This is a genomic window from Meiothermus sp., from assembly GCF_025056915.1.
GTDB lineage: Bacteria > Deinococcota > Deinococci > Deinococcales > Thermaceae > Meiothermus.
Genome location: NZ_JANWVH010000009.1, coordinates 1 through 54,539, shown reverse-complemented (window position 1 = coordinate 54,539; position 54,539 = coordinate 1). Strand labels below are relative to the sequence as shown.

The 54,539-nt window shown below is 63.0% G+C and carries 47 protein-coding genes and 2 tRNA genes; 25 read left to right on the top strand and 24 right to left on the bottom strand.

Annotation, left to right across the window (positions count from 1 at the left end; all coding sequences use genetic code 11):
- From acnA to NZN28_RS02970, 5 genes are all read right to left on the bottom strand, one after another.
- Positions 1-1,547: aconitate hydratase AcnA (gene acnA / locus NZN28_RS02990; protein ID WP_295395286.1), on the bottom strand; the 1,547-nt coding region annotated here is incomplete at its 3' end.
- A gap of 374 nt (positions 1,548-1,921) precedes the next feature.
- Positions 1,922-2,131: a heavy-metal-associated domain-containing protein gene (locus NZN28_RS02985; protein ID WP_295395285.1), complete on the bottom strand. Its 210-nt coding sequence runs from the start codon at positions 2,129-2,131 to the stop codon at positions 1,922-1,924.
- 33 nt (positions 2,132-2,164) lie between these two features.
- Complete coding sequence (locus tag NZN28_RS02980) at positions 2,165-3,583, bottom strand: VWA domain-containing protein (RefSeq protein WP_295395284.1); 1,419 nt, start codon at positions 3,581-3,583, stop codon at positions 2,165-2,167.
- 134 nt (positions 3,584-3,717) lie between these two features.
- Positions 3,718-5,151 (bottom strand): hypothetical protein, encoded by a 1,434-nt coding sequence (locus tag NZN28_RS02975; protein ID WP_295395283.1) that lies wholly within the window; start codon positions 5,149-5,151, stop codon positions 3,718-3,720.
- A 52-nt stretch (positions 5,152-5,203) separates the two neighbouring features.
- Positions 5,204-5,950 (bottom strand): hypothetical protein, encoded by a 747-nt coding sequence (locus tag NZN28_RS02970; RefSeq protein WP_295395282.1) that lies wholly within the window; start codon positions 5,948-5,950, stop codon positions 5,204-5,206.
- Between the two features lie 238 nt (positions 5,951-6,188).
- On the opposite strand from NZN28_RS02970, the gene NZN28_RS02965 reads away from it, so the two are divergent.
- A complete protein-coding gene (locus NZN28_RS02965; RefSeq protein ID WP_295395281.1) occupies positions 6,189-6,869 on the top strand; it encodes a TetR/AcrR family transcriptional regulator in 681 nt (226 codons plus the stop codon).
- A gap of 40 nt (positions 6,870-6,909) precedes the next feature.
- Here NZN28_RS02965 and fusA read toward each other — a convergent pair whose 3' ends face one another.
- Positions 6,910-8,880, bottom strand: a complete 1,971-nt coding sequence (gene fusA / locus NZN28_RS02960; RefSeq protein ID WP_295395280.1) for an elongation factor G — start codon at positions 8,878-8,880, stop codon at positions 6,910-6,912.
- A gap of 597 nt (positions 8,881-9,477) precedes the next feature.
- Here fusA and NZN28_RS02955 point away from each other — a divergent pair.
- A complete protein-coding gene (locus NZN28_RS02955; protein WP_295395279.1) occupies positions 9,478-10,116 on the top strand; it encodes a hypothetical protein in 639 nt (212 codons plus the stop codon).
- Positions 10,117-10,182: 66 nt separating this feature from the next.
- Here the strand turns inward: NZN28_RS02955 and NZN28_RS02950 are convergent, their stop codons facing one another.
- The gene (locus tag NZN28_RS02950) at positions 10,183-10,821 is read right to left on the bottom strand and encodes a TetR/AcrR family transcriptional regulator (RefSeq protein ID WP_295395278.1); all 639 of its coding nucleotides are present in this window, start codon (positions 10,819-10,821) and stop codon (positions 10,183-10,185) included.
- A gap of 215 nt (positions 10,822-11,036) precedes the next feature.
- Between NZN28_RS02950 and NZN28_RS02945 the strand changes: the two genes are divergently transcribed.
- Both NZN28_RS02945 and NZN28_RS02940 read left to right on the top strand, forming a co-directional pair.
- Positions 11,037-11,113, top strand: a tRNA-His gene (locus NZN28_RS02945).
- A 59-nt stretch (positions 11,114-11,172) separates the two neighbouring features.
- Positions 11,173-11,257: transfer RNA gene (locus NZN28_RS02940), tRNA-Leu, on the top strand.
- Positions 11,258-11,576: 319 nt separating this feature from the next.
- On the opposite strand, the gene NZN28_RS02935 is transcribed toward NZN28_RS02940, so the two are convergent.
- Positions 11,577-12,785, bottom strand: a complete 1,209-nt coding sequence (locus NZN28_RS02935) for an FAD-dependent oxidoreductase (RefSeq protein WP_295395277.1) — start codon at positions 12,783-12,785, stop codon at positions 11,577-11,579.
- 719 nt (positions 12,786-13,504) lie between these two features.
- On the opposite strand from NZN28_RS02935, the gene tig reads away from it, so the two are divergent.
- From tig to NZN28_RS02850, 17 genes are all read left to right on the top strand, one after another.
- Complete coding sequence (tig, locus tag NZN28_RS02930; RefSeq protein WP_295395276.1) at positions 13,505-14,719, top strand: trigger factor; 1,215 nt, start codon at positions 13,505-13,507, stop codon at positions 14,717-14,719.
- 173 nt (positions 14,720-14,892) lie between these two features.
- Positions 14,893-15,480 (top strand): ATP-dependent Clp protease proteolytic subunit, encoded by a 588-nt coding sequence (locus tag NZN28_RS02925; RefSeq protein ID WP_295395275.1) that lies wholly within the window; start codon positions 14,893-14,895, stop codon positions 15,478-15,480.
- Positions 15,467-16,663: an ATP-dependent Clp protease ATP-binding subunit ClpX gene (clpX, locus tag NZN28_RS02920; RefSeq protein WP_295395274.1), complete on the top strand. Its 1,197-nt coding sequence runs from the start codon at positions 15,467-15,469 to the stop codon at positions 16,661-16,663. The genes NZN28_RS02925 and clpX overlap by 14 nt, the downstream gene beginning before the upstream one ends.
- A 545-nt stretch (positions 16,664-17,208) precedes the next feature.
- Positions 17,209-17,568, top strand: coding sequence for an NADH-quinone oxidoreductase subunit A (locus NZN28_RS02915; protein WP_295395273.1), 360 nt, complete (start codon positions 17,209-17,211; stop codon positions 17,566-17,568).
- Between the two features lie 73 nt (positions 17,569-17,641).
- Positions 17,642-18,181 carry an NADH-quinone oxidoreductase subunit B family protein gene (locus NZN28_RS02910; protein ID WP_295395272.1) on the top strand — a complete coding sequence of 180 codons (540 nt, stop codon included), beginning with the start codon at positions 17,642-17,644 and terminating at the stop codon, positions 18,179-18,181.
- A 15-nt stretch (positions 18,182-18,196) separates the two neighbouring features.
- Entirely contained in the window at positions 18,197-18,820 is a 624-nt protein-coding gene (locus NZN28_RS02905) for an NADH-quinone oxidoreductase subunit C (protein WP_295395271.1), read from the top strand.
- Positions 18,821-18,903: 83 nt separating this feature from the next.
- On the top strand, positions 18,904-20,067 hold the full coding sequence (nuoD, locus tag NZN28_RS02900) for an NADH dehydrogenase (quinone) subunit D (protein ID WP_295395289.1): 1,164 nt from the start codon (positions 18,904-18,906) through the stop codon (positions 20,065-20,067).
- A 72-nt stretch (positions 20,068-20,139) separates the two neighbouring features.
- Positions 20,140-20,703 (top strand): NADH-quinone oxidoreductase subunit NuoE, encoded by a 564-nt coding sequence (nuoE, locus tag NZN28_RS02895; RefSeq protein ID WP_295395270.1) that lies wholly within the window; start codon positions 20,140-20,142, stop codon positions 20,701-20,703.
- A complete protein-coding gene (nuoF, locus tag NZN28_RS02890) occupies positions 20,700-22,019 on the top strand; it encodes an NADH-quinone oxidoreductase subunit NuoF (protein ID WP_295395269.1) in 1,320 nt (439 codons plus the stop codon). The genes nuoE and nuoF overlap by 4 nt, the downstream gene beginning before the upstream one ends.
- Before the next feature lie 8 nt (positions 22,020-22,027).
- Entirely contained in the window at positions 22,028-24,394 is a 2,367-nt protein-coding gene (locus tag NZN28_RS02885) for a molybdopterin-dependent oxidoreductase (protein WP_295395268.1), read from the top strand.
- Positions 24,395-24,585: 191 nt separating this feature from the next.
- Positions 24,586-25,698 carry a complex I subunit 1 family protein gene (locus tag NZN28_RS02880; RefSeq protein WP_295395288.1) on the top strand — a complete coding sequence of 371 codons (1,113 nt, stop codon included), beginning with the start codon at positions 24,586-24,588 and terminating at the stop codon, positions 25,696-25,698.
- A gap of 16 nt (positions 25,699-25,714) precedes the next feature.
- The gene (gene nuoI / locus NZN28_RS02875; RefSeq protein WP_295395267.1) at positions 25,715-26,254 is read left to right on the top strand and encodes an NADH-quinone oxidoreductase subunit NuoI; all 540 of its coding nucleotides are present in this window, start codon (positions 25,715-25,717) and stop codon (positions 26,252-26,254) included.
- 137 nt (positions 26,255-26,391) lie between these two features.
- A complete protein-coding gene (locus NZN28_RS02870) occupies positions 26,392-26,991 on the top strand; it encodes an NADH-quinone oxidoreductase subunit J (RefSeq protein WP_295395266.1) in 600 nt (199 codons plus the stop codon).
- On the top strand, positions 26,988-27,278 hold the full coding sequence (nuoK, locus tag NZN28_RS02865; protein WP_295395265.1) for an NADH-quinone oxidoreductase subunit NuoK: 291 nt from the start codon (positions 26,988-26,990) through the stop codon (positions 27,276-27,278). Before NZN28_RS02870 ends, nuoK begins: the two co-directional genes overlap by 4 nt.
- Before the next feature lie 3 nt (positions 27,279-27,281).
- Positions 27,282-29,114 (top strand): NADH-quinone oxidoreductase subunit L, encoded by a 1,833-nt coding sequence (gene nuoL / locus NZN28_RS02860; RefSeq protein WP_295395264.1) that lies wholly within the window; start codon positions 27,282-27,284, stop codon positions 29,112-29,114.
- On the top strand, positions 29,111-30,532 hold the full coding sequence (locus tag NZN28_RS02855) for a NuoM family protein (protein WP_295395263.1): 1,422 nt from the start codon (positions 29,111-29,113) through the stop codon (positions 30,530-30,532). The genes nuoL and NZN28_RS02855 overlap by 4 nt, the downstream gene beginning before the upstream one ends.
- Positions 30,533-30,623: 91 nt before the next feature.
- A complete protein-coding gene (locus tag NZN28_RS02850; RefSeq protein WP_295395262.1) occupies positions 30,624-32,867 on the top strand; it encodes a proton-conducting transporter membrane subunit in 2,244 nt (747 codons plus the stop codon).
- 281 nt (positions 32,868-33,148) lie between these two features.
- On the opposite strand, the gene NZN28_RS02845 is transcribed toward NZN28_RS02850, so the two are convergent.
- The 7 genes from NZN28_RS02845 to NZN28_RS02815 form a co-directional block, all read right to left on the bottom strand.
- Positions 33,149-33,751 (bottom strand): cyclase family protein, encoded by a 603-nt coding sequence (locus NZN28_RS02845; protein WP_295395261.1) that lies wholly within the window; start codon positions 33,749-33,751, stop codon positions 33,149-33,151.
- Positions 33,745-34,404, bottom strand: coding sequence for a futalosine hydrolase (gene mqnB, locus NZN28_RS02840; RefSeq protein ID WP_295395260.1), 660 nt, complete (start codon positions 34,402-34,404; stop codon positions 33,745-33,747). The genes NZN28_RS02845 and mqnB overlap by 7 nt, the downstream gene beginning before the upstream one ends.
- A 52-nt stretch (positions 34,405-34,456) precedes the next feature.
- Positions 34,457-36,127, bottom strand: coding sequence for a glycerol-3-phosphate acyltransferase (locus tag NZN28_RS02835; RefSeq protein WP_295395259.1), 1,671 nt, complete (start codon positions 36,125-36,127; stop codon positions 34,457-34,459).
- A 56-nt stretch (positions 36,128-36,183) separates the two neighbouring features.
- Complete coding sequence (locus NZN28_RS02830) at positions 36,184-36,927, bottom strand: hypothetical protein (protein ID WP_295395258.1); 744 nt, start codon at positions 36,925-36,927, stop codon at positions 36,184-36,186.
- Between the two features lie 350 nt (positions 36,928-37,277).
- Entirely contained in the window at positions 37,278-37,826 is a 549-nt protein-coding gene (locus tag NZN28_RS02825) for a class I SAM-dependent methyltransferase (RefSeq protein ID WP_295395257.1), read from the bottom strand.
- Positions 37,827-37,829: 3 nt separating this feature from the next.
- On the bottom strand, positions 37,830-38,531 hold the full coding sequence (locus NZN28_RS02820) for a DUF475 domain-containing protein (RefSeq protein WP_295395256.1): 702 nt from the start codon (positions 38,529-38,531) through the stop codon (positions 37,830-37,832).
- Between the two features lie 23 nt (positions 38,532-38,554).
- The gene (locus NZN28_RS02815; protein WP_295395255.1) at positions 38,555-39,514 is read right to left on the bottom strand and encodes an alpha/beta hydrolase-fold protein; all 960 of its coding nucleotides are present in this window, start codon (positions 39,512-39,514) and stop codon (positions 38,555-38,557) included.
- Positions 39,515-39,692: 178 nt separating this feature from the next.
- Here NZN28_RS02815 and NZN28_RS02810 point away from each other — a divergent pair, with 178 nt between their 5' ends.
- Positions 39,693-40,868 (top strand): amidase family protein, encoded by a 1,176-nt coding sequence (locus NZN28_RS02810; protein ID WP_295395287.1) that lies wholly within the window; start codon positions 39,693-39,695, stop codon positions 40,866-40,868.
- Between the two features lie 537 nt (positions 40,869-41,405).
- On the opposite strand, the gene NZN28_RS02805 is transcribed toward NZN28_RS02810, so the two are convergent.
- The 4 genes from NZN28_RS02805 to NZN28_RS02790 all read right to left on the bottom strand — a co-directional run bounded on the left by NZN28_RS02805 (position 41,406) and on the right by NZN28_RS02790 (position 44,552).
- Positions 41,406-42,092 carry a DsbA family protein gene (locus NZN28_RS02805; RefSeq protein WP_295395254.1) on the bottom strand — a complete coding sequence of 229 codons (687 nt, stop codon included), beginning with the start codon at positions 42,090-42,092 and terminating at the stop codon, positions 41,406-41,408.
- Positions 42,093-42,235: 143 nt separating this feature from the next.
- On the bottom strand, positions 42,236-43,174 hold the full coding sequence (speE, locus tag NZN28_RS02800; RefSeq protein ID WP_295395253.1) for a polyamine aminopropyltransferase: 939 nt from the start codon (positions 43,172-43,174) through the stop codon (positions 42,236-42,238).
- An 88-nt stretch (positions 43,175-43,262) separates the two neighbouring features.
- Positions 43,263-43,676, bottom strand: a complete 414-nt coding sequence (locus NZN28_RS02795; protein ID WP_295395252.1) for an S-adenosylmethionine decarboxylase family protein — start codon at positions 43,674-43,676, stop codon at positions 43,263-43,265.
- A 117-nt stretch (positions 43,677-43,793) separates the two neighbouring features.
- Positions 43,794-44,552: an alpha/beta hydrolase gene (locus NZN28_RS02790; protein WP_295395251.1), complete on the bottom strand. Its 759-nt coding sequence runs from the start codon at positions 44,550-44,552 to the stop codon at positions 43,794-43,796.
- A 421-nt stretch (positions 44,553-44,973) separates the two neighbouring features.
- Here NZN28_RS02790 and hutH point away from each other — a divergent pair, with 421 nt between their 5' ends.
- Both hutH and NZN28_RS02780 read left to right on the top strand, forming a co-directional pair.
- Complete coding sequence (gene hutH / locus NZN28_RS02785; protein ID WP_295395250.1) at positions 44,974-46,494, top strand: histidine ammonia-lyase; 1,521 nt, start codon at positions 44,974-44,976, stop codon at positions 46,492-46,494.
- A 25-nt stretch (positions 46,495-46,519) separates the two neighbouring features.
- Entirely contained in the window at positions 46,520-47,518 is a 999-nt protein-coding gene (locus NZN28_RS02780) for a tRNA-dihydrouridine synthase (protein ID WP_295395249.1), read from the top strand.
- Here the strand turns inward: NZN28_RS02780 and NZN28_RS02775 are convergent.
- From NZN28_RS02775 to greA, 3 genes are all read right to left on the bottom strand, one after another.
- A complete protein-coding gene (locus NZN28_RS02775; protein WP_295395248.1) occupies positions 47,451-48,236 on the bottom strand; it encodes a hypothetical protein in 786 nt (261 codons plus the stop codon). The two genes, NZN28_RS02780 and NZN28_RS02775, sit on opposite strands and share 68 nt — an antisense overlap.
- A gap of 57 nt (positions 48,237-48,293) precedes the next feature.
- Positions 48,294-49,154 (bottom strand): dihydrodipicolinate synthase family protein, encoded by an 861-nt coding sequence (locus NZN28_RS02770; RefSeq protein WP_295395247.1) that lies wholly within the window; start codon positions 49,152-49,154, stop codon positions 48,294-48,296.
- A 499-nt stretch (positions 49,155-49,653) separates the two neighbouring features.
- Entirely contained in the window at positions 49,654-50,133 is a 480-nt protein-coding gene (gene greA / locus NZN28_RS02765; protein ID WP_295395246.1) for a transcription elongation factor GreA, read from the bottom strand.
- A gap of 172 nt (positions 50,134-50,305) precedes the next feature.
- Between greA and NZN28_RS02760 the strand changes: the two genes are divergently transcribed.
- Entirely contained in the window at positions 50,306-52,369 is a 2,064-nt protein-coding gene (locus NZN28_RS02760) for a hypothetical protein (protein WP_295395245.1), read from the top strand.
- A gap of 344 nt (positions 52,370-52,713) precedes the next feature.
- On the opposite strand, the gene kynA is transcribed toward NZN28_RS02760, so the two are convergent.
- On the bottom strand, positions 52,714-53,550 hold the full coding sequence (gene kynA, locus NZN28_RS02755) for a tryptophan 2,3-dioxygenase (RefSeq protein ID WP_295395244.1): 837 nt from the start codon (positions 53,548-53,550) through the stop codon (positions 52,714-52,716).
- A partial coding sequence (gene kynU, locus NZN28_RS02750; RefSeq protein ID WP_295395243.1) for a kynureninase occupies positions 53,550-54,539 on the bottom strand: 990 nt, incomplete at its 5' end. The genes kynU and kynA, both read right to left, overlap by 1 nt.

The following is a 54,539-nucleotide window of genomic DNA, read 5'->3' as shown; positions in this document are numbered from 1 at the left end:
CCCGAGTTGCCGATGCAGGTGGTGCAGCCGTAGCCCACGGTGTGGAACCTGAGGGCTTCCAGGAAGGGGGTGAGGCCGGCAGCGTCTAAGTACTCGGTCACCACCTTGGAGCCGGGGGCCAGGCTGGACTTCACCCAGGGCTGGGTGTCGAGGCCGGCCTCCACTGCTTTTTTGGCCAGCAGGCCCGCGCCCAGCATCACGCTGGGGTTGGAGGTGTTGGTGCAGCTGGTGATGGCCGCAATCACCACCGAGCCGTGCTGAAGCTCGAACTCGTCGCGGCCCCGCTGCACCCTGACCCTGGTGTTGAGCTTGTCGGGGCTCAGGCCAAAGCCGCGCTCCTTGACGTCTTTGGTCAGGTGCTCCAGGAAGCTCTGCTTGACCTCCGAAAGGTTGACCCGGTCTTGCGGGCGCTTGGGCCCGGCCAAAGAGGGCGTCACGGTCGAGAGGTCGAGCTCGAGGTGCTCGCTGTAGACCGGCGCGGCCTCGTCGGTGCGCCAGAGGCCATTGGCCTTGGCGTACTTTTCCACCAGGTCTACGAGTTCGTCCGGGCGACCGGTGAGCCGCAGATAGGCCAGGGTTTCCTCGTCAATGGGGAAGAAGCCCATGGTCGCGCCGTACTCCGGCGACATATTGGCGATGGTGGCGCGGTCGGCCAGGGGCAGTTTGCTCACGCCGGGGCCATAGAACTCCACAAACTTGCCCACCGCCCCGTGCTTGCGAATCATCTCGGTCACGCGCAGCACCAGATCGGTGGCGGTGGCCCCTTCGGGCAACTCGCCCACCAGTTTGAAGCCGATCACCTTGGGGGCCAGCATGTAGTAGGGCTGGCCCAGCATTACCGCCTCGGCCTCGATGCCGCCCACCCCCCAGCCCAGCACGCCCAGGCCGTTGATCATGGTGGTGTGGGAGTCGGTGCCGACCAGCGAGTCGGGGAAGGCGTAGAGCTTACCGTCCTCACCGCGCTGGGTCATGACCACGCTGGCCAGGTACTCGAGGTTCACCTGGTGCACGATGCCCGTGCCGGGGGGCACCGCGCGGAAGTTCTTGAGCGCGTTCTGGCCCCACTTAATCAGGCGGTAGCGCTCCTCGTTGCGCTTGTACTCGAGTTCCACGTTCTGCGCGAAGGCGTAGGCGGTGCCGAAGTAGTCCACCTGTACCGAGTGGTCAATCACCAGGTCTACCGGCACCCCCGGGTTAATCTGCTCGGGGTCGCCGCCCAGCTTGGCAATCGCGTCGCGCATGGCGGCCAGATCCACCACCGCCGGCACCCCGGTGAAGTCTTGCAGAATCACCCGGGCCAGCATCAGGGGCACGTTCACCTCGCCGGGGTCGGGTTGCCAGTTGGCCAGGGCCAGCACATCCTCTTTGGAAACTTTGTACTCGTCGTGGTTGCGTAAGAGGCTTTCGAGCATCACCCGAATGCTGTAGGGCAGGCGGGACACCGGCGCGAGGCCCTGGCGCTCGAGTTCCAGGATGTCGTAGTAGTGGACTTCGCCCATCTTGGTGGACAGGCTTTTGCGGGTTTTGAAGTCGTCTCGGTAGGCCATACATTCTCCTCTTGAGCAAGTGGCTTTGGTGCAGGCAGAAAACCAGCGCCGAGCATTGCGGATGGTACGCAACAGGCAATCGGAGGCATCCGAAGCGCAAGTGGTTTACTCGAGGCGCGCCTGGGTAAATAGCTTTCGCATAGCGGAGGTATCCGCCTTGGGCTTTAGGGCTGGATTAGATGCCTGGGCGGGTGCGCCCTGCCTCAGATGCCTTTTAGTTTACACGAAAAAGATGCTTTTAGGGCAGGGGGGCCAGCAACCGGCCAGGAGAAGGGCCAGGTGCGGTTTTAGCTCCGCACGGCTAGCCCAGGGCAAACCCCCGTTTCCCAGCCCTTCCAACCCGGAAGACCGCCCTGGTGGGTGGAGGCGAGGGGTTAGAGCATTCCGGCCAGGAAGCCCTGCTCCCGTGCCACCCGAATCAGGTCCACCACGGTCAGAAGATGGGGGTCGTACTCGACCTCGAGCTGTTCCGTATCGGCAGGCTGCACACCCCCGACGCCCTCGAGTTTTTTGATGGCATTCAGCACCTTTTCCACTTGCTCGGGGCGTTCCATGCCCCTCACTTCCAAAATCACCCGGGTCATGCCCCCAATTTTACGCGATGCGCGGCCCCTGGCTCAGGAGGCGGGCGTCGGAGGTGCTTCCAGGCGTTCGCGCATGGGGCGGTACTGGAAGATGTAAAACTCTGCAACCAGCACGAGCGCAGCCAGCAGGGCCAGCCAGGGGGCCAGGGGCACGGTGAGGCCAGGGGGCAGGGGCCGGTCGGGGCTGGGCCGGGGCAAGAGGGTTTCGCCGGGGTCCAAAAGGCCGCTGCGAAGTTCGCCCCTGGGCGCAATCAGGTTGTAAAGCAGCACCGGGAAGGCCGGTAGGTTTTGCAGGCTTTCGGCAGGGGGCAGGTAAAGCCCCTGGGGGTGGTACCAGGCCAGCGCCTGGCCGGTCTCGCTGGTAGCCAGGGGCCGCCAGCCTGGGGCTTGGGGGCTGGGGGGAACGGCCAGGCTGTAGCCCACCAGCTCGGCCCCGCGCAGGTAGGGGAGGGTGCGCTCGAGGTCAAAAACCGTGGCCTGTCCACTGGCCCGCTCGGCGAAAAACACCGTGAAGCGGGTGGGTTCGCGGCGGGGGGTTCCAATCTCGAAGAAGACCTCGCCGGGGCTGCCCCGGCTGGTGCCCAGAAGGGCCAGCAGACGCTCGAGGGCGGGCGAGCGGCCCGAGACCTCCACCTGCACCAGCCGCCTGGAAAAACGGGCCTGGTTGTCCAGGGCCAGGGCGTCGGGGTCTGTAATCCGGGCGCTCGGCGCAGCCGAGGGCACCTCCAGGCTGCTGAAGCCCCGGGCGGGCACCTCGAGCGCAAAGGGCCGGCCATCCACCAGCACCTCGCCCCGCCACAGCCCCGGCCCCGCATTGGCCACCGCCACAAACCCAGGGCCAATGGCGGTAATGCCCACGTTGGCCCCGTTGCCCGCCACATTGATATGTCCGTCGCTTCCGGGCGGGGCGGCCTGGTCGGAGAGGGTCAGGACGCGGGCCCCGGGCAGCAGGGCTTGGCCCCTGGCGACGGCGGTCTCGAGGTCGGCGCTGGCCGCGGCGGGCTTCAGACCCTCGAGGTTGCCAACCAGGCTGCGGCCAGAGGCCGGGCCAAAAGTTTGAATCGGGCTTCCGGCCACCACCAAAACCGCCCTGGGCGAGGCCGAGAGGCGCTCGCGGGCCAGTTGCTTGGCACGCTCCAAGCGGCTGGGGCTTACGTCGGTGGCGGCCATCGAGGCCGAGACATCCAGCACCACCACCCGTTCGCCGGGGCGCTCGAGCGAAACCTGCGGGGCGGAAAGGGCCAGCACTCCCAGCAAAGCCGAAAGCAACAACAAAAAAAGCCGCAGGTCGAAGCGCCGCCGGGCCCGACCCTTCCGCAGGGCCTTCTGCCACAGCCAGAGCCCGGCTACCCTGCGCTCAGGGGGCCGCCGTCGCCGGTACCACCACCAGACCAGCCCCAGCACCGGGGGCAAGAGAAGCAACAACCAGGGCAGTCCAAACGCGACCCGCACCCTTTTAGCATAGCTCCTACGGTTTGCCAGGTGTTCAAGCAATCTCGGTATCCAAGCCCCCAGTAAGGGTCGCTTGTTGCGGAGCAACCTTCTTCAAGCGCCGCTTTCGGCCTCTGGCTTTGGGCTCTTGGCAGCTACCAGCGCACCTCGTAAAAACCCCGGCTAATCAGGCTGTTGCCTTCTACCACCGCATACGAAAGCCCCGAACCGAAGCGTTTGGCCAGCCTCTCCATAAAATTGGTCAGCGCCCTGGCCAGCTCGCGAGAGGTTTGCTGATCCAGCTCGCTGCCAATGGTTTGTGGGAGGGTGAACCCAAGCTGCCCCAGCTGCTCTTGCAAGGCTGAGCCCTGGTTGCCAAAGCTGTAGCCGATGGCATTGGCCGGAATTCGCGCGCGAAAACGCCGGAAATTGGGTTCCTGGCTCCAGGGGGGGTTGCCCACCGCTTGCAGGGCGCTTTGGCTGGTCGCAATGACCAGTCGGGTGGGCTCTATTTTGTAGTAGAGGGTTCCAGCCAGACCCACCTCCACCACCTTGAACTCGCCCTCGTTGCCCAGCACCTTGAAGCCGCCCTGGCCCTGAGGGGTCGAGAAGGCAGCCAGACTCTGCAAGAGCGCCAGCAGGTTGGCTTCGGCGGTGGCAGGGTCACGCACCTCCCAGTAAATCAGGTTGTGCCCCAGAACGGCCTCACTGCGGCCATCGGGCGCGGGGGGTGGCCCCTGCACCGTCACGGTGGCGAAGCGTGCCCCAAAAGCCCGCAAATCCAGGTTGATTCGCAGGTCAAACTCGCGCAAGAGGCCATTGAGATAGGCCCCGGCCCGGCTCAGATCCAGCACCCCGGTCGAGACCGCATAGCCCTGGGGAAGGTCTGCTGCGTCGTATGGGCGCTCCCTGGGTAGCAGGAGGCTGGCCAGGGCGGGGTCTGGGGCCGGGTTTACGTCCAGGCGGGCCTCTTCGGTGTAGCCTCCAGCGGTGAGCTGGATGGCATAACTGAAGCGGCGCAGGGTGCGGGCTGCTCCGCTGGTCCTGGGGGGTAGCTTCAGGCTTTGAATCAGCTCTTGCGGTGGCGCACCCCACAACACCAGGTCGCCCTTGACCGGGGCTTGCAGGCCCCGGCGGTTTTGCAGGAACATTCGGGCATATTTGGGCGAGGCCAGGAACACCAACTCCCGACTGAAGCCAGTCAGCGCGTCCTGGTCGCCCCCCACCAACCAGCCGCCCTGGGCGCGAAGGTTCTTGACCTCCTTGCGCAGGGCTCGCATGGCCGCTGCACTGGGCCGGGCGACGACAAAGAAGCCATCGGCGTAAAGGGCAACCGCCACACCGCCCGCTGCCACGCCCAGCAGGTCGGCGTCATCACCGATCTGCCGCCGCAACTCGCGGTTCAGCCAGGCCTCCAGGCCGCTTTGCTTCCAATCGGCGGCCAAACCTTTCATGTAGCGGCTACCGCGCAGGTCGTTCATGTAAAAGCCGGCCAACGCCCCCTGGGGCGCCAGTGCAACGAGGTTTTGGGCCAGGGCCGGGCCAAGCAACAGCAGCAAAAAAAACATCAGGCGAGCCATGTGTCCCATGATACCCGCCTGAGTCAGGCCTGGATGTCAGACCGCCTTCGCGAGGCAACGCTTACAGAGCTTCGCCGTTGTAGGTCACGGTCACGTTGTTGCAGCCGTTGTACTGCACCAGAAGTCGGTTGCCTCGGGTGTCTTCCAGGCTCCAGCTTCCGCCCACAAAGGTTTGCTTGCAGGTGCTGCTGAACTTGAGGTTGGTGGCTTTGCCACTCAGCCGGTACCACTTAGTTGTGGTGCGGTAATCCAGCGTGCCCTCGTAGTTGAGGGTGCCCGCGGCAAAAGGCGTTTGGGCGTTGTCGGGGGCATAGGTGGCGGTGTAGCTGTAGGTGGTGCCAAGCCGTTTGCCGTCGCCGTAGATTTCAAGATTGAAGTTGTAGCGAATCGCGTAGTTGGGGTTGTTGCGGGTTACGTCCACGTCGAGATCAAGTTTGATACCCGACTCGTTGGGCTTGCCGGTATTGAAGGTGAGCTCGTACTGATCGGTGTCGAGGGTGTAGCCGCTGGTAGGGTTGTTGTCGTCTTTGTCCTTCAGCAGAATGCTCCCCCTGAGCCGGGTATCATTTACCTTGCAGTCCACCTGATAGCGGGCCTCACGCGGAATTTTGTCGTTGTCCAGGTCTTGTTGGTCGGCCTCGGGAGGGGTTTTTCTGGTGCTACAGTCGATAGACTGGGGTTCCAGCCCCGAGGCCAGGAGGATATTCGCTACCGGAGAGGGCAGGCTCTGGCCCCCCACACGGTTGGTGGTGACCACCCCCGAAGGGCTGGCGATGGCTGCAACCAGGTATTTATTGCTGGTCTCCAAAGCAACCTTGAGGTTTTGTGCATCCGATTGGCTGAGGGGTTCGGTGGTGGGCTGCTGTTGGCCGCAGGCTGCTAGAAGCCCTATAAGTCCTACGCTCAGCATGTTCAATAATGGACGAGATTGGCCCATGGTTCCTCCTTGGGTCAAAGCCCAGTAGAATGATAGTGGTATCATTCTAACTCTTCAACCCAAAGTCTCAAACCTTAGCGTTACGTTAAGCTCTAAGGTAAGGTGACGCATGAGCGCCCAGGTTAAGCCCCAACGCAAGCGCCGCGATGGCCAGGCCACACGGGAGCGGCTTATTCAAGCCACGGTTGAAATCCTGAGCCGGGAGGGCCTGGGGGCTGTTTCGACGGCTCGAGTGGCCCGCGATGCGGGGATTGTGCAGTCGGGGTTTTACGCGCACTTTGCCAGCCTCGAGGAATGCGTGGTGGTGGCCGCCGAACACATCGGACAGCGCATACGGGATTCCATTCGAGAAGGTCTTTCCCTGTTGCGTGAGCAAGGGGTGGGCGACTTTGAACTGGTTCTGTCGCTGTACCGACGGCTGCTGACCGAGGTGGAGGCCCAGTGGCAGTTTATCGAACTATTGCTGCGCTACTTCCGCGAACCCACGCCCCTGGGGCGTACATTGTCTTCTATTCAACAGAGCATTCGAGATGAACTAACCCAACACCTGGTGGGCATTCTGAAGCCCTTAGATATCCCAAACGGAGGCCGACCAGAAGCCGCTTTCTTGGCCGACCTGATGGTGAGCATGCTGCTTAGCTCGGTGCAAAGCCTGCGTTGGGAGCCCTCTTTGAACAAGGAACTGGTGGTCTACCTGCTTACCGTTGAGACCCTCAGCATGGCTGCTCGCACCTACGACTGGATGACCGAAAAGGGACACTGGCCCAAGCCGACCAGGGGCCGAACCTAGCCCGAAGTCAAAAGATTCTATTTGGCCACAGAGGGTTTGGCTAGGCTTCGGCCTTCTGCCGCTCGGCAATTACCTTCTGGGCCAGGTTGGACGGCACCTCGGCGTAGTGTGAGAACTCGAGGCTATAGGCGCCGGTGCCCTGGGTCAGCCCCGAAAGGGTGCGGCTGTATTCCAGAATTTCGGCCAGGGGCGCCTCGGCGCTCACCACGGCCAGCGCCCCTTCCTGATCCATGCCCAGAATGCGCCCGCGGCGCGACTGCATGTCCGACAAAATATCGCCCACCCGCTCCTGGGGCACAAATATTTTGAGGGTGTAGATGGGCTCCAGCAGCGTTGGGCTGGCCTGGGCCACCACGTTCTTGAAGGCCAGTTGCGCGGCCAGTTGGAAGGCCATGTCGGAGCTGTCCACCTCGTGGTAGGAGCCATGATAGACCGCAGCCCTGAAACCGATAACCGGATACCCGGCCAGCGGCCCGGTCTTGGCGGCCTCCTTGATGCCCATCTCCACCGACTCCATGTACTTGGTGGGTATGACCCCGCCGGTAATCTCCCAGACAAACTCGTAATCCTCGTGGGGTTCCAGGCGAAGCCAGACATCGCCGTACTGCCCATGCCCGCCGGTTTGCTTTTTGTGTTTGCCCTGGCCCTCGGCTTTCTTGCGGATGGTCTCGCGGTAGGGAATCTTGGGGGGGCGGCTGGTGATTTTTACCCCGTAGTCGGCCAGGCGTTCCTTGGCGGTTTCCAGGTGCAAATCGCCCATGCCCCACAGGATTTGCTCGCCCGTTTCGGGGTTGCGCTCAAATTTCAGGCTGGGGTCTTCTTCCAAAAGTTTGCGAAGGGCATCGCCGAGCTTGGCCTCGTCGTTGCGGGTTTCGGGTGCGATGGCCAGCATGACCACCGGGTCGGGCAGGCGGGCCGAAGGGAACTCGGGGCGCTCCCCCTGCCAAAGCTCCATGCCTTTGTGCAGGTTGTCGGCCTTGGGCAGGGCCAGAATGGTGCCGGCCTCGGCTTCCTCCAGCTCGACCAGGTCCTTGCCCTTGGCGGTGTAGAGGTGGGCCAGCCGCACCGTGCCGTTGTCGGATTGCAGGGTGTCGCCCGCCTTCACCTTGCCCCGGTACAGCCGGGCGAAGGCCACCTGCCCCATGAAGGGGTCCACCTGCACCTTGAACACCTTGGCCGCCGGGCCGCCCGTGCCCCAGCGCTCCTCGGGGGAGGGCAGGGCCTCCAGGAACAGGTCAAGCAGCATGTCCAGCCCAATCAGCGCCCCGGAGGAGCCGATGGCCACCGGGTAAATCTGGCCCTTTCGCACCGCCTCGTGGAAGGCCCGGGAGAGGGCCACTTCCTCCACCTCGCCCCCTTCCAGGTACTTCTCGAGCAGGCTCTCGTCGGTCTCGATGATGGCTTCGCGGGCCTCGTTGCGGAATTTTTCGACCTGGGCCTTCTGGGCCTCGGGAATGCTGGCCACCACCGGGCGGCCCTTCTCGTAGCGGAAGGCGCGGTCGTGCAGCACGTCAATCAGGCCGACCCACTGCCCGTTTTCGTAGAGCGGCAGGTGGGCCGGGAGGATGTGCCCCAGCGTGGAGCGCAGATCCTCGAGCAGGGCAAAAAAATCGCCCCCCTTTTCCAGCTTGGTCACCACCACCATCCGGGGCAGTTCCAGCCGCTCGGCCACCGTCCAGGCCCGCTCGGTGCCAATCTGCACGCCGGTCTCGCCCGAGACCACCACCACCGCGGCATCGGCGGCCTCCATGGCCCCGCGAATCTCGCCCACGAAATCGGCGTAGCCGGGCGCGTCGAGCAGGTAAATCCGATGCCCTTGATAGGTCAGGGGCAACACCGCCGTGCGAACCGAAACCCGGTGGGCTTTTTCCTCCGGGGTGTAGTCCGAGGTGGTGTTGCCCTCTTCTACCTTGCCCATGCGATCCTTGCCCCCGGTGAAGTAAAGCAAAGCTTCGCCGAGGGTGGTTTTTCCGCTGCCGCTGTGCCCCACGAGGGCGACAGTGCGAATCATGGTGAACCTCCTTGGTGGCCTCAGTATAAGGGTTTGGGGGTGACAAAAATACTTTTACACGCATCAGCCTCGACCAATCTGGAACCCACCGACTTCTGAGCGACCCCAAGACCAACCTTTGGGTGCTTTTTGAGGCTTCTGCGAGCGAGTGCGCCTTATGGAGCCCTTATCGCGCTCTTCACAGACCTGGCCGCTCACGAAAACGAGAGACGTGCCTCACCTCGGTGAGGCACGCTTGTCTGCGTTGCGTCTTGGCCGAGACGCATGTTTTCGAGTGTCCAGGCGGCCACTGTTCTGTTCAGAACCAGGCTTTCTCGAACTCGAATGGCTCATAAAGAGCGCTCTGGACCAGTAGTTTCTTCAAACAACGGGGTCAGGCCGCGGCGGCTTGCGTGGGTGGGCTACCTTTGCACGGCCCGGGAGGGAGGTGGGCTAGACCGCTATGCATGGATGGGTGAGCTGTACTGGGCTGTGCGAAACTGGCATCCGGCCCGAAATGTAACTCAATCACGGTTTGCGGCGGAATGAAGGTTTTTGTGCCTTCAATCTTAGCCCTACGCACACCCATTGGGCCTTTTTGGCCTCAGGCTTTAAGTTGTGATTGACCTGCGGGGTTTCAGGGGCTGGGCTACGCTCACCGAGCAGCCCTTCCTGAACCTTTTGCGCCAGGGGATGGTCTCGAGCCTTGTCTTTGAGCGCTGGTTGGTGCAGGAGCAGTACCTGTACGAGGCCTTGCTGGGTCTCCAGGCGTCGCTGTTGTGTCGTGCGCCGCAGCAACACCGCCTGATTATGGTCAATGCACTTTTGGTCACGGTAGAAGAGCTGGACTGGCTGGCCAGCCTCGAGCTACCCCCAGCATCCATCCACCCCCTTCGTATGAGGTACATTCACTTTATCCAGAGCCTCGAACAGGCCCCCTATGCAATGGGTATAGTGGCCCACTGGGCCCGCTATCGGGCTTTTCTGGATGCCTTGAGTTCCCTCCAGCCGAACACGGCGCAAGCGCCGCTGAGCGGGCTGGCCGAGGAAATTGCCCAGCACTGGATGGCCCCCGAAGCCCAGGCGCTGATTCACGACTTCGGCAGCCTGGCGCTGGAGGTTTGCGAGCAACTCCCGCTGGAGGAAGTGGACTGGGTGGTCGGCCAGGTATTGCAACACGAACAGCTGGCCTGGAGGATGGCCCTGGAGTTTGCCCTGGAGGATGGCTCGGGCCGGGGCAGCCATCCAGGGGTTTAGTCACAACCTACCGACCCCCCCTTTTGTGTCCCTGTACGTTGCCCGTACACGCATGGTTGGGATAACTCAGGCCCCATTTGCTCGGCTCGTGGAACGGTTTGACCGTACGCCCAGGGTTTTGAATACCAGGTCGCGGTAGTGTCTCGAGAGCGACTCGAGGGTGAGCGGGCCGCCGGGCCGGTACCAGTGATAGGTCCAGTTCAGCGCAGACAGCACAAATAAGGTTGCCAGCCGCACATCTTCAACCTCAAACTCTCCCAACCTGACCCCGGCCTCAATAACCTTGCGGAAGTGGCCCTCGTAAGCATCGCGGCGGGCGGTGATTTTTCTTTGCAGCTCGGGGTTGAGGAATTTCCATTCGTGGAAGAAGACGGTGGCATGGTCGAGCGAGCGCACGATGACCTCGAGGTGTCCCTGGATGAGGCGCTCGAGGTGCTCCTTAGGGGATAGGTTTGCCGGAATCGCCTCTGCATGATTCAAAAACTCATCGGCTGCGCGGTTGACCAGCTCGAACAAGACCTCTTCCTTCGACTCGATGTGGGCGTACAGGCTGCCCCCCTGCAGATTCACCGCTCGGGCCAGGTCGCGCATGGAGGTGGCATGAAAACCCTGACGGCTGAAAAGTTGACCTGCTGCGTCCAGTATTTCGTCACGACGACTGGCTTTTTCGGTCTTGACCTCTTCAAACGAACGATTGTTTGACACCTTGGCGCAGAGTATAGAGGCTGCATATTGCTGCGTCAACGACAAGGGCTCAATTTTTGAACTGCACCCATAGCCCAAGCGCCTGTCATGTGCTGGGTTCGCGCTTCCCCAGGTGGTAGGGGAGCTAGGTGCATTCGGTCGAGCCCGGCGCCTTGCCAACCCTTCTTGACGCTAAGGAGTGCGAAGCCTACAATACCTTCTGCTGCCGCGACGCGGTGAGCGTAGCTCAGCCGGTTAGAGCACCGGTCTGTGGAACCGGGGGTCGTGGGTTCAAGTCCCATCGCTCACCCCAACACAGGGAATCGGGGGCAGGGTGCGGTGATCCCTCTGTCCCCGAATCCCAATCAACCTGCGCGGATGGTGGAACTGGTAGACACGCAAGACTTAGGATCTTGTGCCGCAAGGTGTGGGGGTTCAAGTCCCCCTCCGCGCACCACCGAACCCCGGAGGATACCGGGGTTTCTCGATTTTTCGAGCTTGATTTTGCCAGGCGCAAGCTGCGGATGGCTGGAATAGACCTCGAGTGGATTTCCTGCAAGCTTCGCGCACCACACTAGCTTTAGGCCAACAATACGCGTTCAAGTAGCCCTACGTTGTGCATGGGTGGCCGTCGGTCTCCCGCCCCTGCTCCCCGCCTCAGCGCTCCTGGTTTGCAGAGCGCTTGAGCAAAGATGACAGCGGAAGCAAAACGTGCCATCAGAACAATTCTGACAAAACCCCTCTCCCGTCGGGAGAGGGGTGCCACTAAGGGACTTTTATGGCAGGAAGGACCAGCCGTTGCGATACTTGAGCAGAAGCATTTTTTCCACCAGTACCTTGTTGAAGTCGCCCAGCACGTTGGGCAGCATGACCTGGAACTGGCGGGGTGGGAAGAGGTGGTTGCCCAGGATGACGACCTCTTTATTGCCGGCATCCATCACGCAGACCGCCGGCATGCTGCCAAAGGATTTGCAGTGCAGGTTGTTGACGTTGCCGTGGAGGATTTCGCGGATGTTGGCGGCTGCGGTTTTGGCCATCTCGTCGGTGGGGAAGCCGGTCTTGGGCACCCCAAAAGCCACATCGCCCTTGAAGGGGTTGGGCACTTTGGCGGCCAGCCCAACTGCGAAGATATTGGGATAGCGGGTGCTCTGGTAGCCGTCGGAGACCTCTACAAAGCCCTTGGCATCCACCAGCTCGGGGGTTTTTTGCATCACCTCCACGCCCTCGAAGGGGGGAACCAGCATGGTGAACTTGGAGGGCAGCACCTCGCCGCTAGCGAGCACCACCCCATCGGGGCGTACCTCGGTAATGGCCGCATTGACGCGGTAGTCAATGCCCTGCATCTTCAGGAACATTTTGAGCATGGCCTCGCCGCCGGTCATGCCGCCAATTCCAAAGTGGCCGAGCTTGGGTTCGGGCGTGACCCAGGTAATGCTGACCTGGTTGCGTTTGCCGGCTTTGCGAACCTGATGGTCGAAGTTGAACAGGTACTCGTAGCCGGCCCCCATACAGCTCGCTCCCGGAACGGCGCCAATCACCACAGGGCCCGGGTTTTCCAGGAATTTCTTGTAGGCTTCGTAGGTCTTTTCAGCGTCGGGCGGGGTGAAGATGGAGTGCGAGTACCCTTTGGGCCCCAGGCCCGGCACCGCGTCCCAGGCCAGCTTGGCGCCGGTGGCGATGACCAGGAAGTCGTAGTCCAGGACGGTTCCATCGGCCAGCATCACTTGGTTTTCCTCGGGTTTGATCTGGGTGGCTTCGCCCAGGATAAACTCGATGCCCCCGCGGCGGAAGGTGCTTTCTGCGTCGAAAGTGATGTCTGAAACCTTGCGGCGACCAAAGGGAACCCAGATTAGCGAGGGGATGTACACAAACTCCTTCTGCCTCGAGACCACCACCACTCGAGCCTCGTTGCGCAGCTTGCGCTTTAACTCGAATGCGCTGGTCATCCCGCCGAAATTTCCTCCGATTACCAGGATGGTTTTCATGGCTAACTCCTTGGTTTTCAAGGTACTTCATACCTGTGGGGGGTATGTAGGGTCAGTTGTCCCACAAAAAGCCACCCTCCTTGCTCTGCCCAGGCGCAGCCCAGAGGGACAGGCTCTGTATTTGTCGCTGGCTGCACTCCCCCCTGAACTGCACGGGAAATGACTTTCCACCCCTGGGGTGTTTTGCAGGCTCGAGGCAGCCACAGCGCATGACCACAAGGGGCTCAAAACGCAAGATGGCCACCCGCTTTTGAGAGAACCAGCGATTCAGGGGCCCAATCAGGCCATGCCTGTTCCTGCATTTTGACCGATGGCCTTTAGTGCCGTGTTGCATAAAAGCCCGTACAGCCACCCCCGCAGTGTTAGGGAAATAGTCCTAGCCCGGCTTCGTTCGATTTCTTCCCTACCTCGCAGGGGCCCGGTGGGGTGGCTGACCTGGCCCTTCATGCAATCATTGAGGGCCTTGGCAAATACCTTCCCCAACCCTCTCTACGCGGTCGGGAGGGGGTTGAGGGCTATCAATCTCCTGTGGGCGTGTATGGGTATCTTTACAACTGTGTGTTTGAGGTCACAACTACGTGGAAGGGGGCTGGCCGGTGGAGGGGTTGCGATCGGGCGCGACCCACCATGTGATAGGAGCCCGGGGGTGTATCTAAATCCCGCTGGCTGGTTGTACACTAGGCTCTTGGCGACCCCCAGGGTCGGACTCGAGGTGTGTTGTGGCAGAAATTCTGGAACGCGAAGGCTACAAGGTGAAAATCAAGGTAGAGGTTCCGGCCAGCCAGGTCGAGCAAACCTATCGAGAGGTGCTGAACAACTATGCCGGGCGGGTCAAGCTACCCGGTTTTCGTGCCGGGAAGGCCCCGGCCAAGGTCATCGAGGCCAGAATCGGCAAGGAATCGCTCCTCGATGAGGTCAAGGAAGTTCTGCGCGACGAGACCTTCCCCAAGGCGGCCCGGGAGCTGTCGCTGCTGCCGGTGGGCGCGCGGGTACTCGAGGAAAGCCTGACCTTTGGACAGCCCTACGTCTATACGGTCGAGATTGAAAACTATCCCGAAGTCAAGCTGCCGGACTGGCAAAACTTCAAGCTCGAGGTCGAAACCCCCGAAGTAACCGACGAGGTGGTGAGCCGTGCCCTGGACGACCTGCGCACCCGCTACGGCGAAATGGTGGCGGTAGAACGGGAAGCCCAGGAAAAAGACAATGTGTTCATCGAGACCGAGGACGGCGGTCGCTTCCCGGTGGTAATGGAAAACGCCCAGCCCCACGTGCGCGAAGCCCTGCTGGGCAAGAAAGCCGGCGACGAGGTGATGGTGCCGGTTAAGGACGGCGAAACCGTTGTGCGCGAAGTCCGAACCAAGGTGCTGGAGGTCAAGACCCTGCAACTGCCCGAGCTGGACGACGAGTTCGCCAAGACGGTGGGTGAAGACAACCTGGAAGCCCTGACCCGCAAGGTGCGGGAAAGCCTCCAGGCCCAGTTTGAACGCGAGGTCCGCAACGCCAAGGCCAATCAACTGCTGGACAAGCTGGCCGAGGCCCTCGAGGTGCAAATTCCACCCACCATGCAGGCGCGCGAGGAGCAAAGCCTGCTGGAAAATCTGGCTGGCGAACTCAAGGAGCAAAAACTTGAACTGAGCGAATTTCTGGCTCAGCTCGAGAAGGAAGGGAAGCTCGAGGAGTTCAAGCAAAACCTCAGCGAGAACGCGGCCAAGCGCCTGCGTCGTTCGCTGGCGGTGGAGGCCCTGGCCGAGGAACTCAAAACTGACCTGAGCCAGGAGGAGTTTGAAGAGTACCTGAGCGAGGTGGCCCGAGCCTACCGGACTACGCCGGCCCGCCTGCAAAGCGAACTGGGCCAGGGCACCATAGCCCGCCTTCGGATCCAGCGTCTACACGACAAAGCCCTGCTGGAGGCTGTGAGCCGAATTGAAGGCTGAGCAGCAAGGGACTGTGGGCTGAGAGTCTCAGCCAGAAAGAACCAAACGCGCTGTAGTCCGCAGTTTTGGCGCAGTCATTGGGCGACACCATCCATCGCCGGTCGCTGCCCAAAGCTTCTTTATGTGCGCCAACCCCCTCTTGACCCTGCATTCAGGCATAAAATGGAGCCGATATGGTAGTTCCCTACGTCATCGAACAGACTGCCCGCGGTGAACGCGTTTACGACATCTACAGCCGCCTGCTCAAGGATCGCATTATTTTCCTGGGCACGCCCATAGACGCACAGGTGGCCAACACCATTGTGGCGCAAATTCTATTTCTGGCTGCGCAAAATCCCAATCAGGAAATCCGCATGTACATCAACTCGCCAGGGGGTGATGTGGATGCGGGGCTGGCCATTTACGACACCATGCAGTTTGTTTCGGCCCCGGTCTCGACCATTTGCGTTGGGCTGGCTGCCTCGATGGGTGCGGTTCTGCTGGCGGCGGGTGAACCCGGCAAGCGCTATGCACTGCCGCACTCCAAGGTCATGATTCACCAGCCCTGGGCCAGGGGGTTGGGTGGACAGGCCACCGATATTGCCATCCAGGCCGAACAAATCCTCAAGACCCGCAAGGTGCTCAACAACATCATCGCCCGCCACACCAAGCAGCCTTTGGAAAAGGTGGAGCGCGATACCGAACGAGACTACTACCTCACCGCCGAAGAGGCTGCTGGCTACGGGTTGGTAGACCAGGTGGTTAGCCGTGAGACGCAGTAAGCCCTCCTGCAGTTTTTGTGGGCGCAAGCACCCCGAGGTGGCCCACCTGATCGAGTCGCCGCTGGGCGAGGTTTTCATCTGCAACGAGTGTGTGGAGCGGGCCAACGACCTGCTGGAAGCAGAACCCAGGCCGGGCTTTGTAGGCCCCAGCCACCTGCCCAAGCCTGCCGAAATCAAGAGTTTCCTCGACCAGTATGTGATCGGGCAGGAACTGCCCAAGAAAACCCTTTCGGTAGCGGTCTACAACCACTACAAGCGCCTGATGCACCCCGAGGCCGAGGTGCAAAAGTCCAATGTGCTGCTCATTGGCCCCACCGGAACCGGCAAGACCCTGCTGGCCGAGACCCTGGCCCGGATGCTCGATGTGCCCTTTGCGATTGCCGATGCCACCACTCTGACCGAGGCGGGTTACGTTGGCGAGGACGTGGAAAACGTTTTGCTGCGGCTTTTGCAGGCTGCCGATTTTGACATTCAGGCCGCCGAAAAGGGCATCATCTACATTGACGAAATTGACAAAATCGCCCGCAAGTCGGAGAACCCCAGCCTGACCCGGGACGTCTCGGGGGAAGGGGTGCAGCAGGCCCTGCTGAAAATTGTGGAAGGAACCATTGCCAATGTGCCGCCACAAGGGGGCCGCAAGCATCCGCACCAGGAGTTCATCACCCTGAACACCAAAAACATCCTGTTCATTCTGGGCGGTGCTTTTGAGGGCCTCGAGCGCATCGTGCTTTCGAGGGTGGACCAGAACCCCATCGGTTTCACCCGCCCCAAGAAAACCGAGGAAAAGCCCGAGCCTATCCCGGAAGACCTCATCCGCTTTGGCCTGATTCCCGAGTTTGTGGGCCGGTTGCCGGTGATGGTGCAGCTCGAGGCCCTCGACGAAGAAGCCCTGGTGCGTATCCTGACCGAACCCAAGAACGCCCTTATCCGGCAGTATCAGGAATTACTGCGCATGGAGGGCATCGAGCTGCGCTTTACGCCGGGTGTGCTGCGCGAGATTGCCCGCCGGGCCCTCAAGCGTGGAACGGGCGCCCGCGGCCTGCGAGCGGTCATCGAAAAAGCCATGGTTGACCTGATGTACGAGCTGCCCGGTTCGGGGGTATCGGAGGTGGTGTTCGACCTGCCCCACCTCGACAGGCCCCTGAAGGCCCTCGAGGAAGCTCGTCTGCGGCAGGCCTCCTGAACATACAGAACGACGAGCGGGAGGCCCCAAAACTGAGCCTTCAGGCCATCTGGGCCAGAATTTCAGTTACTCGGACCCTTGACGGACGGGAAGTTTATCTAACCAGGTTATCGTGCTCTTCACAGACGTGGCCGCCCATCCAGGCGGCCACTGTTCTGTTCAGAACCAGGCATTCTCGCACCAAGGCTGCGAATGTGAAGCGAGGTGCACGCCCTGATCCGAAAGAGATTTTTTCCTTGTCTGACCGCTCTGAAGCGCTCCCCCTCTTGGTGAAGCGATGGTTGACGATGGCTGCTCCTCTGGAATGGTCGGAAAGAAACACAAGGGCAGCGGGTGGATGGGGCCGCCACCTGAGCCCAGCAGCATGATGTTAAGAGCCTGGTCTACAGTGTGGGCGGGCCGCGAAAAGTAAAATTTTTCTGAACGATATTTGCGTCGTGAATGTGAAAGTGTAAGATGTTGGCGACAGCAGTGCGGGGAGGCGGTGCGGGTATTGAGAACCTCGTGAAGACCGGCACAAGCCAAGCCGCCAAAAAAGGAGGCGCATGTCACCTATAAGTGAGTATCAGGCTCTACTGGTGTACCTGGCGGTTGCCGTTGGAATTGCGGTTCTGGCCGCCGTGGTGGGGGCCATTTTGGGGCCCAAAAAAGGCGGGCGTTTCAAACTGATGCCTTACGAGTCGGGCAACGACCCGGCGGGGGAGGTCAAGCGTTTCCCGGTGCACTTTTACGCGGTCGCTATGCTGTTCATTATTTTTGACGTAGAAGTGGCTTTTCTGTGGCCCTACGCGGTGAGTGCGGGCACCGTGGGCATCGTGGGCTTTTGGGGCCTGGTGGTGTTTACGGTGCTGCTTTTTGTGGGCTTTTTATACGAGTGGTACAAGGGCGTGATGAAGTGGCACTAACCATGCGGTCGCAAGTCTCAAGTTGCAAGAACTCGAGACCTGCGACGTCTAGCCCGCGACGGAGGTCTTGAGAATGGCAACCCTTACCGATCTGTTCACCAAAGATGTGCAGGAACTCGAGAACGAGGGCATCCTGTTCACCACCCTGGAGAAGCTCATTGCCTGGGGGCGCTCCAATAGCCTGTGGCCGGCCACCTTTGGCCTGGCCTGCTGCGCCATCGAGATGATGGCCTCGACCGATGCCCGCAACGACCTTTCCCGCTTCGGCTCGGAGGTCTTCCGAGCCTCGCCGCGCCAGGCCGATGTGATGATTGTGGCCGGGCGGCTTTCCAAAAAGATGGCCCCGGTCATGCGCCGGGTCTACGACCAGATGCCCGACCCCAAGTGGGTGATCTCGATGGGGGCCTGTGCGTCCTCGGGGGGCATGTTCAACAACTATGCCATCGTGCAGAACGTGGACAGTGTGGTGCCGGTGGATGTGTTTGTGCCGGGCTGCCCACCCCGGCCCGAGGCCCTCATTTACGCGGTCATGCAGCTCCAGAAAAAAATCCAGGGCAAGGCCCGCGACGACGAAGGCCGCAAGCTGCCCAAGGTCGAAGGCTGGAAGCGATAGGAGCCCGAGGTGCATATGCAGAAGCTGGCAGAGCTACTAGAACAGGCCCGCACCAGGGGCTGGGAAATCGAGCAGGCCCACGGAAACACCTGGGTGGTGCTGCCCAGAAGCGAGTTCAAGTCCGTGCTGGCAGCCCTCAAGGAGCAAGGCTGGAACTACCTGGCCGATGTGGTGGGCATTGACTACCTGACCTATCCGCAACCAAAACCCGAGCGCTTTTGTGTGGTGTATGAGCTGGTATCGCTGCCGGGTTACAAGGGGGGCGACGGAAGCCGGGTTTTCATCCGGGTTTTCGTGCCCGAGGCCTACCCCAGCCTGCCCAGCCTGACCGATTTGTGGATGGGGGCTGACTACCTCGAGCGCGAGGTGTTCGACCTGTTCGGCATCCGCTTTGAGGGCCACCCCGACCTTAGAAAAATCCTGACCCCAGAGGACCTCGAGGGCTACCCCCTGCGCAAAGATTTTCCGCTGGGCGAGACCCCCACGCTCTTCAAGGAGGGCCGCTTCATTGACCCCGACGCTTTCCGCGCTGGTCTCTCCGGCAACAAGGGTGGCCTGACCGGCTGGCGGGGTGGCTCCCGCAAGGGCTATCAGGACGTGGCTGCCGAGGTGCAGAAAGTGGTCAAAGGAGGCAACTGATGGTGCGCGACCCCCAGAAGCTGCACAGCCCTTCGGTCGAGGCCTACGATATTGCCGATGCGCCGGAGCTCAAATCCGAAGTCATGACCCTCAACGTGGGGCCCCAGCATCCCTCGACCCACGGGGTGCTGCGGGTGGTGGTCGATCTTTCCGGGGAGCAGATTCTGCGCCTGACCCCCCATATCGGCTACCTGCACACCGGCTTCGAGAAGAACATGGAGTACCGCACCTACACCCAGTGCATTACCTATACCCCCCGCATGGACTACCTGCACAGCTTCAGCCACGACCTGGCCTACGCCTTGAGCGTGGAAAAGCTGGTAGGGGCCCAGGTGCCCCCCAGGGCCCAGGCCATCCGGGTGATGCTCAACGAGCTGTCGCGCATCGCTTCGCACCTGGTTTTTCTGGGAACCGGCCTGCTCGACTTTGGGGCTCTGACGCCCTTCTTCTATGCCTTCCGGGAGCGCGAGGCGGTGCTCGACCTCTTCGAGTGGGTCTCGGGCCAGCGCTTCCACCACAACTACATCCGCATCGGGGGCCTGAAGGAAGACCTGCCGCCGGAATTCCTGGGCGAGGTCAAAAAATTCATCGTGCAGATGCCGGCCCGCATAGACGAGTACGAGGCGCTGTTCCGGGAGAGCCCCATCTTCTACGAGCGCGCCCGCGGTGTCTCGGTCATTCCTGCGGAGGACGCCATCAACCTCTCGCTCACTGGGGGCAGCCTGCGGGCCTCGGGGGTCAACTACGATGTGCGCAAGGCCTACCCCTACGCCGGCTACGAAACCTACAACTTTGACGTGCCGGTGCTGGACGGTGGCGATATCTTCGACCGCATGGTCATTCGCATTCTGGAGATGCGCGAGTCGGTCAAGATTATCCAGCAGGCCGTCGAGCGGCTCGAGGCCCTGGGCCCCGGCCCCATCCGTGACCCCAACCCGCAAATTTCGCTACCGCCCCGGCACCTGCTGGAAACCTCCATGGAGGCGGTCATCTATCATTTCAAGCTGGTGACCGAGGGCTTCCACCCGGCTTTGGGCGAGGTTTACGTGCCCACCGAAAGCGCTCGAGGAGAACTCGGCTACTACATCGTTTCCGACGGGGGTTCCATGCCCTACCGGGTCAAGGTACGCTCGCCGAGCTTCGTCAACCTGCAGAGCCTGCCCTACGCCTGCAAGGGGGTACAGGTTGCCGACATGGTCGCGGTCATCGCCTCGCTCGACCCGGTTATGGGGGACGTGGACCGATGAGTTTTCGAAGTGGCGGCAGCGGACAAACAACAGTGTTTCTGAACATGAATCCCCACATCAAAGCGGAGGCCTATGGGATTTTTCGATGACAAACAGGACTGGCTGCGCGAGGTCTTCGCGCAGTATCCGGACACCCCCCAGGGGCGCAGAGCGGCCCTGATGCCCATGCTGCGCCGGGTACAGCAGGACGAGGGCTGGATCTCCCCTGAGCGCCAGGAGGAGATTGCCAGCATTCTGGGAACCACAGCAACCGAAGTGGCGGGGGTGATGAGCTTTTACAGCTACTACCAGGCCCTGCCCACCGGCAGGTATCACATCCAGGTTTGCGCGACCCTGAGCTGCGCAATCGGCGGGGCCGACGAACTGTGGGATGAGCTAGTGCAGGAGCTGGGCATCCTGCGCGGCGAGGTCACTCCCGACGGCCTCTTCAGCATTCAAAAGGTGGAGTGCCTGGGCTCGTGCCACACCGCGCCGGTGGTGCAGATTAACGACGAGCCCTACGTGGAGTGTGTGACCAAAGCTCGCCTGCACGCCCTTTTGCAGGGTTTGCGCGAAGGCAAGCGACTGGAGGAGATCGTGCTGCCGGGCAAAGCCGGCCACGTCGTACACAACCGTGGAGAAGAGGTGGGAGCGTGAGCAGTGGGCCGATCACCAGCGGCAAGGACCCCCGCTTTGAGAGAACCCTGTACCGTTACGTGGGCCAACCGGGCTGCTGGACGCTGGATTTCTACCTGGCGCACGGCGGCTATCAGGCCATCCGCAAGGCCATTCAGCAGGGCCAGGACTGGGTGATTGAGGAAGTCAAAAAGTCCGGGCTGCGCGGGCGGGGTGGGGCCGGCTTCCCCACCGGGCTCAAGTGGAGCTTCATGCCCAAGAACACCGGCAAGCAGCACTACATCGTCTGCAATGCGGATGAGTCGGAGCCGGGCTCCTTCAAAGACCGCTATCTGATGGAGGATGACCCTCACCAGCTGATTGAGGGCATGATGATTGCCGGGGTGGCCATCCAGGCCAGCAAGGGCTATATCTACATCCGGGGGGAGTACCGTCGGGCCTACGACCGTTTGGTGGCGGCCATCCGGGAGGCGTATGCCCAGGGCTACCTGGGCCAGAATGTGATGGGCACAGGCTTCAGCTTCGATCTGTATGTGCATCGGGGCGCTGGGGCCTACATCTGCGGCGAGGAAACGGCCCTGATGAACTCCCTCGAGGGCCTTCGCGCCAACCCGCGCATGAAGCCTCCCTTCCCGGCCCAGGCGGGCCTGTGGGGGATGCCCACCACCATCAACAACGTTGAATCGCTGTGCTCGGTGGTTCACATCGTCGAGCGGGGGGCCGACTGGTTTGCCAGCATGGGCACCGAAAAATCCAAGGGCCACAAGCTCTTTCAGGTCAGCGGGCCTTTCAAGCGTCCGGGGGTGTACGAGCTGCCTTTGGGCACCACCTTCCGCGAGCTTTTGTTCGACTGGGCAGGCGGCCCCACCGAGCCCATCCAGGCGATTATCCCCGGGGGCTCTTCCTGCCCACCGCTGCCCTGGACGGAAGAGATTTTGGACACCCCCATGGACTACGAGGCCATCAGCGCCAAAGGCTCCTTGCTGGGCACCGGGGGGGTGATTGGCATCCCGGCCAGCATGAGCATGGTTGATGCAATGTGGAACGTGACCCGCTTCTACGGCCATGAATCCTGCGGAAAGTGCACCCCCTGCCGTGAGGGGGTCTCGGGCTGGATGGTGAGCCTTTTCGAGAAGATTGGCACAGGCCAGGGCCAGAAGGGCGATGTGGAACTGCTGGAGGATATGCTCGACCAGATTGAGGGCCGCAGCTTCTGTGCGCTGGCCGATGCCGCCTGCTGGCCGGTGCGGGGAAGCCTCAAACACTTCCGCCAGCAGTTTGTGGACCTTGTGGAAAACGGCAAGCCCGTTGAGCGGGCCGGGAGCCGCTGGGGGTGATGGAGGCGATGGCCAAGGTAACCATTAACGATCGAACCGTCGAGGTGCCGAGCGGCACTTCGGTCATGGATGCCATCTTTCATGCCGGCTACGACGTGCCCCTGTTCTGCGCGGAGAAGCATCTCTCGCCCATCGGGGCCTGCCGGATGTGCCTGGTCAGGACCGGAAGCCCCCGCAAAGGGCCGGATGGTCAGTTCATCCTGGAAAATGGACAGCCCAAGATTTTCTGGATGCCCAAGCTGTCGGCGGCCTGTATAACCGCAGTCAGCGATGGCATGGTGATCGATACGCTCTCCGACGAGGTAAAGCACGCCCAGTCGGGGATGGTCGAACTCACCCTCTTCAACCACCCGCTCGACTGCCCCACCTGCGACAAGGGCGGGGCCTGCGAGCTGCAAGACCGCAGCTATGAGTACGGCCTGGTGGAAAAGTTCTACCAGCCCGACCCGCTGGAGCTGCCGCTTTACACCCGCTTCGAGATGACCCGGCGGCACGTGGACAAGCACCATGCCCTTTCGCCCTTCATCGTGCTGGACCGGGAGCGTTGCATTCACTGTAAGCGCTGCGTGCGCTACTTTGAGGAAATCCCGGGCGACGAGGTGCTGGACTTCATCGAGCGGGGGGTGCACACCTTCATCAACAGCGAGGAAGCCGGTCTGCCCTCCAACTTCACCGGCAACATTGTGGATATCTGTCCCGTGGGGGCCTTGCTGGATCAGACCGCGCGTTTCCGGGCCCGCAACTGGGAGTACGACTCCACCGAGACCACCTCGATGGACGATGCTTGCGGGGCGGCCATTACGGTGGATGCCCGCAGCGGGCTTTTAGAGCGCATCCGGGCGGCAGAGCGCCGGGAGGTGAACGAGGTCTGGATCTCGGATGCGGCCCGCTTTGGCCACGAATGGGTGAACGAGAACCGGGTGCGCTCGCCCCTGGTACGCAAGGAGGGCCGGCTGGTGGAGGCCAGCTGGGAAGAGGCCCTCGAGGCCATCCGCAAGGGTTTGCAGGGCGTTGCCAGAACCGACATTGGGGTCTATCTGGGCGGCCACGCTTCCCTCGAGGAGGGCCTGGCGGCCTTCGAACTGGCCCAGGCCCTGAGCACCCCCCACCGCGACTTCCAGGGCCGCACCGCCTACCCTGTTACGGTTTTCTCGCCGGCCAGCTTCGACGACCTGCTGGACGCCGAGTTTGTGCTGGTGCTGGGCGACCCCGCCGAGGAGGCCCCCACCCTGCACCTGCGGCTTTCGGAGTACAGCCGGGGCCTCAAGCCAGCGGGCAAGCTCAACCACGGTACGCCCTTTGCAGACCTCAACATCAAGGAGCGGATGCCGCGCCTCACGGACAAGCTGGCCCTCTTCAGCGTCTATCCGGCCAACACCGCAAAATGGGCCGGGGCCAGTGCCGTGCACGCGCCTGGGGCAGAGGTGGCTTTGTTATCGGCCTTGCTGGGTCAGGGCGAGGCCCCCGCTGGACTGGAACAGCCGGTGGCCTGGGTCAAGGGTCGGCTGGCCGCCAGCCAGAGGGTGGTTTTGGTGCTGGGCGCAGGGGTGCTCAACCAGCCCGAGGCGGCCACCAGGGCCAGGCAGCTGGCCGATCGCCTGGGCGCCAAGGTGATGTGCATGACGCCTGCGGCCAATGCCAGGGGGCTGGAAGCCCTGGGCTTGTTCCCCGGAAAAGGAGGGGCGGGCTGGACCGAAACCGGCCCCAAGGCGGTCTATTTTGCCTACCTGCCACAGGAAGCCCAGCTCCGCGCGGCCTCCTTCCGTATCCTGCACCTGACCCACCGGCACCCCCTGGCCGACAGGTATGCCGATGTGGTGCTGCCGGGCCAGACCGCCTACGAAAAGCGGGGGCATACGCTCAACCTCGAGGGCCGCGTGCTGCCCTTAGAACCCGCCGGTATCAACAACGGTGAGGCCGACGGGGCGGTGGCGGCTTTGGGCCTGATTGCCGAGGCCGCCGGGGTAAAGGCCCCCTTCCGTTTGGTGCGCCAGGCTACCCGCTGGCTCCACGAAAAACTCAAACTGCCTGCGGTGATGGAGCGCTGGATGCCCAAAGCCACCGGCTGGGCGGCCTCCGAGTCGGACGTGACCCAGGGCCCGCTCTACTTGCGCCCGACCATGTGGCGGCAGGAGCAGCTGGTGGGGGCGGTGGCCAGGGCGGTAGAGGTCAGGCTGGAGATGAGCCCGGAGACGGCCCGGGCCCAGGGCCTGGCCGATGGCTACCGGGTTGAGTTGGATACGCCGAGAGGAGTAGAGAAGCTCGAGGTCAGGGTGGTGCCCGGCCTCCCCAACGGGTTCATGTATCTACCAGCGCTGGGCGCCTGGGCGGGCCGCCGGGTGGAGGCCAGAATCTTGGTTGGGGGTGAAGCATGAAGCCTCAAGACAGGGGACAGAGGACAGGGGACAGGGGATCGTGGGTTGCCTGGAGTGAATCCACTCCTGGCCGTAACCCATTTCCTTCCGTTCGTAAGCACATGGTTTTTGTTTCGTTGCTCCTTGCCGGTATCGCCCTGGGCGCCGACCCCACCCCTGCCGCCGACCCCAACGCCACCGACCCGCTCTGGATGGTCGGGGTTAAGGCTTTTCTGGTGATTTTTGGCTTGCTGACGGCCTTTGCTTACATGACCCTGATTGAACGCCGTCTGCTGGCCCGCATCCAGATTCGCCAGGGGCCCAACCGGGTGGGGCCCGATGGCCTTTTGCAGCCTTTGGCCGATGCCATCAAGTCCATTTTCAAGGAAGACCTGGTGGTGGCCAGGGCCGACAAGGTGGTCTTCGTGCTGGCCCCCATGATCTCGGTCACCTTTGCCGTGCTGACCTTCGGCCTGATTCCATTTGGCCCCAAGGATGCCTTCTTCGGCTACGACCCCTGGGTGATCAACCTGGATGTGGGCCTGCTGTACGTCTTTGCGGTCTCGGAGATGGCCATCTACGGCATCTTCCTGGCAGGCTGGGCTTCGAACTCCAAGTATTCGCTTCTGGGTTCGTTGCGCTCCTCGGCCTCGCTCATCTCCTACGAGCTGGCCCTGGGCATCAGCCTGCTGGCCCCGGTGGTGCTGGTGGGGTCGCTTAACCTCCAGAACATCGTGAACTGGCAGCACGAAAACGGCTGGCTCATCCTTTATATGCTCCCGGCCTTTGCCATCTTCCTGCTGACCAGTATGGCCGAAGCGGCCCGCACCCCCTTCGACCTGCCCGAGGCTGAACAAGAGCTGGTCGGGGGTTACAGCACCGAGTACAGCTCCATCAAGTGGGCCTTGTTTCAGATGGCCGAGTACATCCACCTGATTACGGCTGCGGCCCTGATTCCCACGCTCTTTCTGGGCGGCTGGCGGATGCCCGGCTTCATGGAGCAACTCCCCGTCATCGGTGGACTGTTTGCACTGCCCTATGTGTGGATGTTCGCCAAGATTGCGCTGTTTTTGTTCTTCTTCATCTGGGTGCGGGGCACGCTTTTCCGGCTTCGCTACGACCAGCTGATGGTTTTTAGTTGGGGTCGGCTCTTTCCGTTGGCGCTGGCCTGGTTCATGGTGGCGGCCTTGGTGGTGGCCTACAAGCTGCCCGTTGCCATTCTGGGCTGGCTCTCGCTTTTGAGCCTGGTGGCCTTCTCGGTTTACGTGATTCTGACCAGCAAGCCCAAACCCAGGGCCCTCCCGCGCATGGGCGCGGGCGACTGACGAAAGGGGTGATTTCATGAGCATCGCTGCGCTGGCGCAAAGCATGGGCATCACGCTAAAAGCGCTGTTTTCCAAACCTGTGACCATCCCCTACCCGGATGCTCCGGTACCGCTCAAGCCGCGTTTCCACGGGCGGCATGTGCTGACCCGGCACCCCAACGGGCTGGAAAAGTGCATTGGCTGTTCGCTGTGTGCGGCGGCCTGCCCGGCCTATGCCATCTATGTGGAAGCCGCCGAAAACGACCCGCAAAACCCGGTCAGCGCGGGGGAGCGCTATGCCAGGGTCTACGAAATAAATATGCTGCGCTGCATTTTTTGTGGCCTGTGCGAAGAGGCGTGCCCGACCGGTGCGGTGGTGATGGGCTACGACTTCGAGATGGCCGACTACCGCTACTCCGACTTTGTGTACGGCAAGGAAGATATGCTGGTCGAGGTGGAGGGCACCAAGCCCCAGCGCCGCGAGGCGGCTTATACCGGCAAGCCGGTGAAGAAGGGCTACAGCGTGCCCTACGTAAGAGCTGAGCTCGAGGGCGTGAAGCCACCCAGGGCAAAGTAGGCCCGGTATCGGGTTGCCGGAGCCGTTCGACGTCGGCCGAGAACCGGAGATGAGTATTCCCGAATGCACATTTTTCTGAGTAGAATCACTCGGATTATGAACGGTTCTGGAGGCTCACCAAACCTGTGGAGGAATCAATGAGTGCCGGATTTTGGGAGATCCTTGCGCTGCTGGTGCTGGTCGGAACCGGCATTGCGGTGGTGCGCCTGCAAAACGCCGTCCACGCAGCCCTGGCGCTGATTGCCAACTTTCTTGTGGTGGCGGGTGTTTATGTGGCGCTGGAAGCCCGTTTTGTGGCCATGGTTCAGATCATCGTCTATGCCGGGGCCATTGTGGTGCTGTTCCTGTTTGTGATCATGTTGCTCTCGGCGGCAAGCGCAAATGTGGGCGCAGACTTCCTGCCACGGCTGCCCTGGGTGGCGGGCCTGGGCGCTCTGGCTCTGGCTGGGGTGCTGACCTTTGCGGTCACCCGGTTTCAGCCGCCTGCCGGTGCGCCCGCGCTGGGCGGTGGTCTGCCGCAGGCCCTGGGGCCGCTGCTTTACGACCCCGAGAAGTGGCTCTATGCGCTTTTGGTGGTGGGTTTCTTGCTGCTGGTGGCCACCGTGGCCGCGGTGGTGCTGATTGAGCCGGAACGTATTATCGCGGCCACCGGCCATCCGGCCCACCCCCGCCAGGAAAAAAAGCCCAACCCCCCGATTGCCGAACAGAAGGATGAGAGGGCGGTGGTGAAGCGATGATCTGGCTGGTAGCTTCCGCCTTGTTGTTTTCGATCGGGGCTTATGGCGCGCTGACCCGGCGCACGGCAATCCTGGTGTTTCTTTCGATTGAGCTAATGCTAAACGCAGCCGCGCTCTCGCTGATCAGCTTTTCCAAGCTCTCGGGCAGCCTCGACGCGCAGGTGGTGGTGCTGTTCATCATCGCCATTGCAGCCGCCGAGGTGGCGGTGGGCCTGGGCCTGATTGTGGCCATCTTCCGCCGGCGCGAGACCACCAGCGTGGACGAGCTGCGGCAACTGAGGGGGTAAATCGTGCTGGAGAATCTGCTTCTACCCCTGGTGATTGGACTTCCCTTGCTGGGCTTTGCAGTTCTGGGGTTGTTTGGCCGTCGCATCGGTGAGCCGGCAGCCGGCTGGCTGGCCTCGCTCTTGGTGCTGGGCAGTTTCTGCCTGGGCCTGGTCTTGCTCTTGCAGGGCGGGGCCAGATGGACGCTGGCCGAGTGGTTGCCAGGCATTCCCTTCAGCCTGAACCTGGACAACCTCTCGGGGGTCATGCTGATGGTGGTCACCGGCGTGGGCTTCTTAATTCACGTCTGGGCCATTGGCTACATGCACGGCGACCCCGGCTACAGCCGCTTTTTCAGCTACTTCAACCTGTTTATTGCGGCCATGCTGGTCCTCATACTGGGCGATAGCCTGCCGGTGGTGTTCATCGGCTGGGAGGGGGTGGGGCTGGCCTCCTACCTGCTGATTGGCTTCTGGTACCACGAGCGGGTTAATGCCGACTCGGCCCGCAAAGCCTTTATCGTCAACCGCATCGGCGACCTGGGCTTTTTGCTGGCCATGGGCCTTTTGTGGAGCATGTTTGGCACCCTCTCCATCTCGGAGCTGGTGGACAAGGTGGAGGCTGGGGGCTATAGCTTCACCACCCTAACGCTGGCGGGCTTCTTTCTGCTCATCGGAGCCATTGGCAAGAGCGCCCAGGTGCCCCTGATGGTCTGGTTGCCCGATGCCATGGCCGGCCCCACGCCGGTCTCGGCCCTGATTCACGCGGCCACCATGGTCACGGCGGGGGTCTACCTGCTGGTGCGGCACGCTTTCATCTTGCACGGGGACGGCTTCCTGGCCGGCCTGATTGTGGCCATTGGGCTTCTGACCGCCTACTACGGGGCTTTGTGCTCGCTGGGCCAGTGGGATATCAAGCGCATTGTGGCCTATACGACCCTTTCCCAACTGGGCTTTATGTTCGTGGCGGTGGGGGTGGGGGCCTACTGGGTCGCAATCTTCCACATCGTCACCCACGCCTTTTTCAAGGCCCTGATGTTCATGACCTCTGGCTCGGTGATTCACGCCCTGGGGGGTGAACAGGACGTGCGGCAGATGGGCGGGATGCGCAAGTACCTGCCCGCCACGCACCTGCACGGCCTGGTGGCCACCTTTGCTTCGGGGGGGCTGGTGCCCCTGGCCGGCTTCTGGTCGAAGGACGCCATTCTGGCCTACGCCTTCGAGTTTGGCCCCTGGCTCTGGGTGCTGATGCTGGGTGCTTCGGTACTGGCGGCGCTTTACTCGATTCGCTGGTATGTGCTGGTCTTCTGGGGCGAGTACCGGGGCAAGGCGCACCCCCACGAAAGCCCGGCGGTGATGCTCTGGCCCAACCACATTTTGATGGGCGGGGCTTTGGGCGTGGGCTTTATCGGGCTACCGTACGTAATTGACTACAAAAACTTCATTGAGCCCTACCTGACCAAGGCCATTGGCGACTTCCCCCACGAGAAGCTACCGGTACTGACCGAATGGGTGTTGATTGCCATTTCCGCAGTGGTTGCGGTGGCGGCTTTGTGGTGGGGTTTCCGCTTCTTCCAGCAGAAGATGCCGGCCTGGTACGAGCGTTTCCAGGCGGCGGCCCTGCAAGGTTTTTACGCCGACGCGCTGTACAACACCCTGCTGGTCAACCCCGCCAAGGGCCTGGCCGAACTGCTGTTTGGGGGCGACAAGGGCCTGCTGAGTGGCTTTGCGGGGTTGGGTAGCCTGATGGGCGGGCTGGGCAGCCTGCTGGCGAGGCTCGAGACCGGCGCCCTGCGCTTTTACCTGGCTGGGCTGCTCCTGGCGCTGGTGCTGCTCCTGGGCTGGGGGGTGTTGCGATGATTCATCTAGGGCTGTGGTTGCCCCTCTTGGCGGGGTTGTTGCTGCTCATTCTGCCTGGCCTGGGCCGTACCTTCGCCGTTGCCTCGGCAGTGGTGAGCCTGGTTATCTCGTGCGTGCTGTTTGCGGGCTACGGTGGGCAGGGCGTGGCCTATGCCAGTCAGATTCCTTTCCTGCCCGAGGCCGGGGTCTACTACGCGCTGGGGTTGGATGGAGCGGGCCTGTTCTTGTGGGTGGCGGTGAATCTGGTGGTCTTGCTCGGGGTCTGGATTGCCGATGTGCCGGTGCGCTTCCTGGCCTATGCGCTCATGATGCAGACCGGCTTGCTGGGTATTTTTGCCGCGCAGGACCTGATTTTCTTCTACTTCTTCTTCGAAGCCACCCTGATTCCCGCGCTTTTGATGCTGTGGTTCTATGGCGGGCCGGAGCGCCTGCGGGCCATCTACATCTTTGCCCTCTTTACCCTGGTGGGCTCGCTGCCCATGCTGGCGGCCATCTTTGCGGTGCGATTCCTGGGGGGCGCCGATAGCTTCCTCTACACCGACCTGGCGGCCAACCCCCTGACCGGGCAAACCGCCGCGCTGGCTTTCCTGGGCTTTCTGGTGGCGCTGGCGGTCAAGACCCCGCTCTTCCCCCTGCACGCCTGGCTGCCGAGCTTCCACCAGCAGAACCACCCCTCGGGTCTGGCCGATGCCATGGGTACGCTTTATAAGGTGGGCATCTTCGCCTTCTTCAAATGGGCCATTCCCCTGATGCCGGAGGGTTTTAGGGAGTGGCAGGGCTTGCTTTTGTTCCTGGCTGCCTTTGGGGCCATCTATGCGGCCTGGGTGGCCTTCAGCGCCCCCGACTGGAAGACTTTGTTGGCCTACGCCGGGGTTTCGCACATGGGCATTGGGGCGCTGGGGCTCTTTAGTGGCAACACGGAAGGTACGGTGGGTGCGCTTTACTTGCTAGGGGCCTCGATGATTTACGGCTCGGCTATGTTCTTGTTCGTGGGGCTGGTCTATGGGCGCACCGGCAGCCTCGAGATTAACCCTGTGCGGGGGCTGGCCAAACACACCCCTGCGCTCTATGTGCTGGGGATGTTCTTGCTGATGGCCATGATTGGGCTGCCCGGGCTTTCGGGCTTCCCGGGCGAGCTGATGGCCCTGCTGGGGGCCTACAAGGTGTCGCCCTGGCTGACCTTTGTGGCCTTTTTGGCGGTCATTGCGGCGGCGGCCTATGCGCTCACGGCCTTCCAGAAACTTTTCCAGGAGAGCGCCCAGGCCCAGGCCGTGCCTGACCTAAACGCCCGCGAGTGGGGTTTTGCCGCGGTGACGGTGGCGGTACTGCTCTTGATGGGCCTCTACCCGAAGCTCTTCACGGTTTACCTCGAGCCCCTGGGCAAGGCCATCGCCGCCCTCTTGGGAGGTGCTTCGTGAAGGCCTTTGCGCTTGATTCATCGGCCCGTTCGGGCTTTGGGGTTGGCTTGTTGACCCCAGGCCCGCGGTTCTCGACTGCTGGAGGTGCGCGATGCTAACCCTGTACGTGCTGGCGGGCTTCGCCACGGTACTGTCGTTGCTTGCCTTTGTCATCTCCCGTGAGGCCACCCGCATCGTGACGGTGGCGGGGCTGGTACTGGCAGGGCTGTTTTGCGTGGTGGGCTGGGGCCAGACGGTGGAGGCCTTTGGGGGCCTCTACCGCTTCGACACCCTGGCCAGGGGCCTGACCCTGGTGGCCATCCTGGGCGGCTTGTGGGCCTTGCTGCTGGGGCCGGCCAAAAAGTTTGAGTACCCCCTCCTGCTGCTATTCGCGGTGACAGGTATGCACATCATGGCCAGCAGCCCCAACCTGGTGGTGCTGCTGATTGCCCTCGAGGTCTTCTCGCTACCTCTCTACGTGCTCGCTACCTGGCAACGCGACGAGAAAGGCTTCGAGGCGGGCTTGAAGTACTTTTTGCTGGGGGCCCTGGGTGCGGCCATTTTCCTGTATGGCATCGCCCTCTACTTTGGTGCAACCGGTAGCTTTACGGCGGGGTCGTCCGGCTCGGGGCCCCTCTACATTGCTGGATTGTTCCTGATCATGGCGGCCTTTGCCTTCAAAACCGCCATGGTGCCCTTCCAGTGGTGGTCGCCCGACGTGTACCAGGGCAGCCCCACGGTGGTCACGCTGTTCATGGCCACGGCGGTTAAGGCGGCGGCGTTTGCGGCCATGCTGCGCATCTTTACCCCCGAGGGCCTGGAAGCCTGGGGGGTGGGGATGGCGGTGCTGATTGCCCTATCCACCCTGTTCGGCAACCTGGGGGCTTTGAACCAGACCGAGGCCAAGCGGCTTTTCGCCTACTCCTCCATCGCCAACGCGGGCTACCTTGGGCTGGGGCTCCTTGGCCCGACCGGACAGGCCACCGTGCCCTTTTACCTGCTGACCTACGGCCTGGCCACGGGCCTTATCTTCGCGGTGCTCTCGATGCTCTCCAACCAGGACGTGCCCTTAGAGCGCCTGCGCGGCCTGTGGTACCGCAAGCCCCTGCTGGGTGGGGCCATGGGCCTGGGCATTCTTTCGGTGCTGGGGCTGCCGCCTCTGGCCGGCTTCTGGGCCAAGTACCTGGTCTTCCAGGAGGCGGCCCGGGCGGGCTTCTACGGGCTGGTGGTGCTGGCTCTGGTGACCTCGGCCATTGGGGCTTACTACTACCTCAAAACCTTCTTTCTGATTTTCAGCAAGCCCACCCCTGTGCAGGAAGCCGAAGACCGGGAGGCCGAGGCGGCCTTGGCCCAGTTTGGCAGCTCGGAAGCGCCGGGTATTCCGGTCGCGGCAGCACCAATGGGCCTGACCCAGGGGCTGATGGCGCCGGCGGCGCGGATGGGTGCGCCGGCCCTGGGCCTTCTGCTGGCCGCGATGGGCCTTTTGGGCCTGCTCTCGGTTTTGCCCGGGCTGGGTTTGCGGGCCTTTAGCGCGGGCCTTACACCGGCGGTGGCTGCCCTGAGCATTACCGCGCCCAAGAGTGGTTCCACCCTGACCGCCGGCAGCCAGGCCCTGCAGGGCACCGGCAGGCCGGGGGAGAGCCTCGAGCTCTTCGACAACGGCAACCTCCTGGGGACAGTGACGGTGGGCCCGGATGGAAAGTGGAGCTTCCCCCTGCCAGCCTCGGCCCAAGCACCCGGAGCGCACACCTTCGAGGCCCGGCAACCGGGTCAGACTCGGGGTGAGCGCGTCGAGGTTGAGTTCCTCAGGCCTTCAGGCCCCTCTTTCACCGGACTCCAGGATGGGGCTACCGTGGCTGCTACGGGCTTTACCCTGCAGGGTACGGCCCAGCCGGGCCAGGTGCTGGAGGTCTTTGAGGACGGGGCCAGCCTGGGACGGGTTACAGCCGATGCCAACGGGCAGTGGAGTCTGAATGTCCCGCCGCCTTCTGGCGGAACCCGGGTGTACGAGGTGCGGCCCGAAGGCGCTGCCTCGGGCGCTCGAATCTCGCTGGTGGTGCCCGAAGCCCAGGCGGGGGCCATCTGTAGCCAGAGCTTTGCCCTTTCCAACCTGCAAGCGGGGGGTACGGTCTCGAGGCCCTTCCGCTTCGGCGGGGTGGGCTCGGCCAGCAGCTACACCGTGCTGGTGCGGCGCGGGGATCGGATTATAGGACGCAAGGAGATTCCGCTAAGCGCAGCCTGTGGCTGGAGCTATTTCTCCGACCCCGGCCCTGGGGAGGTCACCTACGAGGTGCGCGAGACCGGGAAGCTCGAGACCGAACCCCCGCTCGCCACCATCACCCTGAAGGTACAGTAGGCGCAGGGTTCATTGTGCTGTTTGCAACCGTGGCCGCCTGGAAACTCGAAAACATGCGTCTTGGCCCAGACGGATTCTCGTTTTCGTGGTCGGCCACGTCTGTTTAGAGCGTGATAAGTGCGGGGTTTGGCCCTGGCCTGCTCGAGCGGCCACAGTTCAGATAGACTCCTCAGAGTCCAAGTGGCTTGGGGAAGAGCCGTGCTTCGGGCGGGCAACGTCCGGGTAGGCTCCTCGGGTCATGCCACTGTCCGAGGTTTGGTCATGCCACAATCCGAGGGTTGTCAGCGCAGAATGGCCCGCACCGGCGCGGCGTCGGCCCCCTCGAGCCTAAGCGGCAGGGCCAGAAGTTCGTAAGTGCCTGCCGGTACGCCCTCCAGCGCAAGCCCTTCCAATATGTACACCCCGGCTTGCGCAAAAGCCTTGTGGCCGGGGAGGTCTTTGGAGGTCAGAGGGTCCACACTGGGGCAGTCGGTGCCAAAAAGCCGCACCCCTTGCCCGGCCAGGTATCGGGCTGCTTCGGGTTCTACGTGCATGAAGTGGTGGGGAAAATCAGCCCAGTCGTTGGGCTGCCCTGTGAAAAAGAGGCTTCGCTCGGCCAGCTCCACCCCCTTGAGAAACGCCACCGAGAGGGCTTTTTGCCCCCGCGCGTCCACCACCCGGCAGGGGCCAACCAGCACCGAGAGCGGCACGCTTTCTAGCTTTTCGCCTGTATCCACATAATGCCAGGGGGCATCCAGGTGGGTGCCCAGGTGGGTGGTGGTGGTGATTTTGCCCACGTTCACGCTGTCGCCCTGGGCTATCAGGGCGGTCAGTTGGTAGCTATACGGCGTGTCGCCGGGCCAGACCGGAACCCCAGGGTAGATGCGGCGGGTGATGTCTAGCATGGCCCAATAATACGCAGAATGTGGTGCTCGAGGCTCTCCACCGCCAGTTTGATGCGCCACTGGGCCTTGTCGCGCACCCCGGCCAGGTTGGAAACCGCCCGCAGCTCGGCGCCCTTCAGGCCCAGCCACAAGCAGGTCTGGGCGAAGGCCGCGCCTTCCATGTTCTCGAGGTGGGCCTCCCACCTGCGCGAGAGCAGACGGGCCTCGGTGGGGTTTTCCGAGACCATATCGCGGGTCAGGAAGGTTTTGCTGGGCAGCCCCAGGCTCTGGCTCAGTTCGGTGGTCAGGGCGCTGTCCAGCGGGAAGCGGTTGTGATAACGGCTATGTTCCAGTTCCAGCGTGGGGAAGCCCAGGCCCTTCATGCCCCCGTCCCGAAGGCCCAGGTCGGCCTGGATTTCCCTCTCGGCCAGAGCCGCATCGCCCAACTCCAGGCCGGCATCGGGGTAGGCCCCGGCAATGCCAAAGAGCAGCACCCGCTCCACCTTTCGGCCTTTGGCAAAGGCGGCCAGGGTGGCGGCGGTGTTGACCTTGCCGATGCCGCTCTCGAGCCAGACCCAGCCCTCCCCGCGCAGCCCGGCGCGCCCGTGGAAGGTAAACGTTCGGCCCTTGAGGAAGGCGGCTTCGAACCGGGTGGGGCTCAGAAAAAGCAGCATGGGGAAAACCTCCTCTTACAAATGTCTGGTGAAGGGGCCAGGGTGCTTATTCTCAGTCCACCACCTGAAACCCCAGCGCCTCGGCCCGCTCCACAAAAAACTGGATGTTCTCGCTTTTGGTCTCGCCCCCCAGGCTCTTGCGCTCGTAGGCGCCTTCGGCGGCCAGAATCATGGTCTCGGCCAGGCAGGCCGGTACGGCCCCCTCGCCAAAGTGCAGGTCGAGGTTGCCGGTCATGGCCCCCGGAGGCCGCACCACCCCGCCCGGAATCACCCGCACCCCCGGAAGCTGCTTGACCGAGTCGTGCACGTCGGGCGGTACCCCCTCGTCGTAAATCCAGGCGCCGGGCTTGACGTGCTCGGGAAAGATGATGGCTGAGGGGTCGGAAGTGGCGGTAAAAATCAAGTCTGCTTCTTTGATGGCGGCAATGTCCAGGGTGGTGAGTATTTCGGGCACCGGCTGGCCTTTGCGCTCGAGGTTTTGCCGCAGGGTGGCGGCGCTTTTTTCCAGGCGCTCGAGGTTGCGCCCCACCAGAATCAGCCGGCCCACCAGGGGGGCAATCTGTCGGGCAATGCCGAAGGCCACCACCCCATTGGCCCCCACCACCGCGGCGGTGGCCTGCTTGAGCGGGCGTCCGCTCTGCTCGAAGTGGGCCAGAATACCGGGAATAGCGGCCCTCACGGTACCGGCGGTGTAGGCCCCGCCGTTGGTAACCTCGATTTCCGGCACGGCCTCCTGCACAAGGCGGCCTTTCTCGCCCACCACGCTCCAGAAGGCGCCCAGCCCCACCACCGTACACCCCAGTTCCCTGGCCAGCCGCGCCCCCTGGATGGCCCGTTGGGTGGCCAGCTCGGGGTTGCCGGTAATCTGGTGGGGCAGCAGTGGGGCCGAGAGCAGGTGGCAGCGAATCTCGCGCCCATCGGAGGTCTTGACCCCGCGCAACTCGCCCACCTTCATGGGCCGGATGGCCTCGGCCAGGTTTTCCACCAGGCTCTGCCGGATCAGGCCCCGCTCGACCAGGGGTTTGGCCCAGCGGAAGCGGGGGCTTTGGAACAGGTCGTCTAGCGTGAGCGGGTGAATCATAAAGGCGCAGACCACCGTCTTTTCCGAGGGCATGGGCAGAGGCTCGCCCAGGCGGGGCTCGGTGCCCTCGAGCATCCGCCCCAGGTTCTCCTTGTAGCGCCACAAAGCCAGCAGAAATAAAACCCAGGCGGCCAGCTTGGCCCAGCCCGAGATGGGCAGAAAGCTGAGCAGCAGGGCCAGCACAGCCGGAATCAGCAGGGCGGCCAGCGCGGTGTAGCGGCTCCACAACAGGCCTGCCACCGCAATCAGCAGCACGCCCAGGGTCAGCAGGTAAGGCAGCCCGCTAAAGTGCAGCCCAAACACCAGGCCCACCAGCACCCCCGCGCCCCGCCCGCGCAGAAGCGCACCCTCGGCCAGCCAGCGGGGAGGGTAGAGGTGCCCCAGATAAACCAGCAGAGCAAAAACCACCGCCCAGGAAAGCCCAAACTGCCCCCCCAGCCAGACCGCCAGCATCCCCTTCAGAAAATCCAGGCCAAAAGCCAGCAGGGCCGGGCCGGGGCCCAGGCGCTTCAGGGTGTTCTCGAGGCCCAGGTTATAAGCCGAGGCCAGGCGAGGGTCCTGCCCGGTCAGGCGGCGGATGGCCCAGTACCCCAGCGGCAGCGCGCCAATCAGGTAGGCCAGGATGGCCAGTACAGCATTCATCGGCACAACCTTACCAGATTTACCGGGGCCCGAGGAGGGCAGAAAAGCGCCCTGGCTCAGACCCTGGTGGGCTTATTGTCCGGTGCAGCGGCCCTGGGCTTCTGGCTCATGGCCCAGATAGCGCCCAGCACCAGCACAACCAGGATAAAGAGCGAGAACTGGGCCTTGTCTATGCCCGTGACCCACTCGGGGCGGCCCAGGACTTCCTTGGCGAACTTGTCCCAGCCCCCGATGGCCAGCTTGACCCCGGCAAAGCCCACCACCGCAAAGGCCACCGCCTCGAAGCGGGGGTACTTCTCCAGCAAGCCCACAAACAGCACCGCCACAAAGCGCAGGGCCAGGATGCCAATAAATACGCCGGTGAAGATGATCCACAGCTTGTCCGAGAGCGCCACCGCCACCAGCACCGAGTCCACCGCAAAGGCCAGGTCGGCCAGCTCGATCTGGGCCACAATGCTCCAGAACTGGCGCGGGGTCACGGTGGTCAGGGTTTGCCCACTGTGTGGGCGCACTTCTTCTTTAGGCCCCCGTTTGCTGAAGTGCCGGATGGCGATGTAGAGCAGGTAAAGGGCCCCCAGGGCCTGAATCCACCAGAACTGAATTAGATACACCGCAAAAAGCAGGGCCAGGCCACGCAGAATGTAGGCCCCTGCGATGCCATAAAACAAGGCCCGTTGCCGCCAGGGCGGGGGTAGTTGCCTGACCATCACCCCCAGCACCATAGCGTTGTCGGCAGAGAGCACTGCCTCCAGGACAATCAGGATTCCAATGACGATCAGCGCTTGTCCAAGTTGTTCCATGGGCACCTCGCAGCCGTGGATGGGCCAAACAACACAAAACCACCACGGCCATTTCGTGTCGTGGTGGTCTCACCAGGGCAATGCGCCCAGATTAACCGGAAGCTTCTGCTTCGTATTGACGATTAATCAACCCTGTAAAGGGTGGCTACTCCCCAACCCGCCCGCAGGGTAGCACGCTTTTCCAGATGAAAAGCGCATGAGGCTACCATTTCGAGTGGGTAGAACGGGCCTCATGCCATTCTTGCTTGAACGCCCAGCACGCTGTACGGTGAGGCAGCGAACAGGGGCTTGCGGCCTCTCACTCCATCGTGTGTATCCCAGCAAGCGGCCCGTAGCCCCTGAAGCAGGCCTCAGACCGGCTTCTCCCAGACGGCCCAGGTGCGGTGGTGGCCGTCCATCCAGCCCTCGGCCCAGGCCCGCAAATGCAGGCCAGAGGGCGGGTGCAAGAGTTCGCCTGCCTGCCAGTAATGCGACGCCAGGCTGCCCCGGCGGGCGGCTTCCTGCACGGTGAAACCCTCCAGGAGCACCAGGCCTCCCGGCAGAAGGCGCTCGGTCAAGCGGGTAAGCAGGGGACGGTGCAGGAAGTACGAGTTGACCACGCTCGCAAAAGGGCCAGGGGGCAGGCTGGGGTCGGGGGCCTCGAGGTCGGCCTCCAGCGCCCAGATGCCCAGCCTGTGCCGGTTGGACTCGGCCTGGACAAACTCGAGGGCCACCCGGCTTTTCTCCAGCAAAAATACCGGATGCCCCCGCCTGGCCAGAAAAAAGGCGTTGCGCCCGGTGCCCCCGGCTAAGTCGAGCACCGGGCCTGCCGGAAGCCGGTGGGCATAGGCCGCCACCACAAAGGCGGGCTGGCTCAGGGGGGGCTGGTGCAGGTAGTGGGCATCCCAGTCTTTGGGCATGGGTCAGGACTCGGACGAACGGCGGAAGGCCCACAGGCTGCCCAGCACCAGGATGGCCAGGGTGATGCTCAGGAAGAACCCCTGCGGCAGGTGCAGCGCCAGCTCCGGGCGGTGCAGCCAGACCTCGCTGCCGTGCCCCCAGCCCTCCAGCATCAGCTTGAGCCCGGCCCAGCCCACCACCGCGTAGGCCACGGTCTCGAGCCGCGGATACCGCTCGATGATGGTGACCATGATGCCCGCGGCCAGCCGGATCAAGAGAATCCCGATGGCCACCCCGGTAAAAATCACCCAGAACTCGCGGCTGAAGGCAATCACCACCAGCACCGAGTCCACCGCAAAGGCCAGGTCAACCACGTTGATCATGATCACAGTGCGCCAGAAACTGGCCGCGGCGGCTTGTTGAACGCTGGCGGGGTCGGCGTTGCTGTGGCTTTGCCGCCGAAAGATGTGATTGACCGCCAGATAGACCAGGTAAAGCCCTCCCAGAAGCTGAATCCACCAGATCTGGATAATGACCGTGGCAAACAGCAAGGCCAGCCCGCGCAGCACGTAGGCCCCAATAATGCCGTAGAGCAGGGCCCTCGAGCGCAGGTGTTCCGGCAAGGGCCGCACCATCACGGCCAGCACCATGGCGTTGTCCACCGATAGAACGGCCTCGAGGGCCACAATGATTAGAATGGCTACAAAAGCCGAACCAAACTCCATAACCTAAAGCCTATCATCTGCCCTCAGTTTGCGAACAGGTACTGTAGGGCCGGGGCCAGCCCCTGCCGCCAGGTCATCCAGTTGTGGCCGGAGGGGCGTTCCAGGTAAGCGTGGGGGTAGCCCTTGTCGGCCAGCATGGCCGCAAAGCGGCGGTTGGGGGCCAGCAGCCACTCAATCTGGCCAGTTTCGCAATAGAAGCGCAGGGGCAGGGTATCGGCGGCAAGATACTGCTCGGTGAGCCACTCGGGGTCGTGGTACGAGTCGCCGCCATCGGGGGCTGCGGTCAGGCAGGCCGACTGGGTGGCTACCTTCTGGAACACCCCGGGATGGCGCAGCGCCAGCCAGCAGGAGACCAGCCCCCCCAGGCTGGCGCCCAGCAGGCCCCGTTCCGGGGTGGGGCCGTAGTGCGCCTCCACCGCCGGGATAACCTCGTTCAGTACGTGCTGCTCGTAGATGGGGCTGAACCAGTACTCGCGGCGGCGGTCTTCGGGTTCCAAAAAAACAATCCGCACGGGCCGGATTTCGCCCAACTCCAATAGCCCCTGGGCCACCTCAGCCAGCCTGGCGGTGCGGTAGTAGGCCACGCCGTCGTGCACGTACAGGGTGGACTGGGCGGGTTCTTGGGGGTTAAACACGTAGTAGCGGCGGGTGCTGCCAAAGGCTTTCGACTCCAGCCGGTGGCGGTGCACTTCTACCGGGCGGGAGGGTTGGTGCGGCGTGGTAAAGCGGAACCCCGGAAGTTCGATGGCCCTGGGGTAGCTCCACCAGGGGTTCTGGGCCTTGTGGGGGTTGTCGGGGTCGGGGAAAGGCTCGCGGTTGGCATCCAGAAAGGCATACTCGATGTAGGCACCGGCGGGGAACTCGAGGGTCAGCGGCCCGTCCAGGGGAATGGGTTTTCGGTCCCAGTCGGTAAAGTCGCCCACCAGGAACTTTGCCTGGGCAGGGGGGTGAAAGGTCACAGAACGGGGGTGTACCTCAACCATAACCGGCCTTCATTCTATGGTGTGCACGGTTGAAAGCCTCCCGACACTGTCCAGGGCAACCCTACGCGCCCCGGCCTTTTTCCGGAAAGCAGGGAACCGGGAAAAAAAGCATTCGGGTCGCAATGGGCAGGCGAAACAAAATGGGTGCGCTCGTTGGTAGGATGACGAGGTGAGCCCGATGCACGACAACTACGGAGCGGTGGTGGCCTGGGTGGAGTCCAGCCCGCTCAAGCCGGGGTGTGGCTCGCTGGCCGGACAGACCTTTGCCGCCAAGGATTTGTTCGATGTGGCCGGACTGCCCACCGCAGCGGGCAACCCCGATTTTGCCGAACGCTGGGGCCTTCCAACTCAGGATGCCTGGGCCGTGGCTGTGCTCAAGCAAGCGGGTGCGAGGCTGGTGGCCAAAACCCACACCCACGAACTGGCCTATGGCATGACCGGCATCAACCCCCACTTCGGCACGCCCGGAAACCCCAAGGTGCCGGGGGGAATTCCCGGCGGCTCCTCCTCGGGTTCGGCGGTCGCCGTGGCGGCGGGTCTGGTGCCGGTGGCGCTGGGCAGCGATACCGCCGGTTCGGTGCGGATTCCCGCCTCGCTGTGCGGGATATACGCCTATCGCCCTACCCACGGGGCCATTCCCACCCAGGGCGTGGTTCCGCTGGCCCCCAGCTTCGACACGGTGGGGCTGCTGGCGGCCAACCCAGGGGTGATGGAGCGCTTTGCCAGGGTTTTGCTGGCCGAGGCCCTGCCGGTGGTGGGGTTTGACCGGGCGGTGATTCTGCGCGATGCCCTCGAGCTGGCCACCCCGGAAGCCCAGAACGCCGTAGAACGCATCGCACGAAGGCTGGAAGCCCTGGGGCTGGCCATCCACGAGAAAAAGCTGGGCTTGCTGACCGAGGCGCGGGAGACCCAGCGGGTCTTGCAGGGGGCGCAGGCCTGGGGTTTTCACCAGGAGTGGCTCGTGGCGCGGCAGCCCCGCCTGGGCGAGGATGTGCGGCGGCTTCTGGAGATGGCCTCGAGGCTCACCCCCGGCGAAATCGGGCGGGCCCTTGGCGAGCAGGTGCGCCTGAAAGCCGAGATGGGTGCCTGGCTTTCGCCCGGAACGCTCGTAGTGTTGCCCGCGACCCCCAGTTCAGCCCCGTTGGTGAGCGAGCTGCAAGACCCCGAGAAAGCCCTGGCCTTCCGCTGGCGCACCCTCAGCCTGACCTGCTACGCCAGCCTGCTGGGCGCGCCGGTGGTCTCGGTGCCGGTTGAACAGCCAGGTGAAAAGCCCATCGGCGTGCAGCTGGTGGGGCCCTGGGGGAGCGATATGGGCTTGCTTGCGCTGTCGAACCGGCTATTGGGGCCACACTGAAGGTTATCCAGACTCGGGTATCCGAGTAAAAAAGGTGGGAGTGGGTGGTGGGTGGTATGCCAAATCTACGACGAGGTAACACCTATCGCGCTCTTCACAGACGTGACCGCCCAAGAAAACGAGAAAGGACAAAGAGACGTGCCTCACCCTGTGAGGCAGGCTTGTCTGCGTTGCGTCTGGGCAAAGACGCATGTGTTCGAGTTTCCAGGCCGCCACTGTTCTGTTCAGAACCAGGCTTTCTCGAACTCGAGTGGCTCATAAAATGTCAAGAGCGCTTTAGGCCTCGCTTTGAGGGGATTTGTGCTGTCATTCCGAGGAGCACGCAGTGCGACGAGGAATCTGATACTTACAGGGGTGGTGAATGCGGGGGACGGTAGCGCGTACGGATTCCTCGCTGCACTCGGAATGACACCTTACATAGCCCTATTCTGGCTTTAGGGGTCACTTTGAGGGGATTTGTTAGAACAGCTCTGGTGGGGTTGGCTTTCCATCGAACGACAAGAGACCAACTGCATCTAGCCCCACCCAAGCCGGGCGCTACGGCTTGGCGGGGCTGCTGGCGCCTCCTGGGTTGTTGCCGGGGGCTTGACCGGCCAGGGCCTTGTCGAGAATTTCGCGCCAGCTATCGTAAGAACGCTGGCCGGTGTACTTTTCACCGTTGACAAAGAAGCTGGGGGTGCCGGTCAGCCCCAGGTCGCTGGCCAGCTTCTGGTCGGCCAGCACCCCGGCCCTTTTTTTGCCCGACTTAAGGCATTCCAGGAAGGTTGCGGGGGCCATTCCAATCTGGCCTGCGAGGTCGGCGAAGTAGTTGTCCAGGGCTTCTCCGCTGAAGCTGGCCCACTGTGTTTGAGCCCGAAAAAGGGCTTCGTGGTATTCAACGTACAGGTTGTTGTCGGCGGCGCAGGCTGCGGCCTCGCCCGCCCGAATTACGTTTTCCTGCCCTCCAAAAGGAAAATCGCGGAAAATATAGCGAACTTTGCCGGTGTCTATGTAGTTCCGCTTGATGAGGGGAAATACATCGTTGGAATGGTCACGGCAGTGCCCGCAAAGGTAGTTGGAAAAGTCCACCACAGTCACCTTGGCATCGGGGTTGCCGATGACAAAGCGGGCCCCTTGGGTTGCATCGGTGGCCCCTGCAGAAGGTTGAGGTCTGAGCACCAGGAACAAAACCGCGGCTACGACGATTGCCAGGAGCGCAACGGCAACAAAAAGGGTCCTTTGCATGCTTTAGATTCTAGTGCTTGTGGATGAAAAAGTGCAGAAGCTGCCCTGAGCAAGCGGAGAAGCTCACTGCGGAAGGCACGGGGGCCAATGATAGCGTATTTTTTCGGCAACAATGCCACCGCACCTCGCCATGTTTTCGCTGGTCAACTGCTTGACTGACGGGCCTCGCCCTCCTCGGTCAGCCAGAAGGGCTGGGCATCGCGGGAGACCATTTTTTCGGCGGCGATGGCTTCTTTAAGGTCTTTGGGTAGAACGAACATGGCCTCGATGAAGGGGGCCTCGAGGTGCCTGAGCGGAAGCTTTCGCTCCAGAATACGGGCTTCCAGGATACCCTCGCTCAGTCCGGTTATGTCCACCGCGTCCGAGGCCACGATGAAGCCAAAATTCAGCATGAAGCCCGGAATGTAGTTGTGGTAGCTGCGGGTGTGCTTGAAGACTTGCTTGACCGTGTTGTGCACCACGGGGTGCATCTTGTGGTGGGTAAGCAGGATCATGCCCGCCTGCATCGCCATCAGGCCGCCAGGGTTGAGACGGCGCTTAATCAGCTCGTAAAACTCAACCGTGAAGAGCATTCGGGCTGGGTTGTCCTCGCCTATTGGGTCGTTCAGATCCACAATAATCACGTCGTAGGTGTCGGGGTGGTTCTCCAGCCAGGCCCTGGCGTCTTCGGTGATGATTTCGGCCCGGGGATCGTCAAAAGCGCCCTGGTGCCACTCGGGTAGAAGGGTGCGGGCCATCTGCACCAGCTCGTCATCAATATCACACATAACCGCTTTTTCGACGCTGGGGTGCCGCAAAACTTCGCGCAGGGTGGCGCCCTCCCCACCGCCTACGATGAAAACCGAGCGGGGGTTGGGGTGGGCCAGCAGGGCCGGGTGCACCAGGGTTTCGTGGTAGATGTACTCGTCGCGCTCGGTGGACTGCACATCTTTGTCCAGCACCAATACCTTGCCAAAGGCGCCGGTCTCGAAGATGAAGTAATCCTGGAATCGGGTGCGCCCGGCGGCCAGCACCTTGTCCATGCGGCGGTAGATGGCCTCGTAGGGGGTGACTTGCTCGAGGTAGTACATTCCGTATTCCATCGTTCCTCCAGGGAAGATAAGGTTGGGTTCTGAAGCTGGCCAAGAAAACCAGTTGGTAAACTGGGCTAAACCCTCTACACCTTGGGGCTCATGCCGGTTCTCGCTTGGAGTTGTCCGGGGCCTGGGTTCTGCGCTTGATGGGGTGTTCTCCCCCTCGCCAGAAGCGGAAGGCCGACTCTTCTCGGGCGCCAAAAGCTCGAGCCAGCCCGCGCAAAACCGATTCGGGGTCGGCTTCGGGTTTGTAAAAGTAAAGGTCGAGGGCTGCCGAGGCGTCATCCTCGGGCCAGGTGTGTATCATAACAGCTGCCACCGGCGAGAGAATCGCCGCTGAGAGACCCTGGGGGTAGAACTTGTACACCGTAGCTTGCACGCTTCCAGAGGGAGCCCCCAGTTTGATAACGGCATCCCTGAGCGCAACCTCCACCAGTTTGGCGTTTTCCAGCACTTCCAGGTTGCAGCCATAAATCTCAGCAACCCAGCGGCCTCCGGAAATGGCTGTCACGGCTTTTTATAGTAGCACACCCCGAGGGCTTGGCGAAAATTGCATAAATCCTGGTTGCGCCCCCTTCAACCTGCGCCCCTGTGTGAAGAGCGCACCAACCCGAAGAGCGCACCAACCCTACGGAATGTTTTGCAGGAAATCTTCGACCAGCTTCAGCACCAGGGGCTCCTGCTCCCGGTGGGGGACGTGGCCACAATTTTGCAGCACCTCCATGCGCGCAGGGCCCTGCACCCCTTTTACGATTCGCGATGGAAAAGCCACAGAGCCATACTCGTCGCGGTCGCCATGAAGGGCCAGCACGGGGCAACGCACCCTGGGCAGGCAGACTTCCAGCGTCCAGCCCCGAAACGCAGGCGAGAGCCAGACCCCCGTCCAGGCCTCCAGCACCCAGCGGGCTTTTCCGCCGTGCCAGCGGGTGAGCCGGGCGAACTGGGCAGGGTCTTCAAAGTTGGTTTGGGCAGTCCGAATGCCCTCCAGGGTACGTTCCTCCACGAACGCCTGGGCGGCCTCGGTAATGACCGCGCGGCAGCGATTGGGCCGATGGGCCGCAATGCATATGGCCATCGCACCTCCCACGCTGTGCCCGAAGAGGATATACTCGTCAAGCTTTAGCTGCTCGGCAATGGCCGGAAAGTAGAGCCGGGCTTCCTCGAGGATGAAAGCCGTGGAAGGCTGTTCATGGCGCGGTGAGGACTGTCCAAAACCCAGGCGGTCGTAGGCCCAGACGGTTCGTCCGGTTGCCTGGGCCAGGGCCTCCGGAAACCCCCGCCAGAGTTCCACCGAGCCCAGCGAGTCGTGCAGTAAAACGATGGGGGCCAGGTTTTGACGGCCCATGTTCCACTGCCGCACAAAAACCTGGCCGCCCGGAACTTCCACAAGGGTATCTTTTATGCGAGGATGCTCCACAGGAGCCTCGAGTGTACCAAATAGTGTGGACAGGATGGCCCTGGAGCCCCTTGCCTGCTGTGCCAGAAGAGTATGGCCAACCTTCGGTGTACAACCGACCTCGAACGATTCTCGAGCTGAGGGTGGGTCGTTGTCGGTGGGCCACCGCCACCTACCGCCGCTTCCGAAGTTTGTAAAGTGCTCAAGCCAGGAGGGTATCAACTCAATGGCAGCTAGACGAGCGCGGGCGTTTCGTCTTTGGTTTTCGCTCCCTGGCCAGAAGTACGAGCCTCTGCCCATCGAAGCTCCGAGGACCCGGACAACCCAACACAGGCCACTGCGCTTCTACAAGCAAAGCCCAGCGTGGCCCATTCTCGAGGTTTCGTTGGCGTACCATGCAAAAAGGTGAAACATGCTGGAACTCGACTTTCAACTGAATCTGCCGGACTTCCGCCGGGTCGTTCGTCAAAAAGAGCCCGTTGGGCTTTCCGACGCGGCGCGAAAACGGGTTGAAGGGTGCCGTGCCTTTGTGGATACCCTGGTGCGACAGGGAGAGCCGGTCTATGGCCTCAACACCGGCTTCGGCAAGCTGGCCTCGGTGCGCATTGCGCGTGGCGACCTGAAACTCTTGCAGCGCAACCTGCTCCTGTCCCATGCCATCGGGGTGGGGGAGCCTTTCCCCGTCGAGGTGGTGCGGGGGATGCTCCTGCTCAGGGCCCAGAGTCTGGCCCTGGGCTACTCCGGGGTGCGGGTGGAGGTGGTGGAGCGGCTCTTATGGTTCCTCAACCAGGACATCCTGCCGGTGGTGCCCTCCCAGGGCTCGGTGGGGGCCTCGGGCGACCTGGCCCCCCTGGCCCATATGTGCCTGCCGCTGATTGGCGAGGGGGAGGTGCTCCATAAAGGGCGGGTGCGGCCTGCGGGGGAGGTGCTGCGGGAATATGGGGTGGCGCCGCTGGAGCTCGAGGCCAAAGAGGGCCTGGCCCTTATTAATGGCACCCAAGCCATGACCTCCCTGCTGGCCCTCCTGCTCCTGGACGCCGAGGTGCTGCTCAAAACCGCCGATATTGCGCTGTCCATGAGCGTGGAGGCCCTCAAGGGAAGCCACCGGCCCTTCGACGAGGCGGTGGCGAGGCTCCGCCCCCACCCGGGGTTGAGCGCCAGCAGCGCCAACGTGCGCAAGCTGCTGCAAGACTCCGAGATTATGCGCTCGCACATCGACTGCGACAAGGTGCAGGACGCCTACAGCCTGCGGGCCGCCCCCCAGGTGCACGGGGCCAGCCGCGATGCCCTTTCGCACGTGCGGGAGGTGGTGCTCCGGGAGATGCAGAGCGTGACCGACAACCCCCTGGTGTTGCCCGAAGAGGGGCGCACCCTCTCGGCGGGCAACTTCCACGGCCAGCCCCTGGCCCTGGCCGCCGACTACGCCGGCATCGCCCTGGCCGAGCTGGCCAACATCGCCGAGCGGCGCATCGAGCAGATGCTGAACCCGGCGCTCTCGGGCCTGCCGGCCTTTCTGGCCGAGGGCAGCGGCCTGAACTCGGGGCTGATGATCAGCCAGTACACCGCCGCCGCGCTGGTCAGCGAGAACAAGGTACTGGCCCACCCGGCCTCGGTGGACTCGATTCCCACCAGCGCCAACCAGGAAGACCACGTCTCGATGGGCACCATCGCCTGCCGCAAGGCCCGCAGCATCTTCGAGAACACCCTCTGGGTGCTGGCCATCGAGCTGGCCTCTGCGGCCCAGGCCCTCGACTTCCACGCCCCTCTGCGGCCCGGCAGGGGGGTGGAGGCAGTCTGGCGGCGCATCCGGCAGGAGATTCCCCACCTGGACCGCGACCGCTACCTGAAGCCCGAGCTGCTCAGGCTGTGCGAGCTGATTCGCACGGGGGAGCTGGTGGCGGTGGCCGAGCAAGCCGTGGGTGCGTTGGTGTAGGGCAAGCCCTTATACTGTGCAGGTTGTGGTTGCGACGGCAACGCCCAAGACCCCCTTTTACCGGGAGATGCTCCGGAGCCCCAGGGCCGTGCTGGCCCCCATGGCCGGCTATACCGACGCGCCCTTTCGGCGGCTGGCCCTGGAACACGGGGCGGCCTGGACGGTCAGCGAGATGGTGCTGGCCCGGGGGTTATTGGCCGGCGAGCGCAAATCCACCGAGCTGGGGGCGCCTTATCCGGGGGAGCCCAACCTGGTGGTGCAGCTTTTTGGCGACGACCCCGAGGTTTTGCGCGATGCCGCCGCCAAAGCCGAGGCGCTCTTTTCGCCGGTGGCGCTGGACCTGAACATGGGCTGCCCCGCGCCCAAGCTGGCCGGGCGGGGCGGGGCCTGTTTGCTGCAAACCCCTGAGCGGGCCTTTGAGCTGGTGCGGGCCATGCGGCAGGGGACGGGCCTCGAGGTCAGCGCCAAGATTCGCCTGGGCTGGGACGAAGACGGGAGCCTGGAGGTGGCCCAGGGCCTGGAGGCCGCCGGGGTGGCCCTTATCACCGTGCACGGGCGCACCAGCCGCCAGCGCTATGCGGGGCTGGCCAACTGGGAGGCCATTGGCCGGGTGGCCCAGGCTGTGCGGGTGCCGGTGCTGGGTTCGGGCGATGTGACTACGTGTGAGGGATTTTTCCAGCGCCTCGAGACTGGCGTGGCCGGGGTCATGATTGGCCGGGGCGCGGTAGGCAACCCCTGGATTTTTCGGCAGATTGCCTCAGGCACACCTGCCCCGACCCTCCAGGAGCGCATCCAGACTGCGCTGCGACACGCAGAGCTCAATGTGCAGTGGTACGGCGAGTTCAATGGCCTTCGCCAGCTTCGCAAGGTACTCTACCGCTATTTCCCGGCAATCCCAGCACTCCATCCCGTGCTCAAACAGGTGTCCACCCTCAGGGAACTGCGGCAAGCCCTGCTCAGCGCAGAAGTCCCTGAAGCACCTGGGCGACCGAGCGCTCCAGAATACCCGGAATGCGGGCGCTGAGGCCCAAATCCACACTCACGCCGCCCACGCCCGGCAGCCCCGAGAGCGAAAGACGCAACTCGCCCCGGTTGCGTCCGTTGGGGCCCAAGCCCAGGTTGAGCGCACTCTCGGCCACGCTGCGTCCGCCGACCAAAATACGCAGGGGGCCTTCCAGGGTAAAACCGATGGGGTTGGGGTTCTCCACCTCCAAGACCAGCCGGATGGCCAGCCCCTCCAGGCGAATCTCGGCCAGCCGAATGATTGGAAGCTGGAAAGAAAACTGAATGCGCACATCGCGGTCGACCAGGGTTACAGGCCCAATCGGCACCACCGCCGGGCCCAGTTGAACCCGCAACTCACCCAACAGACGAAAACGGGTGCTCTGTCCGCCCACCAGGCTGGCCAGGGCGCGGGTGCCCTCCACGATGGGCACCACCAGGCGGGTGCTGGTGTCGCGGCTGGCGCCTGAGGGGATTTCCAGGGCGGGTAGGGTCAGGCGAAACTGCGAGCCCCCCAGCTCTGCCGTCAGGGTGCTGTCCAGCAGGGGCAGGGTGAAGCCGTTGGGGTTGGTCAGGCGCAGGCGCACGTCAAACTCGCCCCGCCCGCTGAAGGGGTCAATGGAAACCAGGTTGAACTGCAACAGCTCGACCTGCGGGGCCTGGGGCCGCACGGCCTGCGGCACGCAAGCGCCCAGTGCGAGAGCCAGACCCAACCATACCCACAGTGAGATGCCCTTCATGGTTTCCTCCAAACCGAGCTTACCGGATGCCTGTGCGCAGGTGCGGTTATTTCAACCTTATCCCACCGTCCAGCCCCGGGCCCTGAACTCTTCCAGGAGGGGCTTGAAGGCCGGCCAGACCGGGCTTTCGCTGGGGTAAGGGGGGCGGGGGTAGCCCCCGGGCAGACCCAGATGGCGCAGGGCCTGCTTGAGCAGCACAAAGCCGCCCTGGGCCAGCACCCGGCCAAAGGGCTCGACCTCCGCTTGCAGGGCCTGGGCCTCGGCGACCTTGCCGGCCTGCCAGAGCGTTAGCATCTCTTTGTAGGGTTTGGGGGCCAGGTTGGAAACGGCCAGGATGCCCCCCTTGGCGCCCAGACCCAGGGCCCCCAGGAAGGTGGGGGCATGGCCGGTGTAGAGCTCGAGGGCCAGTTTTTGCGAGGCGTAGAAGGCCATGCGGGCCAGCTCCCCGCTCGAGTCCTTGAGGCCCCCAATGTTGGGGTGCTTGGAAAGCTCGGCCACCACCGGCAGGGGCAGCGGGGCTTTGGTGTTGGCCGGCACATGGTAGAGCCAGACCTCGGCCTTGCCCATGTCGGCGATGCCCCCGAAATAGCGCAACAAGCCATCGTTGCCCAGGTTGGCCTCGTAGTAGCGGGGGGGCGTGACCAGCACCCTGGCCTTCAAGTGTTCGGCCTCACCCAGAGCAATGGCCGCCTGGGCCAGGGTTTCTTCCATCAAGCCCACCATGGCAGGCTTCTGGGGGGTCTGGACAGCCAGCCCCGCGGCCCGCTCCTCGCGGGTTAGATGAACGCCTTCGCCGTTGGAACCGTAAAACAGCAGCCCATCCACATGGGGTTCGATGGCCTGGGCGAGGTCGCGAAAGGCTTCCGCATCGAGGTGTCCGCTCTGATCGAAAGGGGTGGGGAGAGGGGGGATGATCATGGTTCGGCGTTCCTTTGGGTCAAAACCAGGTGATTTTATCGCATGAAGGCTGCCCGGCACCAGGCGGGCTCGAGCCGGGGTGGCGGGAAGTCCACTTGCAGCCTTTAGACCCGATTCGGAGCAAGACCAGCCTGAGGTTCAAAGGCAACTTTGTGTGGGGTGGGTGCCTCCACCGGCTGCCAAGCCCTGCTTCCTGCCTCAACGCCCTATTTGCAGAGGCTCGAGCCAGGTTGGAATAAGCCGGCCACCGAACCGCCTGGTTGGCTCCGGTGTGCCATCAGAGTGCTCTTCACTGATGAGCCATTCGAGTTCGAGAAAGCCTGGTTCTGAACAGAACCGTAGCCGCCTGGAAACTGGAAAACATGCGTCTTGGCCCAGACGCAACGCAGACACTTGTCCCTTCTCGTTTTCGTGGGCGGCTACGTCTGTGAAGAGCGCGAAAAAGGGGCTAAAACTTGCGAGTGGCCTGTACACGGGTGAATCGGCCCATGGCAGCGTGCTAGGCGTACACCAGATCCACCACAACGTAGGTCTGGCTGCCCTTGGGGCTTTTGACCTGCACCTCGTCCCCCACTTTTTTGCCCATCAGGGCCTGACCCAGGGGCGACTCGTTGGAAATCTTTCCGCTGAATACGTCGGCCTCGTGGCTGCCGACCATGGTGACGCTCATGCGCTGGCCGGTGGAGGTCTCGAGCTCGACCGTCACCCCGATTTGCACTTCAGTGGGAACCCCGTTGCCGGACTCGACAATCTGCACCCGGCTCAGAATGTCCTCGAGCTCGGCAATTCGGCTGTTGTTCTGCCACATGGCCCGTCGGGCTTCATCGTAGCCAGCATTTTCGCGCAGGTCGCCCTCGGCGATGGCCCGGCCCATTTCGTCGGCGATTTGCTGGACTTTTTCGGTCTTCAGGTAGGCAAGCTCCTGCTCGAGCCTCGCTTTGCCCTCAGCGGTCAGGTACACCGGCTTTTTCTCTGACATTCAACAAAACCTCCAAGGGTCTACAAACCGTAGACCTTTGCCTCAGTATAGTACAAGGCTCGCCTGGGCGGCTTCTGCTGCAACATTTGGCCTTGGCTGGCCTGCTGGATGGGGGAAGTTGCAGGAGGGCGCCCTGCCGAGACCTCGCCTGGCAGTGGAATAAAATGGCCCTATGCGATGGATGGTGGGCGTTCTCCTGTTTGGCGTGACGCTGGCCCAGAGCCTGACCGCGCCGCCCGAGGCTCAGGTTGGGCAGCCAATGGAAATTCGCGGGGCAGACTTCCCCCCAGGCCGCTACACCCTCAAGATTGCCTCGGATGCCACAACGACCGAGGTGGACCTCGAGACCTTCAACGGCAGCGTCGCCACAACCTGGACACCCCCTGCGGAAGGGTTGTACCGGATTAGCATCCGGGTAGGGGAACGCACGGTGGAGGCGCAGACACGCGTGCAGGCCGTCCCCTCTGGGCCTCCCTCGGTGGGCCCAGCCCAACCTTCTGCACCGGCTCGGCCTGAGCTGGCCCTGCCCACCCTGGGGCCCGAGGGATTGGTGCTGGGCGACTGGAAGCTGCCGCTCAAAGGGCAATGGATTGGCCCCAAGCGTCTGGGTCAGCGTGCTTTTATTGCCCGGGGGCCGCTGGTGCTCGAAATAGACCTGCTCAACCCCAGGGTGGTGGCCCAGCACTACCCGCCGGGTGAGGTGCAGGCCCTGGAGGCCGATGCCGAACTAACGGTGCTGCTCGAGGACGGACGGCGGCTGGCCCTGAGCGCTTTTGCGGGAAAACCCTACGAGGGCCGGTGGGAAAGCCTGGCGGTAATCCGGGAATACTTCGAGACCCTGAGCGCAACAGGCAGCCCAGCGCAAGACCAGAGCCCGGACACCAACCGCCCCTACTGGTACTACTTCAGCCGACCGGTTGGCAGCATCGGCCCTGCCGACCTCGCGGCGGTGGGGCGGGACCTGCTCCAGCGCTCCCACCGCCCCGAGCTGGCCTGGGGCCAGGGTGTGATGCAGTGGCTCCAGCCCTGGCTGATGCAGGTCAAAGCGGCCCGCGCCCAGGGCCTGGAGCAGAGCCTGGCCTGGTCGGACTTTTTCCTCAAATATCTACCCCAGCTACCGGGTGCAGAGGCCATGCTGTGGGAGCAGGTGGGCTGGCTCGAGGCCCAGGGCCGCCCCGACCTGGGCGCCCGCTACCGCGAGGCCCTGCGCCAGGTGAAGAGCTGGCAAAACCCCCTGACCTCCAGCACCATGGCCACCGCCACCTGGGCTTTGCTGGGGCTGTACGCCCTGATGTTGCTCTACCTGACCCTGATGTACCTGCCGGCCCAGCTGCGCGGCCTGCGCCCCAGCGGGGGCTGGCTGCTTGGCTGGCTGAGGCATCCCCTGCTGCGCCTGCGGCATAGCGTACTGGCCTACACCTCGGTTGGCGAGCGCACCTTGCTGCTCTTTTTATTTTTGCTGGCCGCAATGGCCCTGCTTGGCTGGGGCCTGATGGCCCGCTCCGAAGCGCTTCTCGCCCAGGACAGCCTGACCCGTGGTACCCTGCGCTCGAGCGCAGCCCAGGAAACCTTGCGCAGCCTTGCCAATTCTGCGCCCTTGCAGGGTCTGCTGGCGTATGCCCTGAGCAAAGAGAACCCAGCGGAGGCCCAGCGGCTTTACGCAGCGGCCCCCTCCTGGACGTATGTCTTGCTGGGGCGCGGGACGCCCGAGGCCCTGGCGCAGGCCTACCGGCGGGCGCCCGCCTCGGCAGTTGTGCAGGAGACCCTGGGCATCGGCGGCGACTTCTGGAGCTCGGTCTACCGCGAGGCCGGGGTGGTGCGTGAGGCAGTCCCAACCCCACGGATTATCGCTGCTACAATCGGCCTGGGAGGGCTACAGGGTCTTGTGACCGACTTTGTGGCAGCCTGGCGCGACCTGCCCATCTGGCCCAGTGCCCTGTGGGCCTGGACGATTGCCTTTGTGATCCTCCTGTTCACCCTGTATCACATCCTGTGCTTCTTCCTGCCAAGGCCTCAGGGAGTGGCGGGCAACCTGGCCTGGCGGCGCGCGGTTCAGCTTCTGTTTCCGGGAAGCCCCACCTACAGCCAGGGCTGGGGTCTATTGGTGCTGCTGGCCTTGGTGGGCGCTTTGTGGTTGTGGCGTTTGGGAAGCGCCTGGGGCGTGGTGATGGCCATTGTGGCGCTGGGGGTTCATCTTTTGCTCTGGTTTTTGCTGGTCTATAGGGGGGCCAGGTAATACCAGGGTCGGTGAGCTAGAGCGTTCTTCACATGTTGTGAGCCATTCGAGTTCGAGAAAGCCTGGTTCTGAATAGAACAGTGGCCGCCTGGAAACTCGAAAACATGCGTCTCGGCCCAGACGTATTTTCGTTTTCGTGGGCGGCCACGTCTGTGAAGAGTGCGATAATGTCCAGAGCGTTTTAGCGTGGCCTCATACCATGGCTGCCATACCGGCTTGCAAGGTGGGGGAGTGGTCTGGCAGCGAGCAAGGGGCTGGGGTAGGGGGTGGGCGCTGGAGGCCCACTCACCACCCACCCTCACCTGCTGCATCTTTGAAAGTGGCTTGTTTGCCTGGAGTTGGAATCAGAGGTCGGTGCGAACCTGCCACAGCTCCGGAAACAGCACAATCTCCAGGGCTCGCCGAAGGTAAGGCACGCCGGCGGTTCCCCCGCTGCCCTGCTTATGGCCGATGATGCGCTCCACGGTGGTCAGGTGGTTGAAGCGCCAGCGGCGGAAGTTGTCCTCTACATCCACCAGCTTCTCGGCCAGGTAGTAAAGCTCCCAGTGCTGCTCGGGGTGGCGGTAGACCTCGAGCCAGGCCGCCCGTACCTGCGCATCGGGCTGGTGGGGCTGCGAATAATCCCGCTTCAGCACCCGCTCGGGAATATCCAGCCCTCTGGCCGCAACCAGGTGCAGGGCGATGTCGTAAAGGCTCGGCGCTTGCAAGGCCTCTTCCAGAAGCCGATGGTGTTCGGGGCGGTGCTGGTGCGGGCGCATCATGAAGGGCTGCTTGTTCCCAAACAGGAACTCGATCAGCCGGTACTGGTGCGACTGAAACCCCGAAGCCCGCCCGAAAGAGGCACGGAACTGCAAGTAATCGGAGGGGGTCATGGTTTTGAGCACCTCCCAACTGGCCGCCATCTGTTCCTGGGCACGGCAGACCCGGGTTAGCATCTTCAGGGCCGGGTCTACATGACCCTGCTTCAGCAGGTTCATGGCGCTGGTCAGCTCGTGAATCATCAGCTTCATCCAGAGCTCCTGCACCTGATGAATCACGATGAAGAGCACCTCGTCGTGGGCCTGGGTGAGGGGGCGCTGGGCCGAGAGCACCTGATCCAGCATCAGGTAGTCGCCATACGACAGGTTCTGCTGGAAGTCGGTGTGGGCCTGGAGGTAGGTTTCATCCTGGGGGCGGTTCATCAGGTCACCTTGGCCCGCTGCTGGAAGCGGGCCTCTTTCCAGAGTTCCTGCTGCATCACGCGCTCGAGCCGCTTAACTGCCTCCCACACATCGGCAAAGCGCAGGTAGAGGGGCGTGAAGCCAAAGCGCACGATATCGGGGGCGCGGAAGTCGCCGATGACCCCCTGGCTGATCAGGGCCTGCATGACGGCGTACCCCTCGGGGTGGCGATACGAGACCTGGCTGCCGCGCTGGGCGTGCGCCCTGGGCGTGACCAGCTCAAAGCCATAGCGGGTGGCCAGCGGGGTCATGAGCTCGATGAACAGGTCGGTGAGCTTCAGCGACTTTGCCCTGACCGCTTCCAGGTCTACCCCGTCGAAGACCTCGAGGGCCGCCTCCAGTGCGCTCATCGAGAGCACCGCCGGGGTGCCCACGGTGAGCCGCCGGATATCTTCGGCGGGCTCGTACGCAGGCACGAAGGCGAAGGGGGCCTGGTGGCCCATCCAGCCCGAGAGAAAGGGGAAGGTGTGGGGCTGATGCCGCCGGGCCACAAACAAGAAGGCGGGGGCGCCGGGGCCGCCATTCAGGTATTTGTAGCCACAGCCCACCGCAAAATCCACCCCGTGTCGGTTCAGGTGCACCGGAAAGGCCCCCGCGCTGTGGGCCAGGTCCCAGATGACCAGAGCCCCCATTGCATGGGCCTGCTGGGTAAGCCGGGCCATGTCGTAGCGGTAGCCGGTGCGGTAGTCCACCTCGGTCAGCATCAGCACTGCGGTCTGGAGGTCGAGCGCGGCCTCGAGTTCGTCCTTCTTCACAAAGCGCAGCTCCAGGCCGCCCAGCAGGGCCGAGACCCCCTGGGCAATGTAGAGGTCGGTAGGGAAGTTGTCCACGTCCGAGACCACCACCCTGCGCTCCGGTCGCAGCCGGAGGGCAGAGAGCAGCACCTTGAAGAGGTTGACCGAGGTCGAGTCGGCCACCACCACCTCCTCGGGCTCGGCCCCAATCAGGCG

What these genes read in the sequence shown, in the direction of transcription:
- NZN28_RS02985 (WP_295395285.1), bottom strand. Translation starts at nt 2,131, where the DNA reads ATGACCCGGGTGATTTTGGAAGTGAGGGGCATGGAACGCCCCGAGCAA.
- NZN28_RS02975 (WP_295395283.1), bottom strand. Translation starts at nt 5,151, where the DNA reads ATGGGACACATGGCTCGCCTGATGTTTTTTTTGCTGCTGTTGCTTGGC.
- NZN28_RS02965 (WP_295395281.1), top strand. Translation starts at nt 6,189, where the DNA reads ATGAGCGCCCAGGTTAAGCCCCAACGCAAGCGCCGCGATGGCCAGGCC.
- fusA (WP_295395280.1), bottom strand. Translation starts at nt 8,880, where the DNA reads ATGATTCGCACTGTCGCCCTCGTGGGGCACAGCGGCAGCGGAAAAACC.
- NZN28_RS02935 (WP_295395277.1), bottom strand. Translation starts at nt 12,785, where the DNA reads ATGAAAACCATCCTGGTAATCGGAGGAAATTTCGGCGGGATGACCAGC.
- NZN28_RS02925 (WP_295395275.1), top strand. Translation starts at nt 14,893, where the DNA reads ATGGTAGTTCCCTACGTCATCGAACAGACTGCCCGCGGTGAACGCGTT.
- NZN28_RS02915 (WP_295395273.1), top strand. Translation starts at nt 17,209, where the DNA reads ATGTCACCTATAAGTGAGTATCAGGCTCTACTGGTGTACCTGGCGGTT.
- NZN28_RS02910 (WP_295395272.1), top strand. Translation starts at nt 17,642, where the DNA reads ATGGCAACCCTTACCGATCTGTTCACCAAAGATGTGCAGGAACTCGAG.
- NZN28_RS02905 (WP_295395271.1), top strand. Translation starts at nt 18,197, where the DNA reads ATGCAGAAGCTGGCAGAGCTACTAGAACAGGCCCGCACCAGGGGCTGG.
- nuoD (WP_295395289.1), top strand. Translation starts at nt 18,904, where the DNA reads ATGACCCTCAACGTGGGGCCCCAGCATCCCTCGACCCACGGGGTGCTG.
- nuoE (WP_295395270.1), top strand. Translation starts at nt 20,140, where the DNA reads ATGGGATTTTTCGATGACAAACAGGACTGGCTGCGCGAGGTCTTCGCG.
- NZN28_RS02885 (WP_295395268.1), top strand. Translation starts at nt 22,028, where the DNA reads ATGGCCAAGGTAACCATTAACGATCGAACCGTCGAGGTGCCGAGCGGC.
- NZN28_RS02880 (WP_295395288.1), top strand. Translation starts at nt 24,586, where the DNA reads ATGGTCGGGGTTAAGGCTTTTCTGGTGATTTTTGGCTTGCTGACGGCC.
- nuoI (WP_295395267.1), top strand. Translation starts at nt 25,715, where the DNA reads ATGAGCATCGCTGCGCTGGCGCAAAGCATGGGCATCACGCTAAAAGCG.
- NZN28_RS02870 (WP_295395266.1), top strand. Translation starts at nt 26,392, where the DNA reads ATGAGTGCCGGATTTTGGGAGATCCTTGCGCTGCTGGTGCTGGTCGGA.
- nuoK (WP_295395265.1), top strand. Translation starts at nt 26,988, where the DNA reads ATGATCTGGCTGGTAGCTTCCGCCTTGTTGTTTTCGATCGGGGCTTAT.
- NZN28_RS02855 (WP_295395263.1), top strand. Translation starts at nt 29,111, where the DNA reads ATGATTCATCTAGGGCTGTGGTTGCCCCTCTTGGCGGGGTTGTTGCTG.
- NZN28_RS02850 (WP_295395262.1), top strand. Translation starts at nt 30,624, where the DNA reads ATGCTAACCCTGTACGTGCTGGCGGGCTTCGCCACGGTACTGTCGTTG.
- NZN28_RS02845 (WP_295395261.1), bottom strand. Translation starts at nt 33,751, where the DNA reads ATGCTAGACATCACCCGCCGCATCTACCCTGGGGTTCCGGTCTGGCCC.
- mqnB (WP_295395260.1), bottom strand. Translation starts at nt 34,404, where the DNA reads ATGCTGCTTTTTCTGAGCCCCACCCGGTTCGAAGCCGCCTTCCTCAAG.
- NZN28_RS02835 (WP_295395259.1), bottom strand. Translation starts at nt 36,127, where the DNA reads ATGAATGCTGTACTGGCCATCCTGGCCTACCTGATTGGCGCGCTGCCG.
- NZN28_RS02830 (WP_295395258.1), bottom strand. Translation starts at nt 36,927, where the DNA reads ATGGAACAACTTGGACAAGCGCTGATCGTCATTGGAATCCTGATTGTC.
- NZN28_RS02825 (WP_295395257.1), bottom strand. Translation starts at nt 37,826, where the DNA reads ATGCCCAAAGACTGGGATGCCCACTACCTGCACCAGCCCCCCCTGAGC.
- NZN28_RS02820 (WP_295395256.1), bottom strand. Translation starts at nt 38,531, where the DNA reads ATGGAGTTTGGTTCGGCTTTTGTAGCCATTCTAATCATTGTGGCCCTC.
- NZN28_RS02815 (WP_295395255.1), bottom strand. Translation starts at nt 39,514, where the DNA reads ATGGTTGAGGTACACCCCCGTTCTGTGACCTTTCACCCCCCTGCCCAG.
- NZN28_RS02810 (WP_295395287.1), top strand. Translation starts at nt 39,693, where the DNA reads ATGCACGACAACTACGGAGCGGTGGTGGCCTGGGTGGAGTCCAGCCCG.
- NZN28_RS02805 (WP_295395254.1), bottom strand. Translation starts at nt 42,092, where the DNA reads ATGCAAAGGACCCTTTTTGTTGCCGTTGCGCTCCTGGCAATCGTCGTA.
- speE (WP_295395253.1), bottom strand. Translation starts at nt 43,174, where the DNA reads ATGGAATACGGAATGTACTACCTCGAGCAAGTCACCCCCTACGAGGCC.
- hutH (WP_295395250.1), top strand. Translation starts at nt 44,974, where the DNA reads ATGCTGGAACTCGACTTTCAACTGAATCTGCCGGACTTCCGCCGGGTC.
- NZN28_RS02775 (WP_295395248.1), bottom strand. Translation starts at nt 48,236, where the DNA reads ATGAAGGGCATCTCACTGTGGGTATGGTTGGGTCTGGCTCTCGCACTG.
- NZN28_RS02770 (WP_295395247.1), bottom strand. Translation starts at nt 49,154, where the DNA reads ATGATCATCCCCCCTCTCCCCACCCCTTTCGATCAGAGCGGACACCTC.
- greA (WP_295395246.1), bottom strand. Translation starts at nt 50,133, where the DNA reads ATGTCAGAGAAAAAGCCGGTGTACCTGACCGCTGAGGGCAAAGCGAGG.
- NZN28_RS02760 (WP_295395245.1), top strand. Translation starts at nt 50,306, where the DNA reads ATGCGATGGATGGTGGGCGTTCTCCTGTTTGGCGTGACGCTGGCCCAG.
- kynA (WP_295395244.1), bottom strand. Translation starts at nt 53,550, where the DNA reads ATGAACCGCCCCCAGGATGAAACCTACCTCCAGGCCCACACCGACTTC.